The 57671-nt window shown below is 62.5% G+C and carries 45 protein-coding genes and 1 tRNA gene (2 of these 46 running past the window's edge); 25 read left to right on the top strand and 21 right to left on the bottom strand.

The window, feature by feature from the left end; genetic code table 11:
- On the bottom strand, positions 1-364 hold the 5' portion of the coding sequence (locus EB815_RS27640; protein WP_056563775.1) for a phosphomannomutase. The gene continues 1067 nt to the left of window position 1, outside the view; the window shows 364 of its 1431 coding nt (coding positions 1-364); it begins with the start codon at positions 362-364; its stop codon lies beyond the left edge, outside the window.
- 407 nt (positions 365-771) lie between these two features.
- On the opposite strand from EB815_RS27640, the gene EB815_RS27635 reads away from it, so the two are divergent.
- Together EB815_RS27635 and EB815_RS27630 are read left to right on the top strand one after the other, a co-directional pair.
- Positions 772-2760, top strand: coding sequence for a nucleoside-diphosphate sugar epimerase/dehydratase (locus tag EB815_RS27635; protein WP_056563772.1), 1989 nt, complete (start codon positions 772-774; stop codon positions 2758-2760).
- 227 nt (positions 2761-2987) lie between these two features.
- On the top strand, positions 2988-3536 hold the full coding sequence (locus EB815_RS27630) for a sugar transferase (protein ID WP_056563769.1): 549 nt from the start codon (positions 2988-2990) through the stop codon (positions 3534-3536).
- Here the strand turns inward: EB815_RS27630 and EB815_RS27625 are convergent.
- Positions 3515-4468, bottom strand: coding sequence for an NAD-dependent epimerase/dehydratase family protein (locus EB815_RS27625; RefSeq protein ID WP_056563766.1), 954 nt, complete (start codon positions 4466-4468; stop codon positions 3515-3517). The genes EB815_RS27630 and EB815_RS27625 overlap by 22 nt on opposite strands.
- An 18-nt stretch (positions 4469-4486) precedes the next feature.
- Positions 4487-5818: an O-antigen ligase family protein gene (locus EB815_RS27620; RefSeq protein WP_056563764.1), complete on the bottom strand. Its 1332-nt coding sequence runs from the start codon at positions 5816-5818 to the stop codon at positions 4487-4489.
- 492 nt (positions 5819-6310) lie between these two features.
- Here EB815_RS27620 and cysD point away from each other — a divergent pair, with 492 nt between their 5' ends.
- The 4 genes from cysD to EB815_RS27600 are packed head-to-tail and all read left to right on the top strand — an operon-like array spanning position 6311 to position 11291.
- Positions 6311-7216 carry a sulfate adenylyltransferase subunit CysD gene (gene cysD / locus EB815_RS27615; RefSeq protein ID WP_056563762.1) on the top strand — a complete coding sequence of 302 codons (906 nt, stop codon included), beginning with the start codon at positions 6311-6313 and terminating at the stop codon, positions 7214-7216.
- Positions 7217-7218: 2 nt separating this feature from the next.
- The gene (cysN, locus tag EB815_RS27610; RefSeq protein WP_056563759.1) at positions 7219-9156 is read left to right on the top strand and encodes a sulfate adenylyltransferase subunit CysN; all 1938 of its coding nucleotides are present in this window, start codon (positions 7219-7221) and stop codon (positions 9154-9156) included.
- 10 nt (positions 9157-9166) lie between these two features.
- Positions 9167-9991, top strand: coding sequence for a 3'(2'),5'-bisphosphate nucleotidase CysQ (gene cysQ / locus EB815_RS27605; RefSeq protein WP_056565615.1), 825 nt, complete (start codon positions 9167-9169; stop codon positions 9989-9991).
- 37 nt (positions 9992-10028) lie between these two features.
- Positions 10029-11291 (top strand): O-antigen ligase family protein, encoded by a 1263-nt coding sequence (locus EB815_RS27600; RefSeq protein WP_056563756.1) that lies wholly within the window; start codon positions 10029-10031, stop codon positions 11289-11291.
- A gap of 79 nt (positions 11292-11370) precedes the next feature.
- Here EB815_RS27600 and EB815_RS27595 read toward each other — a convergent pair whose 3' ends face one another.
- From EB815_RS27595 to EB815_RS27580, 4 genes are all read right to left on the bottom strand, one after another.
- The gene (locus EB815_RS27595) at positions 11371-12513 is read right to left on the bottom strand and encodes a DegT/DnrJ/EryC1/StrS family aminotransferase (protein ID WP_056563753.1); all 1143 of its coding nucleotides are present in this window, start codon (positions 12511-12513) and stop codon (positions 11371-11373) included.
- 262 nt (positions 12514-12775) lie between these two features.
- Positions 12776-13699, bottom strand: coding sequence for a carbohydrate kinase family protein (locus EB815_RS27590; RefSeq protein ID WP_056563750.1), 924 nt, complete (start codon positions 13697-13699; stop codon positions 12776-12778).
- Positions 13696-14142: an RbsD/FucU family protein gene (locus EB815_RS27585; RefSeq protein ID WP_056563747.1), complete on the bottom strand. Its 447-nt coding sequence runs from the start codon at positions 14140-14142 to the stop codon at positions 13696-13698. Before EB815_RS27585 ends, EB815_RS27590 begins: the two co-directional genes overlap by 4 nt.
- On the bottom strand, positions 14143-15369 hold the full coding sequence (locus EB815_RS27580) for an ROK family transcriptional regulator (protein WP_056563746.1): 1227 nt from the start codon (positions 15367-15369) through the stop codon (positions 14143-14145).
- 268 nt (positions 15370-15637) lie between these two features.
- Between EB815_RS27580 and EB815_RS27575 the strand changes: the two genes are divergently transcribed.
- The 10 genes from EB815_RS27575 (at position 15638) to EB815_RS27530 (ending at position 31866) form a co-directional block, all read left to right on the top strand.
- Positions 15638-16615 carry a sugar ABC transporter substrate-binding protein gene (locus EB815_RS27575; protein ID WP_413814113.1) on the top strand — a complete coding sequence of 326 codons (978 nt, stop codon included), beginning with the start codon at positions 15638-15640 and terminating at the stop codon, positions 16613-16615.
- Positions 16616-16775: 160 nt separating this feature from the next.
- Entirely contained in the window at positions 16776-17837 is a 1062-nt protein-coding gene (locus tag EB815_RS27570; protein WP_056563743.1) for an ABC transporter permease, read from the top strand.
- The gene (locus EB815_RS27565) at positions 17813-18622 is read left to right on the top strand and encodes an ATP-binding cassette domain-containing protein (protein ID WP_244493895.1); all 810 of its coding nucleotides are present in this window, start codon (positions 17813-17815) and stop codon (positions 18620-18622) included. The genes EB815_RS27570 and EB815_RS27565 overlap by 25 nt, the downstream gene beginning before the upstream one ends.
- Positions 18623-18753: 131 nt before the next feature.
- Positions 18754-21222: a glycogen/starch/alpha-glucan phosphorylase gene (locus EB815_RS27560; protein WP_056563737.1), complete on the top strand. Its 2469-nt coding sequence runs from the start codon at positions 18754-18756 to the stop codon at positions 21220-21222.
- A 107-nt stretch (positions 21223-21329) separates the two neighbouring features.
- Positions 21330-23543, top strand: a complete 2214-nt coding sequence (gene glgB, locus EB815_RS27555; RefSeq protein ID WP_056563734.1) for a 1,4-alpha-glucan branching protein GlgB — start codon at positions 21330-21332, stop codon at positions 23541-23543.
- A gap of 52 nt (positions 23544-23595) precedes the next feature.
- Entirely contained in the window at positions 23596-24861 is a 1266-nt protein-coding gene (glgC, locus tag EB815_RS27550; protein WP_056563731.1) for a glucose-1-phosphate adenylyltransferase, read from the top strand.
- Positions 24862-24930: 69 nt separating this feature from the next.
- The gene (glgA, locus tag EB815_RS27545; protein WP_056563728.1) at positions 24931-26376 is read left to right on the top strand and encodes a glycogen synthase GlgA; all 1446 of its coding nucleotides are present in this window, start codon (positions 24931-24933) and stop codon (positions 26374-26376) included.
- Positions 26377-26379: 3 nt separating this feature from the next.
- Positions 26380-28008, top strand: coding sequence for an alpha-D-glucose phosphate-specific phosphoglucomutase (locus EB815_RS27540; RefSeq protein ID WP_056563725.1), 1629 nt, complete (start codon positions 26380-26382; stop codon positions 28006-28008).
- Positions 28009-28207: 199 nt separating this feature from the next.
- Positions 28208-30208 (top strand): glycogen debranching protein GlgX, encoded by a 2001-nt coding sequence (gene glgX / locus EB815_RS27535; protein ID WP_056563720.1) that lies wholly within the window; start codon positions 28208-28210, stop codon positions 30206-30208.
- Positions 30208-31866, top strand: a complete 1659-nt coding sequence (locus EB815_RS27530; RefSeq protein WP_056563717.1) for an alpha-glucosidase family protein — start codon at positions 30208-30210, stop codon at positions 31864-31866. The genes glgX and EB815_RS27530 overlap by 1 nt, the downstream gene beginning before the upstream one ends.
- 51 nt (positions 31867-31917) lie before the next feature.
- On the opposite strand, the gene EB815_RS27525 is transcribed toward EB815_RS27530, so the two are convergent.
- Both EB815_RS27525 and EB815_RS27520 read right to left on the bottom strand, forming a co-directional pair.
- The gene (locus EB815_RS27525; protein WP_056563714.1) at positions 31918-33675 is read right to left on the bottom strand and encodes a TadG family pilus assembly protein; all 1758 of its coding nucleotides are present in this window, start codon (positions 33673-33675) and stop codon (positions 31918-31920) included.
- A complete protein-coding gene (locus tag EB815_RS27520; RefSeq protein ID WP_155772417.1) occupies positions 33676-34122 on the bottom strand; it encodes a TadE/TadG family type IV pilus assembly protein in 447 nt (148 codons plus the stop codon).
- Positions 34123-34405: 283 nt separating this feature from the next.
- On the opposite strand from EB815_RS27520, the gene EB815_RS27515 reads away from it, so the two are divergent.
- The 4 genes from EB815_RS27515 (at position 34406) to EB815_RS27500 (ending at position 39834) form a co-directional block, all read left to right on the top strand.
- Positions 34406-35998 (top strand): peptide ABC transporter substrate-binding protein, encoded by a 1593-nt coding sequence (locus tag EB815_RS27515; protein ID WP_056563708.1) that lies wholly within the window; start codon positions 34406-34408, stop codon positions 35996-35998.
- Positions 35999-36160: 162 nt separating this feature from the next.
- Positions 36161-37084 carry an ABC transporter permease subunit gene (locus EB815_RS27510; RefSeq protein ID WP_056563705.1) on the top strand — a complete coding sequence of 308 codons (924 nt, stop codon included), beginning with the start codon at positions 36161-36163 and terminating at the stop codon, positions 37082-37084.
- Entirely contained in the window at positions 37077-38198 is a 1122-nt protein-coding gene (locus EB815_RS27505) for an ABC transporter permease (RefSeq protein ID WP_056563702.1), read from the top strand. Before EB815_RS27510 ends, EB815_RS27505 begins: the two co-directional genes overlap by 8 nt.
- Positions 38199-38214: 16 nt before the next feature.
- The gene (locus EB815_RS27500) at positions 38215-39834 is read left to right on the top strand and encodes an ABC transporter ATP-binding protein (protein ID WP_056565611.1); all 1620 of its coding nucleotides are present in this window, start codon (positions 38215-38217) and stop codon (positions 39832-39834) included.
- A gap of 46 nt (positions 39835-39880) precedes the next feature.
- Here the strand turns inward: EB815_RS27500 and EB815_RS27495 are convergent, their stop codons facing one another.
- The 6 genes from EB815_RS27495 to EB815_RS27470 all read right to left on the bottom strand — a co-directional run bounded on the left by EB815_RS27495 (position 39881) and on the right by EB815_RS27470 (position 44176).
- Positions 39881-40225, bottom strand: a complete 345-nt coding sequence (locus tag EB815_RS27495) for a hypothetical protein (RefSeq protein ID WP_056563699.1) — start codon at positions 40223-40225, stop codon at positions 39881-39883.
- 180 nt (positions 40226-40405) lie between these two features.
- A complete protein-coding gene (locus EB815_RS27490; protein ID WP_065004958.1) occupies positions 40406-40843 on the bottom strand; it encodes a hypothetical protein in 438 nt (145 codons plus the stop codon).
- Between the two features lie 4 nt (positions 40844-40847).
- Positions 40848-41063 carry a hypothetical protein gene (locus tag EB815_RS27485; protein WP_056565609.1) on the bottom strand — a complete coding sequence of 72 codons (216 nt, stop codon included), beginning with the start codon at positions 41061-41063 and terminating at the stop codon, positions 40848-40850.
- 1087 nt (positions 41064-42150) lie between these two features.
- Positions 42151-42438, bottom strand: coding sequence for a hypothetical protein (locus tag EB815_RS27480; protein WP_081294684.1), 288 nt, complete (start codon positions 42436-42438; stop codon positions 42151-42153).
- A gap of 701 nt (positions 42439-43139) precedes the next feature.
- Positions 43140-43216, bottom strand: a tRNA-Pro gene (locus EB815_RS27475).
- A 75-nt stretch (positions 43217-43291) separates the two neighbouring features.
- A complete protein-coding gene (locus EB815_RS27470) occupies positions 43292-44176 on the bottom strand; it encodes an NmrA/HSCARG family protein (protein ID WP_065004959.1) in 885 nt (294 codons plus the stop codon).
- 99 nt (positions 44177-44275) lie between these two features.
- On the opposite strand from EB815_RS27470, the gene EB815_RS27465 reads away from it, so the two are divergent.
- Positions 44276-45175 carry a LysR family transcriptional regulator gene (locus EB815_RS27465; protein WP_065004960.1) on the top strand — a complete coding sequence of 300 codons (900 nt, stop codon included), beginning with the start codon at positions 44276-44278 and terminating at the stop codon, positions 45173-45175.
- Between the two features lie 43 nt (positions 45176-45218).
- Positions 45219-47456, top strand: coding sequence for an AGE family epimerase/isomerase (locus tag EB815_RS27460; protein WP_056563682.1), 2238 nt, complete (start codon positions 45219-45221; stop codon positions 47454-47456).
- A 7-nt stretch (positions 47457-47463) separates the two neighbouring features.
- Here the strand turns inward: EB815_RS27460 and betB are convergent, their stop codons facing one another.
- The 5 genes from betB to betI form a co-directional block, all read right to left on the bottom strand.
- Complete coding sequence (betB, locus tag EB815_RS27455) at positions 47464-48927, bottom strand: betaine-aldehyde dehydrogenase (protein WP_056563680.1); 1464 nt, start codon at positions 48925-48927, stop codon at positions 47464-47466.
- 62 nt (positions 48928-48989) lie between these two features.
- Positions 48990-50642, bottom strand: a complete 1653-nt coding sequence (gene betA / locus EB815_RS27450) for a choline dehydrogenase (RefSeq protein ID WP_056563677.1) — start codon at positions 50640-50642, stop codon at positions 48990-48992.
- The gene (locus EB815_RS27445; RefSeq protein ID WP_056563674.1) at positions 50635-51636 is read right to left on the bottom strand and encodes a threonine/serine dehydratase; all 1002 of its coding nucleotides are present in this window, start codon (positions 51634-51636) and stop codon (positions 50635-50637) included. Before EB815_RS27445 ends, betA begins: the two co-directional genes overlap by 8 nt.
- Entirely contained in the window at positions 51637-53166 is a 1530-nt protein-coding gene (gene betC / locus EB815_RS27440) for a choline-sulfatase (RefSeq protein WP_065004961.1), read from the bottom strand.
- The gene (gene betI / locus EB815_RS27435; RefSeq protein ID WP_056563670.1) at positions 53163-53753 is read right to left on the bottom strand and encodes a choline-binding transcriptional repressor BetI; all 591 of its coding nucleotides are present in this window, start codon (positions 53751-53753) and stop codon (positions 53163-53165) included. Before betI ends, betC begins: the two co-directional genes overlap by 4 nt.
- Before the next feature lie 200 nt (positions 53754-53953).
- Here betI and EB815_RS27430 point away from each other — a divergent pair, with 200 nt between their 5' ends.
- The gene (locus EB815_RS27430; RefSeq protein WP_056565606.1) at positions 53954-55120 is read left to right on the top strand and encodes an acetyl-CoA acetyltransferase; all 1167 of its coding nucleotides are present in this window, start codon (positions 53954-53956) and stop codon (positions 55118-55120) included.
- Positions 55121-55147: 27 nt separating this feature from the next.
- On the top strand, positions 55148-56152 hold the full coding sequence (locus EB815_RS27425) for an asparaginase (RefSeq protein ID WP_056563667.1): 1005 nt from the start codon (positions 55148-55150) through the stop codon (positions 56150-56152).
- Between the two features lie 9 nt (positions 56153-56161).
- On the opposite strand, the gene EB815_RS27420 is transcribed toward EB815_RS27425, so the two are convergent.
- Positions 56162-57538, bottom strand: a complete 1377-nt coding sequence (locus EB815_RS27420) for a TIGR03808 family TAT-translocated repetitive protein (RefSeq protein ID WP_056563665.1) — start codon at positions 57536-57538, stop codon at positions 56162-56164.
- 120 nt (positions 57539-57658) lie between these two features.
- Between EB815_RS27420 and greA the strand changes: the two genes are divergently transcribed.
- Positions 57659-57671, top strand: partial view of a transcription elongation factor GreA gene (gene greA / locus EB815_RS27415; protein WP_056563662.1) — the beginning only. Its footprint extends 461 nt past the window's final position; 13 of the gene's 474 nt are visible here — the first part of the coding sequence; it begins with the start codon at positions 57659-57661; the stop codon falls past the right edge of the window.

Below are 57671 nucleotides of genomic sequence, written 5' to 3'. Positions count from 1 at the left end.
CTTCATCGGCTTTGCTGATCTCGCCATGCGGGCTGTAGAATTTGATGCCGTTGCGGTCGGCGGGAATATGCGAACCCGTCACCATGAGCGCCGCCATGCCATGCTGCAGGCCATAGAGCGCCAAGGCCGGTGTCGGAATGGCGCCGCAATCGATCGGTTGAAGTCCGCTTGCCGCCAGTGCCGCCATGCAGTTGGCGGCAATGGTGGGACTGCTGTCGCGTAGGTCGCGGCCTACCAGGACCCTGGCTTTCGGCTGGCACCCGCCGGCGGCCAGGCGCCAGGCGAAAGCCTCGGTATAAAGTCCACTCGGCTTCCCGACCAGTTCCGAAGCCAGGCCTCGAAGGCCACTCGATCCAAATTTCATCACTTCGCTTTGGCTGGTGAAGGAAAGGCCGTCATATTGCAGTAGGCTCCTCTGTCAACCGAAAATCGCTTGGCCAGCAGTCCAGCGTTTCCCTTGTGATCTTCAAAATAGTGCGTTGGCAATGATTTAGACGACACTTGGTACGTATCGGTCCGGGAGCCACGTGATTTGTATAAGCGGGAGCTACTTTTGCACTTGCTGTTGCACGCGGTCCTGATCGATATGCGCGGTCCTAATCAAACCGCCTGTGAAAAAATCTCTGGCGATGGCCTCAAGTCCACGCTATGCGATAGAGAAGGCGGGGGCCGAGGATTTGGCGCTAATAACAGGTGGCCGGTGACGAATGGTATTCGATCTGGCTCCGTACTAGTGTTGAAGTTCTCACGCCCGGAGTTCAGTACTGCCTGATGACATCCCATATAGAAGCCGTATCCGGACTTCGACCGAAGGTGCGTCGCGCTATCATCATGGTTCTGGATATCGTGATGGTCCTGATCGCGGTGGCGCTCAGCCTGACGTTATCGCAATCGAGACTGTCGTTCGAAGCCTTTTCCTCAGCGGGTTTTGCTTGCTGGGCGAGCATCATTGTTCTCAGCCACCTGCTGTTTAGATATTGCGGCCTTTACAACACCGTGTGGCGTTTCGCCTCGACGCCGGATTTCTTCAATATCTTGAAGAGTTGCGCAATTTTGACTGTCACGCTTTATTGCGTTTCGCTCGTTGTCCGTTCCTTTCAGCCTGTGGCGGGCCTTAACGAGCGCCAGTTTATTGTCTTTTTCCTGGTTTCTTTCACCATCATCTCCGCGCCCCGGATTTTCTATCGGTTCCTTCGCGACGGTGCGAGTTGGCGCATCTTGAGCCGCGGCACCGGCAAGACCTCGATCAAGCGGGCGATGTTCGTCGGCAAGTTGAGCGAGGCCGACGTAATCATCCGTTTCACCCGCACAGCCCAGCCGGCGGAGTATTCCATCGTCGGAATCTTGGCGATCGAAAACGGGGCTCCCGAGGGTACTCGTATCCAGGGCGTGCCCGTCGTGGCCATTCGCCCCCGCTTGGTCGAGGCGCTGGAGGAATACGCAAAGGGGACGGCAAGTCTCGACCTGCTTATTTTCGGCAGCGGTGCCGAGCATGAGATCGAAGAGTATTCCGAACTCGTTCGGGTCGCCCGGCATGGCGACATAGCGGTCGTGCAGTTCTCGGGGCTTTCGCAACTGGGGCAGGAGGGAAAGCTCGTTCTCGACGCTGTCGAGATGGAAACGATCCTGCGTCGCTCGACGGTGCCGTCCGATGTCAAACGCATCAGCGCCTTCGTCGGTGGTAAGCGTGTTCTGGTGACGGGTGGTGCCGGTTCCATCGGTCGAACCCTCGTCAAACGGTCGCTGGAGCTTGGGGCCGACGCGGTCCTGGTTGCCGACAATTCCGAGTTCGGCATCTTCCAGTTGAGCCAATATATTGACGAGCAGCACCATGACCGCCTCAAGGTCCGCATCGCCGATGTCGCCGATCGGCGCCAGATAACGCGCGTCGTCTCGGAATTCAAACCGGATATCATCTTCCATGCGGCGGCGCTGAAGCACGTTCCGCTGCTCGAGGAGAATTGGGACTCGGCCATCCAGACCAATGTTTTCGGTACACTCGTCTGCGCAGAGGTTGCCGCCAGATGCGGAGTGGCGCAGTTTGTCCTGGTGTCGAGCGACAAGGCCGTGGATCCGTCGTCCGTGCTTGGCATAACGAAGCGGGCTGCCGAACAGATCGTCAGCGCCTTGCATGGGACCCCCCCGAGCGATCCTGGTGGGCGCCGCCCCGCCACCAAGTTCATCGCCGTCCGTTTCGGCAACGTCTTTGGCAGCAACGGTTCCGTGGCGACCATATTCCAGTCGCAGATCGAGGCCGGCGGACCCGTCACGATCACCGACCGGCGTATGACGCGCTACTTCATGACAGTGGCCGAAGCCGTCGATCTCGTCATCATGTCGGCGGCCGATGCCGCATCGCGGCCAAGCGGCGAAGATTATGCCGTCTACATGCTCGACATGGGCAAGCCGGTGCCGATCCTCGAAGTGGCCGAAACGATGATCCGCATGTCGGGAAAGAGCCCGTACACGGACATCCCAATCCGCTTTACCGGCATCAGGCCTGGCGAGAAGCTCCATGAAACGCTGCATGGTGAAGACGAGGAACTCGTCGAACTCGGCATTTCGAAGATTTTTGGCTTGAGCACGGACGTTGTGGAGTGGTCGGACGTCCAGGTCGCACTTGCCGCGCTTCAGCAATCGGTGAAGAACCAGGGCAAGGCCGCTTCGCTCGCCGTGCTGGCGGGTCTCGACCGCGCCAAGAAGGCGCGGGGGAGCACGGACCAGCGGGCAATCCCGAAAACGGCTGGGCAGGCGACTTAATCTGTTGCCGGGCGATCCTTGAATCTTGAGATCTGGTCGGCGCTAACGCAAAAGCTATGTCCATCAGCTTTTTGCCGGGACCAAACGGCACCCCCAAATGTCCTGAACCTGAATGGCCGCGCGGTGCGCTTGGTCGAGAGGCGACCACGTGCTAGGTCGACCGGATGACGGCTTCATCAGCGGTGTTGTCCCGCGAGGCTTTTGGCAGGGAGCACGATCGACCATTCATGAAGGCAGCCAAGAAAATCTTCGATCTTGCCGGCGCGACCCTGCTGCTGGTGGCCACATCTCCTGTTCTATTGCTCGCCGTGCTTGCCGTGCGGGCATCGTCACCCGGTCCAGCAATTTTTTCCCAGACACGGGTCGGTCGTGACGGCGCGTTGTTTCGCTGCCACAAGTTGAGGACTATGGTGCAGGGGACGCCGTCCTTGCCCTCGCATGAAGCGCCGGCGAATGCCGTGACTGCTGTCGGAAGGACCTTGCGGAAGTTCAAGCTCGATGAACTGCCGCAATTCTGGAATGTCCTGAAAGGCGAGATGAGCCTGGTCGGGCCGCGTCCCTGCCTGCCGACACAGACGGAATTGATCGAGTACCGCAGGCGGCTGGGGGTTTTGACAGCACTTCCAGGCATAACGGGCATGGCCCAGATCAGGGGCATCGACATGTCGAACCCGCGCCTCTTGGCCGAAACGGATGCCGCCTATCTCAGGGCGGCGTCATTCTGGCTTGACCTTCGTATCCTGTTTGGAACGCTCTATCGCAACGGAGGCGATTGAGCGTTTGCGAACCGCGTCATCTCGACCAGTCGTTCCAGCGTGCCGGTTTCCGGCAGCCAGCCCTCGGATACGAGCAGGGCAGGGTCGCATATCTGCGTCGCGGTCATGCTGTCCCAGAATATCCGCTTGCCCAAGAGGATCGCGGCTGCCCGCAACGGCGCGGCCGGCACGGTCATCAGGCGCCTCGGCCGTCCAAAACCGCTGCGAAAGGCGCCCACAATGTCAGCGATCGAAACCGGCGGCACATCGCTGGCAATGTAGATCGGGCGTAGCGATCCCGAACGGCCGAGCAGATGACATATCGCTCCCGGCGCTGATTGCGATGACAGCAGGGAGCGGGTTGCCGTCAGGGCACCGGTCGGCAGCGGCAGGGCCGTGTCGGCCAGGCGCATCAGCGTTGCCAGGTTTCCCTTCATGCCGCTTCCATAGACTGGAGGCAGCCGCAATACGGTGCCGTCGGAACGGCCATGCGACGCATAGGCGTCCAGCACCCTGATTTCGGCTTCGCGCTTCGAGCGCCCATAGGCGCATTGCGGATCGGGGATCGTGTCTTCGTTGATCGTTGCGCTGACGCGCGCGCCGATCACGGCCCGGATCGAGGAGAGCTGGATGAAGCGTCCGCTTGCTTGCTCGGCGGCGGCCTGTGCCAGCCGCGCGCTCAATTCCGCATTGGCCGCCCGGAAATCGGCTTCGGTGGCGTTGCGTTCATCGTTGTTCAGGCCCGCGCAGTGGACGACATGCGTGACATCCCTGGTAAGCGCCAGGAAGGCGGCGGTCGGCGCATCGAAACCGGGCATGCGCATGGCGTCATGTCCCGAACCAAGCCTCTCGGGATGGCGGGACGCGAGGCGAAGCTCGACACCTGCCTCGCGGAGCCGGTGAACCACCTGACGGCCGATGTAGCCCGTCGCGCCCGTCACCAGAACTTTCATGACCTTTGCCCGGAACAGCTATTGGATGGCGGATGGAAGCGCCTGCTCTTCCATCGTCGGCGGAAGAATTTGTTTTTCCGTCGCAGGCGAAAGTGCCCGGTCCTTTGCCAACGGTGCCTGACGCCCAGAGGCAAGATAGGTTCCCGACACCAGGAACACCATCAGCACCGAATCCAGAATGTCATGGCCGATCAGGATGCCCGTCATCCCTGCGGTCAGATAGGTGATCAGAAGGATGACGATCATGGTAGCGCCGAACCGCTCGATGGGATCCGTGCTGTTGCGCAGCACCAGGGCGGCATTCCTGGCGGCAACCACGAAGATCGCCGCCAGCGCCACGGCGCCCAGTATTCCCGCCTGCACCAGGGCGGTCAGAAAGCCGTTGTGGAAATGACTGAAGCCGGCGTCCATGCCGAACTGATCCTGGAAGCCCTGCTTTATCAAGGTCTGGGTGGCACCGACTCCATGGCCGAACAATGGCATCTCATGAAACGCCTTGAGGCCGATATCCCATAGAGCGGCCCGCAATCCCAGGGGTGTCGTGTGGTCGCCATGGGTGGCGAGCGCATCCCAGTCGGAGCGCAGAAACTCGACCCGCCCGGATATGGTCTGGAAGCCGACAGCAGCGACCACGGCGCCGACTGCCAGCAACAGCAACAGCAGGCGCACGGCATTTCTCCCCCTCAGTTTCTGCTGGTTGATCAGCAGAACGGCGATGCCGGCGATCAGCAGTGCCAGCCAGATGATGCGCGTTTGGGAGTAGATGATGGCGATCGTCCCGCCGAGTGCCGCGAAGACGAGGGCCATCCGGCCTCGCTCGATGCCCGACAGGGCACCGGCCACACAGACCATCACTCCAAGGCACAGGACCTCCGCGAACACGATTGCGTTCCCGGCTCCGCCCTCGGCGCGCTTGCCAAGCCAATACTGCTGGAAGACCGCCAGAAACAGCGCCACAAAGCAGGCCGCCATGCTGCTCAGCACGATGATGCGCACAAGCGTTGTTTTCCGTGTAATGCTCCAGGTCGAATAGGAGATGGGGAAAAACAGGAAGGTGACGAGCGGAATCAGGTGCGACGCGTCCCTGGCGATCGCGTTGTTGACGATGGAGGCCACGAGATTGGCCGCGCAATAGGCATAGATCGCGATCGTCAGCATCATCATCGCCGGGTCGGTATTGAAGCGTCTTTTCCTGAATGCGATCAACAGGATGGACCACAGGCCACCACCATTGAACACAAAGCTGACCGCCGACCCCAGAACCGGGGGAAAAAAGAAGCAAACGATGGAAAAGTAGATATTGATCCGCGAAGGCGTGAATTGCTGTCTTACAGACGAAAGCCGGTCCAAGTTTCGGGCTCGCTATTCTCGAGTAGCTTTATGCGGCACATCCCGTTTAGCGGAACCGAATGTGCTCGCCTCGAAATCGCCCATGCCTCATGATGCATCTTGCCCGCTTCCAGAGGCTTGTATAGCGGCTGAACTGTCTTTTCGATAGTGCGGCGGGGCTGCTTGTCACCGAAAATCGGCGACCGGCGGCCGTCGATTGGGAAAGGATTCCGGAAGCGTTTGCCGTCACATTCTCACGAGCAATATTTTCCCTGCCTTTTCTCGATTGGAGGCCCTGCGAACAGAAATTTCCGGGTTCTGGCGCAAGCATGGAAAATTCATTCTCGAACTGACCGCTGCCTGGCTCGTCTTGCATTGTTCTGCCGTGCGCCGATCTGCTAGAACGCCCGCACGAAAACACTTTGTCCAGAAGCGAAGCTTGAACCGGGCGCAAAACGCTCGATGATTTGACGCAAGGTCTTCTGTCAAGGCACGAGAGAACGCTCACAGTCCATGACCATAGCGCTTACGCATCTGCAGCGGCTTGAAGCCGAGTCCATCCACATATTCCGCGAGGTTGCGGCCGCCTTCACCAAGCCGGTCATGCTCTATTCGGTCGGCAAGGATTCATCCGTGCTGATGCATCTGGCGATGAAGGCGTTCTATCCCGCCAAGCCGCCATTTCCATTTCTTCACGTCGACACCACCTGGAAATTCCGCGAAATGATCGCTTTTCGCGATCAGATGGCACAAAAACTCGGATTCGACCTGCTGGTCCATGTCAACGAAGACGGCGTGCGCGACAACATCAATCCGTTCGACCACGGCTCGAACACCCATACCCATGTGATGAAAACCGTGGCGCTGCGCCAGGCGCTCGACAAATACGGTTTCGATGCCGCCTTTGGCGGCGCCCGCCGCGACGAGGAGAAGTCGCGCGCCAAGGAGCGCATATTTTCGTTCCGCAATGCCCAGCATGTGTGGGATCCGAAGAACCAGCGCCCCGAAATGTGGAAGATATTCAACACTCGCATCGCATCGGGCGAATCGATCCGCGTCTTCCCGCTGTCGAACTGGACCGAACTCGATATCTGGCAGTACATCCTGCAGGAGAACATCCCGATCGTGCCGCTCTATTTCGCCAAGGAACGGCCGGTGGTGGAACGCGACGGCATGCTGATCCTCAAGGACGACGACCGCATGAAACTGCGTCCCGGCGAGACGGTCGAGAACCGGCTGGTCCGGTTCCGCACCTTGGGCTGCTATCCGCTCACTGGCGCGATCGAATCCGATGCCGACACCCTTGAAGCCATCGTTGGCGAGATGCTGACCGCGCGCACCTCTGAACGACAAGGTCGCTTGATCGACCGTGATGAGGCAGGCTCGATGGAAAAGAAGAAGCGCGAGGGGTATTTCTGACCATGCGTCATATCATGGCAAAAAGCCTTGCTCCCACAGATAGCGTCCGCGATTACCTCGCCGCGCAGGAGAAGAAGTCGCTGCTGCGCTTCCTGACCTGCGGTTCGGTCGATGACGGTAAGTCGACGCTGATCGGACGCTTGTTGTCCGACACCAAGCAGATCTTCGAGGACCAGCTCGCCGCGCTCGAGCGCGATTCGCGCAAGCACGGCACCACTGGCGACGACATCGATTTCGCGCTGCTGGTGGACGGCCTCGAGGCCGAGCGCGAGCAAGGCATCACCATCGACGTCGCCTACCGCTTCTTTGCCACGCCGAAGCGCAAGTTCATCGTCGCCGACACGCCCGGCCACGAACAGTATACCCGAAACATGGCGACGGGCGCCTCGACCGCCGACCTGGCGATCGTGCTGATCGATGCAAGGCAAGGGGTGCTGCGCCAGACAAGGCGCCATTCGATAATCGCTTCGCTGCTCGGCATCCGCCACATCGTGCTGGCTGTCAACAAGATCGATCTCGTCGATTTCGACCAGGCGGTTTTCGACCGGATCGTCGAAGACTACGGACAATTCTCGCGTGCTCTCGGTTTCCAGACCATCGTGCCGATCCCGATGTCGGCCCGCTACGGCGATAATGTCAGCGTCCGCTCTGACAACATGCAATGGTATGCCGGCCCGACGCTGATCGAGCACCTCGAGACCGTTTCGGTCGAAGAGGCGGCTGTCGAGCAGCCGTTCCGTTTTCCGGTGCAGTACGTCAACCGCCCCAATCTCGACTTCCGCGGCTTTGCCGGCACGATCGCGTCCGGCGCCATTGCGCCAGGCGACGAGGTGGTGGTCGCCAAATCCGGCAAGTCCTCGCATGTCAAACGCATCGTCGCCCATGGCGGCGATCTCAAACAGGCGGTGGCAGGCCAGGCCATCACGCTCGTTCTTGACGATGAGGTCGAGGTCTCCAGAGGCAACATGCTGGTTTCGCCGGCCGCCAGGCCGCAGGTTGCCGATCAGTTCGCCGCCAACATCGTCTGGTTTGACGAGCATGCGCTGCTGCCGGGCCGGTCCTACATCCTGCGTACCGAAACCGACCAGACCAGCGCTACCGTCACCGACCTGAAATACCGTATCAATGTCAACGACTTCGCGCATGAAGCGGCCAAGTCGCTTGAAATGAACGAAGTCGGCATCTGCAACATCTCGACGCGGGCGCCGATCGCCTTCGATCCCTTCGCCGAGAACCGCACCACCGGCGCCTTCATCCTGATCGATCGCATCTCGAACGCCACCGTCGGCGCCGGCATGATCGTGCACTCGCTGCGTCGTGCCGAAAACATCCACTGGCAGTCGCTCGATGTCGGCAAGCGCGTGCGCGCCGACATGAAGAACCAGCGGCCCGCCGTGTTCTGGTTCACCGGGCTTTCGGGGTCCGGCAAGTCGACCATCGCCAATCTGTTCGAGAAGAAGCTGTTCGCCACCGGCCGGCACACCTATATCCTGGACGGCGACAATGTCCGTCACGGTCTCAACCGCGATCTCGGCTTCACCGATGCCGACCGGGTCGAGAACATCCGCCGCGTGGCCGAGGTGGCCAAGCTGATGGCCGATGCCGGGCTGATCGTCATTGTCTCGTTCATTTCGCCGTTCAGCGCCGAACGGCGCATGGCGCGCGAACTGATGGCCGATGGCGAGTTCATCGAGGTGTTTGTCGACACGCCTTTCGAGGAGTGCGCCAGGCGCGATCCGAAGGGCCTCTATGCCCGGGCGCTGAACGGCGAGATCAAGAACTTCACCGGTGTCGATTCCCCTTACGAGGCGCCGGAAAAACCGGAAATCCATCTAAAGACGCTCGGCAGATCGGCTGAAGAGATGGTAGATGCCCTGGAACACTGGCTGAACGAGCGTGACATTGCCGAAGACCAATATGACAACGGCGGCGGTATCTGACGACAAGTCGATGCTCGATATCTTCGAGCAATTGGCCCTGGCGGCCGGACGCGAGGTCATGCGTGTGTTCCACGCCGGCTGCGCGGTTGACCGCAAATCAGACTCCTCGCCGGTGACCGAGGCGGATCGCGAAAGCGAGAAGATCATTCTCGCCGGCCTGCGCGGCGCATTTCCCGAGATTCCCTGCGTGGCCGAGGAGGAGGCGGCGGCCGGTGTCATGCCGCCCGATCTTGGCGACGCCTTCTTCCTCGTCGATCCGCTCGACGGTACCAAGGAATTCGTCAATCGCCGCACCGACTTCACCGTCAACATCGCGCTTGTGCGCCATGGCGTGCCGGAAGTCGGCGTCGTTTTCGCCCCTTGCACCGGCCGTTTCTTTTCCGGTCTGCCGGGCAGGGCGGAGAGCCTCGAAGTCGATGGTGATTACCAGATCGTCGCGCGCCGGCCAATTTCAGTGAGAACGGCAGCAGTGCCGTTGGCCGTGGTTGCCAGCCGCTCCCACAACACGCCGGAAACCGAAGCCTACATTCGCGACCTCGGCGCCGCCGAGATCGTCTCGGTCGGGTCCTCGTTGAAATTCTGCCTTCTGGCGAGTGCCGAGGCGGATGTCTATCCGCGCTTCGGCCGCACCATGGAATGGGACACGGCGGCGGGCGACGCAGTGCTGCGCGCGGCGGGCGGCATGACACGCACGCTGGACGGCAAGCCCTTGGCCTACGGCAAACGCGACCAGGCCGACGACGAGGATTTCGCCAACCCGCATTTCATCGCCAGCGGCAGGCTGGAGCCGGCAACAGCGCTTGCGGGCGCCGTGGTGAAAAATTCCGGTCGGTAGTTTATCCTGTGCCGACAGTTGCTGAGTCGGTAATTCGATGTCCTTTTTCAAAAAATGCCGTGCCGTTATCTTCGGCGGATTTCCAGTATATACCAAAAATAAAGATGAAATAGTTTTCCGGATATTGGTCGGCGTTTATACCGTCTCTCCTGTCTTATTCGTCATCATAGAAATGTCTCCGACTGCCTTGGCATTCATCGCCGCTCTCGCCGGAGTTCTTTCCCTGTGGACCACGCGCTCAAGCTTTGACGAGGGAATAAAAACCCTTGCGCTAGCTCTCGGTGCCTTGTCTTTCTTTGTCTGCTTGAGCGTTCTGTGGTCAGTCGACAGGGCTCGCTCTCTCGCGGCGGCGAGAGACGTTTTCAGCTATTCGATCGCCGCTATCCTGCTGCTTCAGTGCATCCTCACGCTTCCAAACGCGCAACGTGGCCGGCTGGTGAAAGCGTCATTGGCAGGCTTGCTGGTCGGCGTATTGGCCGTGACGGGTCGAGAATTGTATTTTGCGTTTTGCACCGAGAATCCACGATTTGTGGGAAATGTTTTCACGCTCCATAAGATTACGGTCTACGGAGCGTTTTTTGCAGCCATACTCCTTTCCCAACCGGTGCTGCTTTGGAAGGGGCTTGCTGCTGTCTTTGCCGTGCTGACCTTGCTGTACGGTCAATCGACAGGTGTCGATGTGGCAATAATCCTCGTGGCGGTGATTTTCGCCATTCCGGCGAGATTCCGCCAACGCGCTTTCGTCGTCTTCTTTGCTGCGTATATAGTTTTCGCCTTAATTGCGCCGTTCGTTGTCTCCTCGCTGTTCACCTTGCTCGAAACGAAGGGATTGTTGGCTTTCCACCCTGGAACCTTTGCCGCGCGGCTTGATCTCTGGCAGATGATTTCACCCCATATTGCGGAAAAGCCGATTCTTGGCCATGGCGCGAACACTATGAGAAACGCGGTCGGCGTTGTCGTGAACCCCACATACTACGCGCTAACGGATCTCCCAAGCGCGCATAATGTCGTATTCGATTTGTGGTACGAACTGGGAGTAGTCGGTATCACCGCTTATGCTTTGGTGCTGGCCGCGATCATGAGGATGATTGGTCGTCTGAGAGGCCCATCCCATTTCATGTCCGGCAGCTGCCTGATCATAGCCGTTGTCGAGTTGTCGGTCGACCATCGGATCTGGCTGTCATGGGTTTTGGGAGCTTTGGTCTTCACGGCGAGCCTTTGCATACTGCACAGCCATTCGATCATCCGGCCGAGAGCGGATGATCGGATCAAGGTCGGCATCGCGCCATTGCGCGAATAGTTATGCCGAGCGGGGGCCTGCGAGTAATCGACCGTCGGTACCGCGAGCGATGCGCGTCGGAACCTGATGCTTGCGACGATTACTCGGCCGCGGCCTGCGCCGAGTTCGAGCCGATATAGTTACGGATCGTCTCGATGATCCGGTCCTGGTCGGCTTCACTGAGATAGGGGTGCATCGGCAGGCACAGGATGCGCTTCGGCAGGTCCTCCGAAACGGCAAGGCCGGTCGGTGTGCGCGGGTAGTCGCGATAGGCGACCTGGGCATGCAGCGGCTTGACGTAGTAGATGACGGACGGAATGCCCTTCTCGCCGAGATGCGCCTTCAGACCGTCGCGCTTGGGCGTCTCGATCGCGTATTGGGCCCAGGCGGAACGGCTGCCATCGAGATTGCGGGCGGCCGTGACGATGTCGCCGAGCCCTTCGGCATAGCGATTTGCCACCACCTGGCGCGCGACCATCTCCTCTTCGAGGATGGCGAGCTTTTCGATGAGGATCGCCGCCTGCAGCGTGTCGAGCCGCGAATTGATGCCGACGCGAACATTGTCGTACTGGGTCTCGCCCTTGCCGTGGAAGGCGAAGGAACGCAACTTGTCCGCCAGCGCGTCATCGTTGGTGAACATCGCGCCGCCGTCGCCATAGCAGCCAAGCGGCTTGGCCGGGTAGAAGCTGGTCGAGCCGACATGGCCGAAGGCGCCGCACATCTTGCCGTCATGCGATCCGCCCATCGACTGGGCGGCGTCCTCGATCACCAACAGTCCTTCGCGGTCGGCAATGGCCATGATGGCCTCGTAGTCGGCGGCAAGCCCGAACAGGTCGACCGGGATGATCGCCTTCGGCTTCAGCCGGCCTTCCTTCTTGATCATGGCAATCGTCGCCTCGAGACTGGCGATGTCGATGTTGTAGGTTGCTGGATCGACATCGACGAAGACGGGTTCCGCCTTGGCCAGCGCCACCACTTCGGCGGTGGCGGCGAAGGTGAAGCTCGGCACGAAGACCGCATCGCCCGGGCCAATGCCGGCCGCGAACAGCGGCAGCAGCAGCGCATCGGTGCCGTTGGCGCAGGCCACGACATGCTTGGTGCCGACATAGGCGGCGAGCTTCTTCTCGAATTCCGCGACCTGGGGGCCGAGGATGTAGCGGCCGTCCTCGACAACATGGTCGATCGCGGCTTTCAGCCGGTCGCGGATGCGTTCGCGCTGCGCGCCAAGATCAATGAACTGCATGTCGGCCTCAAAAACGTTTTTTAACAAGGCGGTTTAGCCAGATAACGGCCCGCTGGTACCAGAGTTGCGCCTGCCGAGAAAGCGCACAGTCGGGGCCGCCGATTGCCCGGCTGTCGCGGTCTGTTACCACTGCTTTCCGGCGGATACTGGCCAGATGCCGGAAATCCGGGCCTCGTCGGGCGCGATCCGGCTCTTATAGCCCTCAGGATCGGTCCTGCGAAACATAAAGTGATCGACTGGCTCAACTTATGTTGAACGTTGCTCAGGCGATTTCGTGCCGCCACGGTGGATTGGCACCGGCGCGTGATACGGTCACCGCTGCTGCCTTGGCACCAAGCGCCAGAGCCTTGCGGATCGCGTCTTTCGTGAGGCCGCCGATGGACGCCTTCGTCAGCAGGCCCTGTTCATGCAGCGAGGCGAGGATGCCGGCGTTGAACGTGTCGCCCGCACCGACCGTGTCGACCACCTCGACCTTTTCCGGCATCACGGTGACGGCGTGGTCCTTGGTGTAACCGACGGCGCCTTCGCTGCCATGGGTCACGACGATCAGCTTGGGACCGCGCTCAAGCCAGTTTCGCACGACATCTTCGTGCGAACCCGCTTCGCCGAACCAGTTGAGGTCTTCGTCCGACAGTTTCACGATATCGGCCATCGCCATCATCTCCCGGATGCGCCTGAGGTGCTTGGCCTTGTCCGGGATGAAGTTCGGCCGGATGTTGGGATCGAGCATCATGACACGGCTCGCATGCTCGCGCCGCATGAACTCTTCATAGGCACTGCCGGCGGGCTCCGAGATCAGGCTGATGGCGCCGAACAGCATGGCCTCGATCTCGTTGCCAAGCGCCGGCAGGTCATCGATGGTAAGCAGGCGTCCGGCGGTGTTCTCGTCGTAGAAGGTATAGGTCGCCTGGCCGTTGGTGAGCTTCACGAAGGCCAGCGTCGTCGGCCTGGGCGAGGTATGGGCGTAGGTGGAGCTTACCTTGCTCGCCCCCAGCGCGTCCCTGAACTGGCCGCCGAAAAGATCCGACGACAGGCCCGAAAAGAAGCCGGCCGACGCGCCGAGCCGCCCAAGCGCGATCGCCGTGTTGAACACCGCGCCGCCGACATAGGGAGCAAAGGCAGGTTCGCCCTGCGTCGTGGTGCGCGGCAGCATGTCGATCAGGGCTTCGCCGCAGCAAAGGATCATGGTTTCCTCGTCTCCGGCGGATAGATCACGCCCTTGCGGATGATGATGTTGGCGTAAAGCCGTGGCTCGCTTGTCGCGACGATGGCATGCGCCGATTTGACCCGTGCATAGAAGTCGGCGCCGGCCAGCGCAACCACCTTGCGGCCGGGAGCGCGTTTGGCGCAGATCGCCTCTATCTCGTGATGGACTGGATCGGCGCGCGACGGGTCGCCTTTCACGGATGCGCGGAACAACGCTTCCGGCACCGCGTCGTCCACCGGCAGGACGCTCAGGATCGCGTCAAGCACCGGAATGAGCGGATGACCGTCGGCCCGGACGAGGCGCTTTGCCTGCTCCTCTGCCGGATAGTTCCCGTCGACCAGGGCGATCTCGTCGCCATGGCCCATGGCGCGCAATGTCGCCAGAAGTTCCGGACCGAGCAGCGCCGGGATCCCGATCAGCATTCAGGCGCTCCTGGAAATCGTCGTCGAACCGATCAGGAAGCGTTCGGACAGCGGCAGGCTGGCGCCGCCGAGCGCCCGGGCATGGATGCCGACGGTTCCCTCGCGAACCGCGGGCAGTTTCAGGCCTTCGCCGTCGATTGTCGCGATGGCCGCGATAATGGCGTTGACCAGCCGACGGCGCACCGCCCGCGGCATCCAGCCGTCGATCACCGCCGCCTCGAAATCGATGACCGAGGATGCCGCGACGATGGCATAGGCAAGCGCCCGTGAGGCACTGGCGATCCAGTCGTCGAGTTCGGAGCCGATCTCGCCCCAGTCCTCTGGTGACGTCCACAGATGCGAAGCCTCGACGCCGCGGGCATTGAGCGCCTTTTCCAGCATGGCGATCGACGCCACGTCGATCAGCTGGGTCGGCTTGCCGTCCGGCCCCGGCACCGGCATGGAGCCTAGCGCGCCGGCATTGCCGGTCGGGCCGCCGAACAGCCGGCCGTTGAGCACGATGCCGCCGCCGGCGAAGGCGCCGATGTAGAAATAAACGAAGTCACGCGCGCCGCCCGCCTGGCCGAAGACGAGTTCCGCGCCGCAGGCCGACGTGGCGTCGTTTTGCAGATACACCGGAAAATCGCATTGCGCCTGGATATCGCCCCTGATGTCGCGGCGGCGCCATTCGTTCATGACGTCGCGCGGCGCGCCGGCGGTATCGGCCCAGTTCCACAATTCGAACGGCATGGCGATGCCGAGCCCGGCAATGCGCTTGTCCTGCGCCGGCGTCAGTTCGCCGCGCATCTTTTTCATGCCATCGGTGACGAATTCCACCGTCTCGCGCGGTGCCGGATAGCGATAGGAGTGCTGCAGCATCGAGCGCACATTCCCGAGGAAATCGATCAGCACCAGTTCAGCGCTACGGCGGCCGATCTTGAGGCCGATGAAAAAGGCGCCCTCCGGATTGAGCGCCATCGGTATCGAGGGCTGGCCGATCTTGCCGCGCAGCGGCGCCTGGCGCACGAGCAGGCCTTCTTCCTCCAGCTCGCGCATGATGACCGAAACCGTCTGTGCCGACAGTCCGGTCATGCGCGCGATATCGGATTTCGCCAGGCTGCCATGCTGACGCACCAGCGAGAGCACCAGCCGCTCGTTGTGGTCGCGCATGCCGCTCTGGTTGGTGCCGCGGTGAATCAGGCTCTCATTCGCTTCGGGCGAACCGTGCCTCGCAGTGGCGGTTTCCACCCTGTTCCTCCCGTCGTTTCCCCTCAATGCTTTTGGGCCAGAATGAGTGAAGGACGCAAGGCTGTCAATAATAAATAAGAGTGATTTAATTATTGACAGAGCCCTCGGTCTGGTGTCTGTTGAAGGGGCGTCCACGCTGGGAGAAATTCGTTGGATGCGCCGTAGATGCCGGTTGGCCGGCATCCGGAATGGTTCCACTGGGAGGAAGATCGTGACCAATACAAAACTGTTGAAATCGACCGTGTTTGCCGCGGCTGCCCTGGGTCTGATGGCGCTTGCCTCGTCCGCATCCGCGGCCGGTGTCGGCGCCTGCCTGATCACCAAGACCGACACCAACCCCTTCTTCGTCAAGATGAAGGAAGGTGCCACGGCGAAGGCCAAGGAGCTCGGCGTCGACCTCAAGACCTATGCCGGCAAGATCGACGGCGACAGTGAGAGCCAGGTGGCGGCGATCGAAAGCTGCATCGCCGACGGCGCCAAGGGTATCCTGATCACCGCCTCCGACACCAAGGGCATCGTGCCGACCGTCAAGAAGGCCCGCGACGCCGGCCTGCTGGTGATCGCGCTCGACACGCCGCTCGACCCGATCGACGCGGCCGACGCGACCTTCGCCACCGACAATCTGGAAGCCGGCAAGCTGATCGGTGCCTGGGCCGCCGCGACGCTCGGCGACAAGGCCAAGGACGCCAAGATCGGCTTCCTCGACCTGACGCCGTCGCAGCCGACGGTGGACGTGCTGCGCGACCAGGGCTTCATGATGGGCTACGGCATCGATGTGAAGGATCCCAACAAGATCGGCGATGAGACCGATCCGCGCATCGTCGGCCACGATGTCACCAACGGCAACGAGGAGGGCGGCCGCAAGGCGATGGAGAACCTTCTGCAGAAGGACAACACCATCAACGTCATCCACACCATCAACGAGCCGGCCGCTGTCGGCGCCTACCAGGCGCTCAAGGCCGTCGGGCTTGAAAAGCAGGTGCTGATCGTCTCGGTCGACGGCGGCTGCCCCGGCGTGAAGTCGGTGACAGAGGGTGTCATCGGCGCTACGTCGCAACAGTACCCGCTGCAGATGGCAGCACTCGGCATCGAGGCGATCGCCGCCTTCGCCAAGGATGGAACCAAGCCGAAGCCGACCGAAGGAAAGAATTTCTTCGACACCGGCGTCAACCTTGTGACCGACAAGCCGGCCAAGGGCGTCAAATCCATCGACACCAAGGAAGGCCTCGCCAAGTGCTGGGGCTGATGCCGGTCTGACCGGTAATTACCGAACTCGAGCGGTCGGGGCTTGATCCCCGGCCGCTTCGGGTGGACGATGGCTCGCGTGACCGCGAACAATCCCGGCGATAGACCGGAAAGGCGTGGACGGGCGTTGGCGCGTGGCTGACACCCTACGGGGAGGAAACATGTCTCAGGCTCAGGAATTCGAGAAAGTTCTCTCGAGCAGCGACACCAGCGTTGCTGCGTTCGACGAGCACAAATCGGCCGTCAGGCGTATCCAGCATTTCCTGCATTCGACACCGGCGGCGGTGCCGCTGATCGTGCTGGTCCTGTCGATCGTCATCTTCGGCATCACCATTGGCGGGCGCTTCTTCTCGTCCTACACGTTGACGCTGATCCTGCAGCAGATTGCCATCGTCGGTATTCTGGGTGCCGCGCAGACGCTGGTCATCCTGACCGCCGGCATCGACCTGTCGATCGGCGTCATCATGGTGATTTCAGCCGTGATCATGGGCAATTGCGCCGTCAGCTACGGCCTGCCGAGCGTGCTCGCGGTGGCGATCGGCCTTGCCGCCGGTGCTGCCTGCGGGCTGCTCAACGGGCTGCTGGTCGCCTACATGAAGCTGCCGCCTTTCATCGTGACGCTGGGCACCTGGAACATCGTCATGGCCACGAACTTCATCTATTCGGCCAACGAGACGATCCGAGACACCGACGTCGACACCCAGGCGCCGCTGCTGCATCTGTTCGCTCTGAGCTTCAAGGTCGGAACCGCGGTGCTGACGCTCGGTGTCATCGCCATGGTCGCACTGGTGCTGCTCCTCTGGTACGTGCTCAACCACACCGCTTGGGGCCGCCATGTCTACGCCGTCGGCGACGACCAGGAGGCGGCCAAGCTGTCAGGCATACAGACCAAGAAGGTGCTGGTCACTGTCTACACCCTTGCCGGACTGATCGCCGCTTTCGCCGCCTGGGTTTCCATCGGCCGCAACGGTTCGATCTCGCCGTCGGCGGCAGTCACCGACTACAATCTGCAGGCGATCACCGCGACGGTGATCGGCGGTATCTCCCTCTTCGGCGGGCGCGGCTCGATCCTGGGCACGCTGTTCGGCGCCATGATCGTCGGCGTCGTCTCGATGGGACTCAACATGCTGGGCGCCGATCCGCAATGGAAAGTGCTGCTCACCGGCGTGTTGATCATCGGCGCCGTGGCGGTCGACCAATGGATCAGAAAGGTTTCGGCATAGTCATGACCCAGGAGCCCATTCTCACCGCGCGTGGCTTGGTCAAGCGCTATGGCCGCGTCACCGCCCTCGACAATGCCGACTTCGACCTCTACCCCGGCGAAATTCTCGCCGTCATCGGCGACAACGGTGCCGGCAAGTCATCGCTCATCAAGGCGATTTCAGGCGCCGTCGTGCCAGACGAAGGAGAAATACGGCTTGAAGGCAAAACCGTTGCCTTCAAGTCGCCAATGGAAGCCCGCGAAGCCGGCATCGAAACCGTCTACCAGAACCTGGCCCTCTCGCCGGCACTGTCGATCGCCGACAACATGTTCCTCGGCCGCGAGATCCGCAAACCCGGCTTTCTCGGCCAATGGCTGCGCATGCTCGACCGTCCGGCGATGGAAAAGCGCGCCCGCGACAAGCTCACGGAACTCGGCCTTATGACCATCCAGAACATCGGCCAGGCGGTGGAGACGCTCTCGGGCGGCCAGCGCCAAGGCGTCGCGGTGGCGCGCGCCGCTGCCTTCGGCAGCCGCGTTGTGATCATGGACGAACCGACGGCCGCCCTTGGCGTCAAGGAGAGCCGCCGGGTGCTCGAACTGATCCTCGACGTCAAGAAGCGCGGCCTGCCCATCGTTCTGATCTCGCACAACATGCCGCATGTCTTCGAGGTGGCCGACCGTGTCCACATCCACCGCCTCGGTCGTCGTCTCGCCGTCATCGATCCCAAGCAGTATACGATGTCCGATGCGGTCGCCTTCATGACCGGCGCGAAGGCGCCTCCGGAGGCCGCGCTGGCCGCCTGACCGTCAAATTGCCGCAAGGTAAGCTGGCGGAGCTTCATCTAAATCGATTGAATGTATGCTGCGATGCGGTAACATGGGCTGGGATGAATGGTGAAAGCCGGTATGATCGTTGCAACCGCACGAGAGGCAGCATGACGCGCGCGATGACATCCGAAACCCTTCCGCCACTGCTCGAAAATCCAGATCCGAAGACGCTCGCAAGGGAAGTCTTGATGGCCCTCAAATACAGGGTCGGCAAGGACACCACCGTCGCGACGCAATATGATTGGCTGACCGCCTCGATCAAGGTCGTGCGCGACCGGATCGTCGATCACTGGATGCAGGCAACCAAAGAGGCCTATGACCAGCAGGAAAAGCGAGTCTATTACCTGTCGCTGGAATTCCTCATCGGCCGCCTGATGCGCGACGCCTTCTCCAATCTCGGCCTGATGGACAATATGCGCGAGGCGCTGTCGTCTCTCGGCGTCGACCTCGACCTCATCGCGGCGCTCGAGCCCGATGCCGCGCTCGGCAATGGCGGCCTTGGCCGGCTCGCCGCCTGCTTCATGGAAAGCATGGCGACCGTCGACATTCCCGCGCATGGCTACGGCATCCGCTACGCCAACGGCATGTTCCGCCAGGAGATCCATGACGGCTGGCAGGTCGAACTGCCCGAGACCTGGCTCGATCACGGCAACCCCTGGGAATTCGAACGGCGCGAACGCTCCTTCGAGGTCGGCTTCGGTGGCTCGGTGGAGTCCATCACGTCAAAGGATGGCCGGCTCGAGCGCCATGTCTGGAAGCCGACCGAGCATGTCCTGGCTGTTGCCTACGACACGCCTGTCGTCGGCTGGCGGGCAAACCGCGTCAACACGCTGCGGCTGTGGTCGGGCATGCCGGTCGATCCGATCCTGCTCGACAAGTTCAATGCCGGCGACCACATCGGCGCGTTGGCCGAGAGCAACAAGGCCGACGCTTTGTCCCGCGTGCTCTATCCCGCCGATTCCCACGTCGCCGGTCAGGAACTCAGGCTGCGGCAGGAATATTTCTTCTCCACCGCCTCGCTGCAGGACATCGCGCAGCGGCATCTGAGCCAATATGGCGACCTGAAGTCGCTGCCCGACAAGGCGGCGATCCACTTGAACGACACCCATCCGGCGATCGCGGTGCCGGAGCTGATGCGGCTCCTGATGGATGTCCACGGCATGGACTTCGACCTGGCCTGGGACATCACCAAGCGCACCTTCGGCTACACCAACCACACGCTCCTTCCCGAGGCGCTGGAAAGCTGGCCGGTGCCGTTGTTCGAACGGCTTTTGCCGCGCCATATGCAGATCGTCTACGCCATCAACGCGCAGGTGCTTCTGGAGGCCCGCGCCACCAACCAGTTCTCGGGCGAGCAGATCAGCCGCATCTCGCTGATCCAGGAAAACGGCGACCGCCGCGTGCGCATGGGCAATCTGGCTTTTGTCGGCTCGCACTCCATCAATGGCGTCTCGGCGCTGCACACCGAGCTGATGAAGGAAACGGTGTTCGCCGACCTGCACAAGCTCTATCCCGACCGCATCAACAACAAGACCAACGGCATCACGCCGCGGCGCTGGCTGATCCAGTGCAACCCCGGGCTGACCTCGCTCGCCCGCGAGGCGATCGGCGACCGGTTCCTGGACGACATCGAGGCCATCAAGGGGCTCGACAGCTTTGCCGATGACAGCGCGTTCCGGGAGAAGTTCGCGGGCGTCAAGCGGCAGAACAAGGCGCGGCTGGCCAATCTGGTCGCCGACCGGCTCGGCATCAAGGTCGATCCGTCGGCGCTGTTCGACATCCAGGTCAAGCGCATCCATGAATACAAGCGCCAGCTTCTCAACATCCTCGAGGCGGTTGCGCTTTACGACCAGATCCGCTCGCATCCCGAGCGTGACTGGATGCCCCGCGTGAAGTTTTTCGGAGGCAAGGCGGCGCCCAGCTACCACAACGCCAAGCTGATCATCAAGCTCGCCAATGACGTCGCCAAGGTCATCAATCGCGACCCGGCCGTTCGCGGTTTGCTGAAGCTGGTGTTCGTGCCGAATTACAATGTCAGCCTGGCCGAAATCATGATGCCGGCCGCCGACCTGTCCGAGCAGATATCGACCGCCGGCATGGAGGCGTCGGGCACCGGCAACATGAAGTTCGCGCTCAATGGCGCGTTGACCATCGGCACGCTCGACGGCGCCAATGTCGAGATCAAGGAATGCGTCGGCGACGACAACATCTTCATCTTCGGCCTGACAACGGCCGAGGTCGCCGAGCGGCGCAACAATGGCTACAACCCGCGCGCCGTGATCGAGGGTTCCCCCGAGCTGGCGCAGGCGGTCGCTGCCGTATCCTCCGGCGTCTTCTCGCCGGACGACCCGGACCGCTACCGCGATCTCATCAACGGCCTCTACGACAGCGACTGGTTCATGGTCGCCGCCGATTTCGATGCCTACACCGCTGCCCAGCGCGAGGTCGATGCCGTCTGGCGCAACAGCCCGGACTGGTACGCCCGGGCGATCCGCAATGTCGCGCGCGTTGGCTGGTTCTCTTCCGATCGAACGATCCGCCAATACGCGAAAGAAATCTGGAACGTGCCTGTCTGATGTGATTGCATGAGGCCCACGAACAAAGTGGTCCAGGTGATGCGGGTTGAATGCCAGCTCACATCACCAGAAACAAACACCTGGTGCCCTGGGAGGGACACTGCCTGATGAGGAAGCCGCGCGCGACCGCTGCGACAAGCGGGCCGGACGGACTGGCGCCAGCCAGCGATGTTGCGGCGATTGTCGCCGGCACGCACGGGAATCCGTTCGCAGTCCTTGGCGTCCACGAGATCGGCAAGAGCCTGTTTGCCCGCTGCTTCGTTCCGCATGCCGAAACCGTCGCCGCCTATACGCTGACGGGCATCGAGGCCGGAGAGTTGTCCAGGCGCGATGACGCCGGCTTCTTCGAAGGCAAGCTGTCGATCAGGAAGCGGCAACCGCTGCGCTACCACGCGCGCAATGCCGGCGGCGACTGGTGGCTGACCGATCCCTATTCGTTCGGCCCGGTGCTCGGGCCGATGGACGACTACTATATCGCCGAGGGTTCGCACCTCAGGCTGTTCGACAAGCTTGGCGCGCATGTCATCGAGCACGAGGGTGCCACCGGCGTGCATTTCGCCGTCTGGGCTCCCAATGCGCGGCGCGTCTCGGTGGTCGGCGATTTCAACGACTGGGATGGCCGCCGTCACACGATGCGCGATCGCCGCGATACCGGCATCTGGGAATTGTTCGTGCCCGACATCGGTGCCGGCCGACCCTACAAATACGAGATCATCGGCCCCGATGGCGTCAGACTGCCGCTGAAGGCAGACCCGTTCGCGTTCAAATCCGAACTGCGTCCGGCCACGGCTTCGGTCGTTGCCGTGCCGCCGGGGCATGAGTGGGGCGACGAGGCCCACCGCAATTTCTGGCGCAATGCCGACCACCGGCGCGAAGCCATTTCGATCTACGAAGTCCACGCCGGGTCCTGGCAGCTTGGTGACGACGGCACGTTCCTGTCATGGGACGAACTGGCCGACCGGCTGATCCCCTATGTGGTCGAAACCGGTTTCACCCACATCGAGTTCATGCCGATCTCCGAACATCCCTATGACCCGTCCTGGGGCTATCAGACGACCGGCCTCTACGCGCCGTCGGCCCGCTTCGGCGACCCGGACGGCTTTGCCCGTTTCGTCGACGGGGCGCACCGCGCCGGCGTTGGCGTCATCCTCGACTGGGTACCGGCGCATTTCCCGGTCGACGCGCATGGCCTGGCCCATTTCGACGGCACCGCCCTCTACGAACATGCCGACCCGCGCAAGGGTTTTCATCCCGACTGGAACACCGCGATCTATAATTTCGGTCGCCGCGAGGTGGTATCTTTCCTGGTCAACAACGCGCTGTTCTGGGCCGAGAAATACCATGTCGACGGTTTGCGCGTCGATGCGGTCGCCTCGATGCTCTACCTCGACTATTCGCGCAAGGCTGGCGAATGGATCCCTAACGAGAAGGGCGGCCGTGAGAACCTCGAAGCGGTCTCTTTCCTGCAAAGGATGAACAAGGAGGTCTACGGCCACCACCCGGGCGTCATGACCATCGCCGAGGAATCCACCTCATGGCCGAAGGTCTCGGCGCCGGTGCATGAGGGCGGGCTGGGCTTCGGATTCAAGTGGAACATGGGCTTCATGCACGACACGCTGGAGTATTTCTCCAAGGAGCCGATCTTCCGCAAGCACCACCACAACGACCTGACCTTCGGCCTGACCTACGCCTTCTCGGAGAATTTCGTGCTGCCGCTCTCGCATGACGAGGTTGTGCACGGCAAAGGCACGCTGCTGGGCAAGATGGCCGGCGACGACTGGCAGAAATTCGCGACCTTGCGTGCCTATTACGGCTTCATGTGGGGCTATCCCGGCAAGAAGCTGTTGTTCATGGGACAGGAATTCGCGCAGCGCCGCGAATGGAGCGAGGCACGCGCGCTCGACTGGAACCTGCTCGATTTCCGCCCGCATCGCGGCGTCTGGCAGACGGTGCGCGATCTCAACTATCTCTACCGGTCGCGCCCGGCGCTGCACGGCCGCGACTGCGAGCCGGAAGGGTTTTCCTGGCTGATCGTCGACGACAGCCAGAATTCGGTTTTCGCCTGGCTGCGCAACGCGCCGGGCGGCAGTCCGGTGGCTGTCATATCCAACTTCACGCCGGTGCCGCGCGACAATTATCGCGTTCCGTTGCCGAACGCCGGCAAGTGGCGCGAGATCATCAACACCGACGCATCCGAATATGGCGGCTCCGGCATGGGCAATGGCGGCATGGTCGAGGCAAGGGCGGAAGGCAAGAGCATCTTGGCAACGATGCTTCTGCCGCCGCTGTCGACGATCATGCTCGAACTCGTTGCCGACTGAACCGTCAAGGCCGGAACAACATGGCGAGACTGAGTAATTTGGGAGGGTGGAAATGGCAGACTTGAAACGGATCCAGCCGCTGGCGCGTGATGCCATGGCCTACGTACTGGCCGGCGGCCGCGGCAGCCGCCTCAAGGAACTGACCGATCGTCGCGCCAAGCCGGCGGTCTATTTCGGCGGCAAGACTCGCATCATCGATTTCGCGCTCTCCAACGCGCTCAACTCGGGCATTCGCCGCCTCGGGGTCGCCACCCAGTACAAGGCGCATTCGCTGATCCGCCATCTGCAACGCGGCTGGAACTTCCTGAGGCCCGAACGAAACGAAAGCTTCGACATCCTTCCCGCCAGCCAGCGCGTGTCGGAAACGCAGTGGTATGAGGGCACGGCGGACGCCGTCTACCAGAACATCGACATCATCGAGGCCTATGGCCCGGAATACATGGTCATCCTCGCCGGCGACCACATCTACAAGATGGACTACGAGATGATGCTGCGCCAGCATGTCGACGCCAATGCCGACGTCACGGTCGGCTGCCTCGAAGTGCCGCGTATGGAAGCGACAGGCTTCGGCGTCATGCATGTCGATGCCAAGGACAACATCATCGCCTTCGTCGAAAAGCCGGCCGATCCGCCCGGCATTCCGGGTAACCCGGAATTCGCCCTGGCCTCGATGGGCATCTACGTCTTCAAGACCAAGTTCCTGATGGAGCAGCTGCGCCGCGACGCCGCCGAGCCCGGCTCCAGCCGCGATTTCGGCAAGGACATCATTCCCTATATCGTCGAGCATGGTAAGGCGATCGCGCACCGCTTCACCAAGTCCTGCGTACGCTCGACCGCGGAGAACGAAGCCTACTGGCGCGATGTGGGAACGGTCGACGCCTATTGGGAAGCCAATATCGACTTGACCGACGTGACGCCCGAGCTCGACCTCTACGACCGCGACTGGCCGATCTGGACCTATGCCGAGTTGAAGCCGCCGGCAAAATTCGTCCATGACGAGGATGGCCGGCGCGGCTCGGCCGTTTCCTCCCTGGTCTCGGGCGATTGCATCGTCTCCGGCGCGACGCTGAAGAAGAGCCTGATTTTCACCGGCGCGCGCATCAATTCCTATTCGACGCTGGAAGAGGTCGTCATGCTGCCCGACGTTCATGTCGGGCGGAACGCAAGGTTGAAACGCGTCGTCATTGACCACGGTGTAAGGATACCGGAAGGGTTGGTGATCGGCGAGGATCCCGTGCTCGACGCCAAGCGCTTCCGCGTTTCGGAAAAAGGCATCTGCCTGGTCACACAGGACATGATCAACAAACTCGGGCTCTAGAGCAATTCCAGGAAAAGTGTGAGAACGGTTTCCCGTCCGGAATTGCTCACAACAGGATCGGATAGACGCATGCAGGTTCTGTCGGTCACGCCCGAGATCTTCCCGCTGATCAAGACCGGCGGACTGGCCGATGTGACCGGTGCGCTGCCCGTGGCGCTGGCAGCCAAGGGCGTGGCCATGCGCACGCTCATTCCAGGCTTTCCCGCGGTGATGGAAGGCTTCAAGAAAAGGAAGGCCGTCTACCAGTATCCGTTGCTGCAGGGCGGCAAGGCCTCGGTCCACTCTGTCGAGCTTGCCGGGCTCGATCTTTTCGTGCTCGACGCGCCGCATCTGTTCGACCGTCCCGGTGGTCCCTATGGCAATGCTTCGGGCGCGGACTGGCCGGACAATTGGCGGCGCTTCGCGGCGCTGAGCCAAGCCGGCGCCGATATCGCCGGCGGCGCCATCTCGGGCTACCTGCCAGACATCGTCCATGCCCATGACTGGCAGTCGGCGATGACGCTGGCCTATATGCGCTACGGCAAGGCGGTGGGCACGCCGTCGATGATGACCGTCCACAACCTCGCCTTCCAGGGCCAGTTCGGCGCCGGCATCTTCGGCGAGCTCGGTCTGCCCGCGGTCGCGATGGCGCTTGACGGCGTCGAGTATTATGGCGGCGTCGGCTTCCTCAAGGCCGGCCTGCAGGCCGCCTGGGCGATCACCACCGTCAGCCCGACCTACGCGCAGGAGATCCGCTCGCCGGAGTTCGGCATGGGTCTCGACGGACTGATCAACATGCGCTCCAGCGATCTCTACGGCATCGTCAATGGCATCGACACGGCCATCTGGGATCCGGAGACAGACAAGCATCTGGTGTCCAGCTATACGGCCGCCACGCTCAAGGCGCGGGCCCCGAACAAGGCCGCCGTGGAGGATCGCTTCGGCCTCGACCGCGACGACAGCCCCATCGTCTGCGTCATCAGCCGGCTGACCTGGCAGAAGGGCATGGACATATTGGCGACCGTGATCGACGGTGTCGTCGCGACCGGTGTACGCTTGGCCATACTGGGCTCGGGCGATGCCGGCCTGGAAGGCGCATTGCTTGCCGCCGCCGCCCGCCATCGTGGCCGCATTGGCGTGGTCGTCGGCTATGATGAGGGGCTGTCGCACACCATGCAGGGCGGCTGCGACGCCATCGTCATCCCATCACGCTTCGAACCCTGCGGACTGACGCAGCTCTACGGCCTGCGCTACGGCTGCGTACCGGTGGTTGCCCGCACCGGCGGCCTCGCCGACACCATCATCGACGCCAATGAAGCCGCGATCGCGGCCGGCGTGGCGACGGGGTTCCAGTTCGCACCCAACAACGGCGGCGCGATGCTGCACGCCATAAACCGCCTGGCCGAAGCCTACGCCAACCCCACGGTCTTCGAAACCATCCAGCGCCAGGGCATGAAGACCGATGTGTCGTGGGATCGAAGCGCCGAAAAATACGTTGAACTCTATCGCCTGCTGCTTTCGAAAAGGGTTGCCTGAAGCATGATACGCACCGTCCCCACCAAACCCTACTCCGACCAGAAGCCCGGCACGTCGGGCCTGCGCAAGAAGGTGCCCGTGTTCCAGCAGGAGCACTATGCCGAGAATTTCATCCAGTCGATCTTCGACGCGCTCGACGGGTTTAAGGGCAAGACCCTGGTGATCGGCGGCGACGGTCGCTTCTACAACCGCGAGGTCATCCAGAAGGCGATCGCCATGGCCGCCGCCAACGGCTTCGGCAAGGTGATGGTCGGGCAGGGCGGCATCCTGTCGACGCCCGCCGCCTCGCATGTCATCCGCAAATACAAGACCTTCGGCGGCATCATCCTGTCGGCCAGCCATAATCCGGGCGGCCCGCACGAGGATTTCGGCATCAAGTACAATGCCGGCAATGGCGGCCCGGCGCCGGAAAAGTTGACCGACGCGATCTTCGAGAAAACCAAGGCTATTTCGAGCTTCAAGACATCGGACATCGATCCGATCGACATCGACACGATCGGCACGGTCAAGGCCGCCGGCATGACGGTCGAGATCATCGATCCGGTCGCCGACTATGCCGAGTTGATGGAAAGCCTGTTCGATTTCGACGCGCTGCGCAAACTGTTCAAGTCAGGCTTCCGCATGCGCTTCGACGCCATGCACGCGGTGACCGGTCCCTATGCCAAGGAAATCCTTGAAAACCGGCTTGGCGCGCCCAACGGCACCTGCCGCAACTTCAAGCCGCTGCCCGATTTCGGCGGTCATCATCCGGATCCGAACCTGGTCCACGCCAAACACCTCTATGATGAGATGATGGGTGCGGATGCGCCGGATTTTGGTGCCGCTTCCGACGGCGACGGCGACCGCAATCTGATCATCGGCAAGGGCATTTTCGTCACTCCGTCGGATTCGGTGGCGATGCTCGCCGCCAATGCCCGCCTGGCGCCCGGCTACAAGGACGGGCTGAAGGGCATCGCCCGCTCGATGCCGACCAGTGGCGCGGCCGACCGGGTCGCTGAAAAACTCGGCATCGGCATCTATGAGACCCCGACCGGCTGGAAATTCTTCGGCAATCTGCTCGATGCCGGCATGGCGACGATCTGTGGCGAGGAAAGTGCGGGCACCGGCTCCAACCATGTCCGCGAGAAGGACGGCCTTTGGGCGGTGCTGTTGTGGCTCAACATCCTCGCCGCGCGCGGCGAAAGCTGCAAGCAGGTGGTCACCGAGCACTGGGCGGCCTACGGACGCAACTACTATTCGCGGCACGACTATGAGGAGGTCGAGAGCGACCGCGCCAACGCGCTGGTCGACGAACTGCGCGCCAAGCTCGGCTCGCTGCCCGGCACCAGCGTGCGCGGCCTGAAGATCAACAAGGCCGACGACTTCGCCTATCATGACCCGGTCGACGGCTCGACCAGCGAGCACCAGGGCATCAGGGTGCTGTTCGAAGGCGGTTCTCGCGTCGTCTTCCGTCTCTCCGGCACCGGTACTTCGGGTGCTACCTTGCGCGTCTATATCGAGCGCTACGAGCCGGACAAGGCGCGGCACGATCTCGACACCCAAGCCGCACTCGCCGACCTCATCGCCGCCGCCGACGACATTGCCGGGATCAAGAGCCACACCGGCCGCAACAAGCCGAGCGTGATTACTTGAGGGTGGCGGTGAGGGCTTTCCCTTCTCCCCTTGTGGGAGAAGGTGGCCTCGCGAAGCGAGGTCGGATGAGGGGTGCTCCAGCTTGGCGCGTTCTTCGATCGAGATTGCCAACGCCTCGTTCCGTCACACACCCCTCATCCGTCTCGGCGCTGAGCGCCGAACCACCTTCTCCCACAAGGGGAGAAGGGGAGGCGCTGGCATGACCCGTCTCGGCGCCACAATCACCCCCGAAGGCATCCGCTTTGCCGCCTGGTCTTCGTCGGCCCGTCGCATCTGGGTCTCGATCTTCGACGAGCAAGACAATCGGGAAATCGACCGGGCGGAACTCCAGCCGGAAGGCGAGGGGATGCATGCGCTCTTCGTTTCAGGCCTTGCCGCGGGCTCGCTATATGGTTTCCGTGCCGACGGCGACTATGCGCCCGAGCTTGGGCTGTGGTTCGATCCCGACAAGCTGCTGACCGATCCCTACGCCGTGGAAATCGACCGGCCCTATGCTTATCACTGGCGGCTCGCCGCGCGGCGCAACGAGGGCGCGGACACCGCGCCGTTGATGCCCAAGACCGTGGCAAGGGCCTTGCCCAGGGCAGTGCCTGTGCCGCCGCCGCTGTTTCGTCCGGGCGGCCTGATCTACGAACTGAACGTCCGCTCCTTCACGAAGCTCCACCCGGATGTGCCGGACGAACAGCGTGGTACCCTCGCGGCGCTCGCCCACCCCGCCATCATCGCGCATCTGAAGCGCCTCGGTGTATCCGCCGTCGAACTGATGCCGGTGACGGCGTCGATCGACGAGCGGCATCTGCCACCGCTGGGCCTGAGCAACGCCTGGGGCTATAACCCCGTCACCTTCATGGCGCTCGACCCACGGCTGGCGCCCGGCGGTCTGGCAGAATTGCGCGAAACCGTCGCGACGCTGCGCCAGGCCGGCATCGGCACCATTCTCGATCTCGTCTTCAACCACACAGGCGAAAGCGACAGGCTGGGGCCGACGCTGTCGTTGCGCGGCCTCGACAATCAAGCCTACTACCGGCACCAGCCGGATGGCAGGCTGGTCAATGACACCGGCACGGGCAACACAGTCGCGTGCGACCATCCGGTGGTGCGCGACATGGTGCTCGACACGCTTCGCCATTTTGTCCGCCATGCCGGCGTCGACGGTTTTCGCTTCGATCTGGCACCGGTGCTGGGCCGCGTCGATGGCGTGTTCGATCCCGCCGCGCCCTTGCTCGAGGCTATCGCCGGCGATCCAGTCCTTGCCGATCGGGTGCTGGTCGCCGAACCCTGGGATATTGGTCCGGACGGCTATCAGCTCGGCAATTTCCCTGCGCGCTTCCTCGAATGGAACGATCGCTATCGCGACGATGCCAGACGCTTCTGGCGTGGCGATGTCGGCGCGGTCGGAGCGTTGGCGACCCGGCTTGCCGGCTCATCCGATGTTTTTGGCAAGGCCGGCCGGCCGGCTAGCCGCACGGTCAATTTCATCGCCGCGCATGATGGCATGACGCTGGCCGACATCGTCGCCTACGAGCGTAAGCATAACGCGGCCAATGGCGAGCAGAACCGTGATGGCCACAACGACAATTTGTCTTGGAACAATGGGGCCGAAGGCGAGACGGACAACGCGGCGATCGGCAAGGCGCGCTTCGAAGACCAGTGCGCGCTGCTTGCCACGCTATTTGGCTCGCGGGGCACCATAATGCTGACCGCCGGCGACGAATTTGGTCGTACCCAGAAGGGCAATAACAACGCCTACGCGCAGGACAACGCCATCACCTGGCTGGATTGGACGGGCCGCGACCAGGCGCTGGAGCGTTACGTATCGGCGCTGGCCACACTCCGCCGCGCCGTCCCGGCATTGTCGGACACGCATTTCCTGACCGGACAATCGGCCGAGGCTTCAGGCATCCCCGACGTCGCCTGGTTGACCGAGACCGGCATGCCGCTTGCGGAGGCGGACTGGAACGATCCCGGCCGACATCGCCTCGTCATGCTGTTGGGCGATGCGGGCGGCGGCCGCATTGCCGTCATCATCAATGGTGATCGCCGCCAATGCGTCTTCACCTTGCCCGCGCGGGAAGGGTTTCAATGGCAGCCGGCGGTCGAAACGCAGGCGGTCGACCTTGCGCGGCCAATGCCGGGCCGCGGCGTCAATTTCATGATCGAGCGCCGAACCGGAAAGGGCGGCGCCAGGAAGGGTTCGTGATGGCCGATGAAGATGCCAACTCTTGGGCCGACCCGGGAGCGGGGCGGGAGGCCGAGTGGTGGCGCGGCTGCGTCATCTACCAGGTCTATCCGCGTTCCTTCCAGGACACGACCGGCGATGGCAGCGGCGATCTCAGGGGTATCACGGCAAGGCTGGCCCACATCGCCTCGCTTGGCGTCGATGCCGTCTGGCTGTCGCCCTTCTTCAAGTCGCCGATGGCCGACATGGGTTACGACGTGTCGGACTATCGCGACGTCGATCCGATGTTCGGTTCGCTGGAGGATTTCGACACACTGATCGCCGAAGCGCACCGGCTGGGCCTGAAGGTCGTCATCGACCAGGTGCTGTCACACTCATCCGACAAGCATGAATGGTTCATCGAAAGCCGCGCCAGCCGCGACAACCCCAAGGCCGACTGGTACGTCTGGGCCGATGCGAAGCCCGACGGCAACGCGCCCAACAACTGGCTGTCCGTCTTCGGTGGCCCTGCCTGGGAGTGGGATTCGACCCGCCGGCAGTATTACATGCACAATTTCCTTGCTTCGCAGCCCGACCTGAATTTCCACAATCGCGAGGTCCAGGATGCGCTGCTGGACACGGTTCGCTTCTGGCTGGAGCGTGGCGTCGACGGTTTCCGGCTCGACACCGTCAATTACTATTTCCACGACCGCTGGCTACGCAGCAATCCGCCCTTGGCGTCGAGTGTCGCTGGCACCAATGGCGAGACAAACACCTACCTCTACCAGGAGCATCTGTTCGACAAGACGCAGCCGGAAAACCTGGCTTTCCTCAGACGTTTCCGGGCATTGCTGGACCAGTATGAGGGCCGTGCCGCGGTTGGTGAGATCGGCGACGAGGGCCGCTCGCTGCAGACGCTGGCCGCCTATACTTCCGGCGGTGACAAGCTGCAGATGTGCTACACTTTCGACCTGCTCGGTTCGCAGTTTTCGGCGGCACATGTGCGCGGCTGCGTCGAGGCTTTCGAACATGCGGTCGTCGACGGTTGGGTCTGCTGGGCGTTCTCCAACCATGACGTGGTGCGCCATGTCAGCCGCTGGACAGCACCTGACGGCGATCCCGACACGGTGGCCAGATTCTCGATCATGCTGCTCGCCTGCCTGCGCGGCTCGATCTGCCTTTATCAGGGCGAGGAGCTTGGCCTGGAAGAGGCGGAGCTAGCCTATGAGGATCTGCGCGATCCGGTCGGCATCCGCTTCTGGCCCGGCGTGAAGGGCAGGGATGGTTGCCGCACGCCGATGGTCTGGGAGGCCGGCGCCGACAATGCGGGCTTCTCGACGGGCAGGCCCTGGCTGCCGGTACCGGCCAGCCATCGCGCTCGTGCCGCCGATGTGCAGAACGGCAACGACCAGTCTGTGCTGTCCGCCTACCGCTCGACGCTTGCCTTGCGCGGGCGTCATCCAGCGCTGGTCAGCGGTTCGATCCGCTTTCTCGACGCCGAGGGTGATGTGCTCGCCTTCATCCGCGAAGGTGGCGGCGAGAGGCTGCTCTGTGTCTTCAATTTCGCCGGGGAGCCGGCGAATTGGCAATTGCCGGGGGGCATCGGAACAATTGCGGCTGTCTTGGATGGCGAAGCTGCTGTCGGGGACGAAGCGCTCTCGCTGTCGGCTCTCGGTCACTTCCTTGGCCGGCTGGACTGACTGGCGATCAGACCGGGTTTCGGCCAAGCGGGCTGTTTGAGCACAAATGCGCTACTGGACGAGCACTGCCCGTCCGCAGGTTGCTCCGGTGACACGCACGTCGGCCTGGCCGACGCCGACACCCAGGGCCGCCAGCACATTGTAGAGCAAGTCGTCGACGGGCGCCGTTACGGTGTTGAGCAGGGCCACAACTGCTGGTTTGACCGTTCCGAGCAGGGCCGTCAGATCGATGCCGAGACCGAGCGCCTTGACCGAAAGCGACAAATTGTTGACCAGCGACGTGGTGAGCGACTGCGAGATGTTGCGCGTCGAAACGGTCTTGATCGTCTTGTTGGCGATGTCGGTCGCGTTGAAGGTCAGGGTCTGCGGGCTGTTGTTGGTGATCGCGGTCGCGGCCGAACCCATCACCTGGATCAGCTGTATCAACAGCAGCTTCACATCGGCGATGTCCGCATCGGTGAAGGTCTGTGGCTGGCTGAAATCGGCGAAGCCGGAGGGATTGTTGCTGTTGGCCAGGTTCAGCTGGGCAACACCCGGGTGTGCGGCGATGGAAACGCTGATGCTGGACGGTCCTGTTGGACAGGTAATGTCGGTCAGCTTGGCTTCGGCATAGGCGACTTCAACATTGAGCGGCAGATTGACGGCCACCAGATTGACGCCGCCGCCGATGCCCGGCGTGCCGACACCGACTGAGGCCGTCAGTTTGATGCGCGTCTGGGCGGTCCGCACGACGGTGCCGATGCCATCGACCGCCAGCCAGGGCGAGGATTGCGCCGGCTCGCCAATGGCGATGTTGAGCTTGGTGGAGAGCAGCCCGGGGATGGTGGCGCCGAGATCGACCGCCGCCTGGTTGGTGCCGTTTGCGAGCACGGCGGCGGCGGTCAGCATCCCCATGGCGCTTGCGTCGACCCCAAGGCCAGACGGCTGTTGTCCGAGGCCCAGGCTGCCGACGGAACCAAGGTCGATAAGGCTGCTGAGCGGGATCTTGACCGTGCTCGTCGACCTGGTGGCGATGGTCTGCAGGGCGACCTTGGCCGTATTGCCGAGACCAGGAACGTTGGCCATGGCGGTGGCGATCTGGCCGACAGTCGCCTTCGAGGCCAGCACGTTCGAATAGGTGCCGGCGGTGATGTTCAGTTGTGTGGCCAAGGCACTGACAAAGGAGAGCACGCTGACGTCGGCCGAGATCAGCCCATTATAGTCCATGACGCTGAGTGAAATGTTGCCGCCGAGAAGCCCGCTTAGAAGCGCGTTGAGGATGCCGCCGTTGACGCTGAGCAGTCTCGACCCGACCGAGAACGCGGCCTGCGGCGTCATGCTGGCCGTGGCTTGGGTGCCGATGACCGGAGTGGGGATGAGCGAGCTCGCGAAATAGCGGGCGGGGATTTTCGCCAGCGTGACACGCACTGCATTGTAAGGTGTCACGCCCGCCTGGAAGCGCTGGGTGACATTGGCGGTTGATGAGGCATATCGGCCCTTTGTGACCGTCACCACCGTCTTTCCGACGGCCGGGGAAATGGTCTGGTCCGAGGCTTGAACGACGACACCCGGCATGCCGTTGTCGGTGAGCGTGGTCACGACCGCCGTGTTGACATTGTTGATGTTCGAGGCGGCGGTTATCGCCGCCAGATCGACCATCGCCTGGGCCTCGCGGCGTTCGGTATAGATCGAGGCTTCATCGATAGCCACCGCGGCCAGCGCCAGCGCGACTGGTGCGCTCAGTGCCGTCATGACGGCAAAGTTCGCATTCCTGTCTCCCAGCATCGATCGTACAAGCCGGCCGATGCCCTTGCCCCGACGCTGCGGCATTCAGATACCCCCGACCCTGATCGTTGACTGGCGCTTGATGGTGGTCCCCGGCATGGCTATGCCCGGGAAGAGATTCCAGATCGGCAGGTTGCGCGCATCGTAGGAGATGGACACCACGAACTGGCTTCCATCGGCTGTGCTGTCATTGGCCTGGTAGGTTAGTTTGCTGGCGTCCACGAAGGGGTAGCCGCCGGCATTGTTGGCGAGGAAGGAGGCCACCAGCGTTTGCCGCTCGGTCTGGTTCAATCCGGCAATGGCCGTCCTGGCGGCGTCGGCCGCGATCTGCTGGATCGAGTTGGCGGCGCCAAAATAGATGCCGTATGCAACCATTCCGAGTAGCAAGAGGATAAAGAGCGGCGACAGTAAAGCGAATTCGACCGCCGAAGTTCCCGAATTGTCTGTTCGGAATGCGCGCTTTCGGGCCCTGGAAATGAGGTTCTGAACCATGATAGCAGCATGCCAAAATGCGCATGCAGAAAGCGAAAACTCTGGGTGCAACCAGAGGGTGCGTACAATTGAAAAAGCCGCTCTAATTTAGCCGTTGCTTCTTCGGTTGGAAGGATTGACTTAGGGTCAATCAGTACTCGGTTGAAAACAGCTTACCGCCTGTCTAGTCTCCTGCCACCAGCTGCCGGAGGGAACCGGCGGCGCGCTTGAAGGAACCAGATATCGGTCCCGGGGCGTCAACACGAAAAGGCGCGCCGACGGCAGCGCCGACAGGGAGAACTTCATGCTGAAAAAAATGCTGAAGGCGACGGTGTTCGCCACCACCATGGCCGTAGCCGCCGGTGCATTCTACACACCGGCTTTCGCGGAGACCGTTTATAACAGGGGCACCGCCGCCGAGTCGGAATCGGTCGATCCGCACAAGACCTCGACGGTCTATGAGGCCAATGTGTTGCGTGACCTGTTCCAGGGGCTGGTCATGCAGGACGAGAAGGCGAACCTCATTCCGGGCGCCGCCGAAAGCTGGACGGTATCGGATGACGGCACCGTCTACACGTTCAAGCTGCGCAAGGACGGCATGTGGTCGGACGGCAGCCCGGTGACGGCCGACGACTTCGTCTACGCCTTCCATCGGCTGGAAGACCCCGCGACCGGTGCCGAATATGCCTCGATGCTCTATCCGGTGAAGGGTGCGGAGGACGTCAACACCAAGAAGGGCAAGCCCGAGGACATGGGCGTCAAGGCGATCGATGCCAACACCCTGGAAGTGACGCTGAAGGCGCCGACGCCTTACTTCCTGGAGATGCTGACCCATCAGGCGACCTATCCGGTCAGCAAGGCCTCGATCGAAAAGCTCGGTGCTGACTGGATCAAGCCCGGCAACCTTGTTTCGAACGGCGCCTATACGCTGGCCGAATGGGTCCCCAACGACCATATGAAACTGGTCAAGAATCCGAAATTCTGGGACGCGGCGACCGTCAAGTTCGACGTCGTCAACTACATCCCGACCGAAGATCGCTCTTCGGCCATGAAGCGCTTCGAAGCCGGCGAGCTCGACAGCTATGACGATCTGCCGACCGAACAGCTCGCCGACCTCAAGACCAAGTTCGGCGACCAGATCCATGTCGGCCCATATCTCGGCACCTATTACTACGCGATCAAGACCGACAAGGCGCCGTGGAACAACCCTGAACTGCGCAACGCCATTTCGATGGCGATCGACCGCGACTTCATCGCCGAAAAGGTCTGGCAGAACTCGATGCTGCCCGGCTATTCCATGGTGCCTCCCGGCATCGAGGGCTACACGCCCGCAATGGCCAAATACGCCGACATGCCGCAGATCGACCGCGAGGACGCCGCCAAGAAAATCCTCGAGAAGCTTGGCTACACGCCCGAACATCCGCTGAAGATGGAAATCCGCTACAACACCTCGGAGAACCACAAGAACACCGCGGTTGCCATCCAGGAGCAGTTGAAGCCGCTTGGCGTCGACGTCACGCTGCTCAACACCGACACCAAGACCCACTACTCCTTCCTTGAGCAGAAGGGCGACTATGACGTGGCGCGTGCCGCCTGGATCGCCGATTACAAGGATCCGGAAACCTTCCTCGGCATCTCGCGCAAGGCGAGCGGCAACAACTACTCGAATTACAACAGCCCGGCCTATGAAGCGGCCATGGACAAGGCGGCCGCCGCCGGCGGCAAGCCCGAGGAGCGCATGAAGGAGCTCTCCGAGGCCGAGCGCATTCTTGTCGACGATGTCGGCCAGATTCCGCTTCTCTACTACAGCTACCACGACATCGTGTCCTCGAAGCTGCATGGCTTCGTCGACAATGTGATGGACGTCCATCCGTCGCGTTTCGTCAGCAAGGACTGATCCCTGGCCAAGCCGCCGCGCATTCCATGCGCGGCGGTGCTGGTTTGCCATCGCATCGGCCGGGAAGCGCAATCGATTTTCGGAAGATCCGGTGCGAAGATTTGAAGGCTGGAGCACAATCATCCAACGGGATGGGCGTGTTCCGGATCAAGCGGGGCACCGATGCTGCGATACGTATTCCGGCGGCTTTTGACCGCCATACCGACGCTGTTCGTCATCGTGACGATGGCGTTTTTCCTGATGCGCGTCGCGCCAGGCGGCCCATTCAACCAGGAGCGGGGGCTGAGCCCCGAGATCAAGGCCAACCTTGAAGCCCAGTTCGGCCTCAACGACCCGCTCTGGCTGCAATATCTCCACTATCTCGGCAATCTCTTGCGCGGCAATTTTGGCCCGAGCTACAACATGCCGGACTTCACCGTCACCGAATTGTTCGCCAAGGGCCTGCCCATTTCGGTGCAACTCGGTGCGTCGGCGCTGATCCTGGCGTTGCTGCTGGGTTCCTTGCTCGGCACCATCGCCGCACTCAACCAGAACAAGCTTGGCGACTACACGGTGATTGCGCTGGCGACCGCCGGCAGCACCATCCCGACCTTCGTCATCGCGCCGGTGATCCAGCTCCTTTTCGGGCTGACCTGGAAGCTTTTGCCGATCGGCGGCTGGGGCGATGGCGCCTTCATCAACAAGGTCGGCCCGGTGCTCACCCTTGCCTTGCCGCAGATCGCCATCGTTGCCCGCCTGATGCGCGGCTCGATGATCGAATCTCTGCGCTCCCATCACATCCGCACGGCGCGCGCGCTCGGCCTTTCCGACTGGTCGGTGGTGGTCAAGCATGCCCTGCGCGGCGCTATCCTGCCGATCGTCTCGTTTACCGGCCCCGCGGCGGCGGCCCTTTTGACCGGTTCGGTCATTGTCGAGACGATCTTCTCCATTCCCGGCGTCGGCCGCTATTTCGTCGATGCGGCGCTCAACCGCGACTACACGCTGGTGATGGGGACGGTGGTGGTGATCGCCATCTTCACCATCGTTTTCAACCTGATCGTCGACGTCATGTACGCGGTCGTCGATCCGAGGGTGCGCTATGACTGACATCGCAGCCGCGGCTCCCACCATCGTTGGACGCTCGCTCTGGGGCGATGCCTGGGCGCGCCTCAAGGCCAACCGCGCCGCTATGTTCAGCCTCTACTATCTCGCTTTGATCGGGATCGTCAGCGTGTTCGGCCCCTGGTTCGTGCCGCATCAATACACGACCATCTATGCCGACTATGTGCGCATGCCGCCAAGCCTGTCGGCCTACCCGAAGCCAGACATGATTCAGGGCACACTCACGGACGCCATCAAGCGCATGCGTGTCGACCTCAAGGAATGGCATCAGGAAGGCAGCCGCGTCACGGTCAGGGTCACCTCGACCAAACCGATCGATGATCGCAACATCCGCTACCTCGACCGCTCCGATGCCTTTGACGACACCAAGATCGAGAACAAATCGCCTGACGGGCTCGAGGTGACGATGAGCACATCGGTCAAGCAGCAATATTTCCTGTTTGGCACCGACAACACCGGCCGCGATCTGCTGTCGCGCACGCTGATGGCTGGGCGCATCTCGCTTGCCATCGGCCTGCTCGCCGGTGTCGTCGCGGTGGTGATTGGGGTGATCTATGGCGCCGCCGCCGGCTTTTCCGGTGGCAAGATCGACGAGGTGATGATGCGCATCGTCGATGTACTCTATTCCTTGCCGTTCATCTTCTTCGTCATCATGCTGGTGGTGTTCTTCGGCCGCAACTTCGTGCTGATGTTCCTGGCCGTGGGCGCGGTGCTGTGGCTCGACATGGCCCGCATCGTGCGTGGCCAGGCGCTGTCGATCCGCCGCCAGGAATATGTCCAGGCGGCCGAAGCCATGGGCGTCGGCCAGCGTGGCATCCTGTTGCGCCATGTCATCCCCAATCTGCTCGGTCCGGTGGTGATCTACATGACGCTGCTGGTGCCGCAGGTCATCATCCTGGAGAGTTTCCTGTCGTTCCTCGGGCTCGGCGTGCAGGAGCCGATGACCAGTTGGGGCGTGCTGATTTCGGTGGGCGCCAAGAACATCGGCACCGCCAACTGGCTGCTCCTGTTCCCCGCCTTCTTCCTCGTCTCGACGCTGTTCGCCCTGAATTTCGTCGGCGACGGCCTGCGCGACGCGCTCGACCCAAGGGATCGCTGAGATGGGGACCGGTGATATGGCTACTCCCGAAACGATCCTCAGCGTCAAGGACCTGCGGGTCCGCTTCCGCACGCTCGACGGCGCCGTCGAGGCGGTCAAGGGCATCAGCATCCATGTCAACGCAGGCGAGACCGTCGCCGTGGTCGGCGAATCCGGTTCCGGCAAGAGCCAGACCATGATGGCGGCGATGAGCCTGCTGGCCTCGAATGGCGAAGCCACGGGCCATGTCGACTATCGCGGCCGCAACCTGCTGACATTGAGCAAATCCGACCTGAACAAGGTGCGCGGCGCCAAGATCAGCATGATCTTCCAGGAGCCGATGACCTCGCTCGATCCGCTCTATTCGATCGGCAACCAGCTGATCGAGCCGATCCGCCGGCATCGCGGCCTGAATGCCGCCGAGGCACGCGAGGAGGCGCTCAGGCTCTTGCGGCTTGTGCATATTCCCGATCCCGAGCGGCGGATGAAATCCTATCCGCACGAAATGTCCGGCGGCCAGCGCCAGCGCGTGATGATCGCCATGGCCCTGGCCAACGATCCCGACATCCTGATCGCCGACGAGCCGACGACGGCGCTCGACGTGACGATCCAGGCGCAGATCCTGATGTTGCTCGCCGAACTGCAGCGCAAGCTCGGCATGGCGATCGTCTTCATCACCCACGATCTTGGCATCGTCCGTCGTTTCGCCGACCGTGTCTATGTCATGCGTCAGGGCGAGGTCGTCGAGGAAGGCGAGGCGGAAGCGATCTTCGCAAACCCGCGGCATGCCTACACCAAGATGCTGCTGGCGGCCGAGCCGACGGGAACCAAGGCACCACCGCCGGCCAGCGCGCCCGTGGTGCTCGAAGGCAGGAATGTCGAAGTCACATTCAGGATCGGCGGCGGGTTTCTGGCCGGCGAGCCACTGATGCTGCGTGCCGTCGATGACATTTCGATCCGGCTTCAGCGCAACCAGACCATCGGCATCGTCGGCGAATCCGGTTCCGGCAAATCGACGCTCGGCCGCGCTCTGCTGCGGCTGCTACCGAGCGATGGTTTGATCCGTTTTGGCGATCGCGACATTTCCACGGCCGACCGGCAGGCGATGCGGCCACTGCGGCGCCAGATGCAACTCGTCTTCCAGGATCCGTTCGGCTCGCTGTCGCCGCGCATGACCGTCGGCCAGGTCATCACCGAAGGCCTTCTGGTGCATGAGCCGAACCTTTCTGGCAAGCAGCGTGACCAGCGCGCGGTCGAGGCTTTGCGCGAAGTCGGGCTCGATCCCAACGCCCGCAACCGCTACCCGCATGAATTCTCCGGCGGCCAGCGGCAGCGCATCGCCATTGCCCGGGCGATGATCCTGAAGCCAAAGATGGTCGTGCTGGACGAGCCGACCTCCGCGCTTGATCGCTCGGTGCAAAAGCAGATCGTCGAACTGCTGCGCAAGCTGCAGGCCGACCATGAACTGTCCTACCTCTTTATCAGCCACGACCTTGCCGTGGTGCGCGCCATGGCCGACTACATCATCGTCATGAAGCAGGGAAAGATTGTCGAGCAGGGGCCGACCGAGGCGATCTTCAGCAATCCGCAAGCGCCTTACACGCAGACGCTCATGAACGCGGCGATCGACGTGACGCGCTTTCGGCTGAGCGCCTGAGGCGGCGCTTCAACTGAAGGCAATAATCGTGGCGGCCTCCGTTCGCTCAGCCCGCGGACCTTGGGCACTTGCGTGCACGCGCAGCGGTTATGGCATCCTGCTGCTGTTTGAGCCGGTCTATCCTGGCTGTTTCCCGATTGGCGACGGCGTTTTTCACGCGTGAGCCACCAAGCAGCCAGCGCGGAACATTGGTGCTGGCGACCTTGCCGCGCGTAATCGCGGTTTGCGAGATTTCTCTGGCGGTTTCGCCCAGCGCGCTGTTGAGCTCGACACAGGTCATCTTGTCGTACTTCGCCGGATCTATCGTTCTGCTGATCGAGGAGCAGCCGGCCACGAGAAGCACGGCAATCACAAGAACCGGTGTCGAGGCTGTCGTCGAGATAAAATTCATGTCCGCATCCGGTCGCCAGCTTACCGGCTTTCATCGAATTGCCTAGAGCCGATGTCCATTTCGACAAAGTTTGCGCCTGCTGTCGAGCCTGATCGCAATCCGCGCCGGTCGTGACGAGATGCCGTCTGCCGGCGCTCGCTCGTTCGCGCGGCTTGTCGGCCTGTCATCTTCAGGGGATTCTCATGCAGTCTCGGCGACAAGCCCGGCCATGTCGGCGTCACCGCGGAGCACGGTCTGGGCGATATCACTCTTGTTTTCATCGACATGCGCCGTCACCAGGACGATCCCCTCGGCGACGCTCCGATCGTCGGGTTGGGCAGCAGTCGTGATGAATGAGCCGATCAATCCGCCAGCACCGCCACAGACCGCGCAAATCACGGCTGTTGCCGGTAATCCGACCTGAAGGGAAGTGATACCGTAGACGGCCATGGCGCCAAGGCACGCCAATGCCGCACCGACCAAACCGAAAATGACGCTCGGAGACTTCAGAACTCCGACTTCATCCTGGTAGGGGCCGATAATGGCAATCTGAACGTGAGGAACACCAGCCGCCACCAGTTCTCCAGCAACCCGGCCCGCTTCGGCATGGGAATCAAAAAGCCTGCTGATAGTCCGCATGGTCTCAGGGCGTTTCCTTGTCGAGCAACGTGTCGGTCACGAAGGACGCGGCGATCAAATCGTCGCCATCGATGCCGCCCTGTCCGTCTTCCATCATGGCCGCTACCTTTTGGAAGGTCTTCATTTCGCTCATGGTAATCCGGGCTTGCTGCATCCTGGCCTTGAGGTCGGCTACGCGCGTCCCCAATGCATCGGATCTTGCGGCCTCACTGTTCGACATGGTGACTTTCATCCAATTCCGCTTGATCGCCCTCGCGCCCAGTCAACCGAACAGGGTCGAAGCGCAATCGTTCCCTGGTTGGGCTTCGGTCCGATAGGGCGCCGGACTTAAGTCTGGCTGTAAAATGCAATGGTCCTACCGGTGATTCTGCCCGGAACAGCCCCCGTCCGCAGTCGTTGTCCGCTGCATGTTCGGGAGGAAGTGATGGAGAAGAGTGTTGACCAAGCACGCTGGTTGCTCGCGTTGATCTTCGCTGTGGCCATCACCTTCATGGCGATTGGATTAACTCTTGGCTGACCCGAGCACGAATGTCTTGCAGATTGGCGCAGCTACGTCCCTTCCTGCGCCGATAGGGTTCGCCCGCCGCTACCATGGCGGCGAGCGAACCCTCAGTCTCAAATCGGAGAACGGAAGAAGGGCTGAATGGCGGCCACGCACCTGCGCGGACTTCCGTCACCAGCCCGATGCCAGGCCGGAATCGCGGATAGTGAACCAACAAATCACGCTCGATTAACGCTGGCCGCTCCACACATTACATTCGAGATATCCATGCGGCACGCAAGTTGCTTCACAGCATCATTGGGAGGCGAATATGGCACTTTCACCGGACCGGTATGACGATGACATGATGATCCAATGTCCTCGATGCAACCGAATGATGATCCGTAAAGGCCGCCTGATAAAGAGCGTCAAGTCTCTGACCTGTGAAGGTTGTGACAATCAAATTCAGATGACATACAGCCGCAAGATCGACATCTTCGAAAGACGCCGCCGATCGCACCCCTGACCCTGGCGGCCCAGCCTGCCGATAGGTAAGTCAAGCTCAGCGGCGACTAACGAGGCGAAGGGGAATGGGCCAGTACCGTCGCGCAGCGTGGAAGAAGGGCTGAATAGCGGCCATCACTAAAATGGCATGTCACGCGTTGGGCTGAACGATCAGAACTTCCACAACAAGTGGTGGGATTGCACGGACTTCCGCGACCAACCCACTACGAAACCGCAAACTGGAATCCCGTTCCCAGTCAGGGCCCTGGACAAAGCCGAGTTGGCCCGACTCCTTGTGATGAGCCGGGCCAGCGGCTGCTTATCAGTAGCCGCTGTTCTCGATCACCACGGGATGGCGGTGATGGTGTGTGGAGACGGAACCGCTGACCACGAGGGCATCCCGACGATGGTGATGATACCGGCGGCCATGGTCATAGAACGCGACCGTGCCGTGGTGACGGTGATGCAGGCGCTGTCCATCCTCGTTGATGATCCTGACCTGGTGGTGGTGTCGATGGTGGGTCCTGATAACCACATCGGCCTCGGCGGCCGAGGCCACGACCGGCAATCCCACGGAAAGCGCCAAAGCGCACATGATCATTGTTTTCATTGTAGTTTCTCCACTGACTTGAATAGCCCTTCGGTGGATACAACTGCGGCTGGCCGCTTTGGTTCCAGGGTTTTCCCAAGGCTGTAGGAATGCCTTTGGACAGTCGAAGTTTGGGCGATCGCAGTGCCCGGGGGGAGAGAAGAGGGCGCTTTTCGAAGTGGCCCGATCCATCGGTTGCGCTTGTTCAGTCGGCACGACGATCCGAACTCGAAAATTCGCAACATCCGGCTTGCCATGCTGTGGAACATTAGGCCCATCTAATAGTTCTACTCCCTGCGGCGGACGCCTCGGTGTCTGCCGAAGATCGGCCGGCAAAGGCTGATCGGCCCGCGTCCTCCGCCAGAGGCGCGGGCTTCCCAGGCGACAGGAGAGAGATCATGAACAACATCATCTGGCTCGTTGGAGCTATAGTCATCGTGTTGGCGATATTGAGCTTCTTTGGCCTCCGGTAAGTGTGACGGGAGTGAGGTTCGTCGACACTTTTTGTCGGCATGTGATCAGCCAAAGCGGATGCTGGGAAAGCGCCGTAGGCTGACGGCCGAAAGCCAATGGCGGCAGGGAGCCTATGGCTCCTCTTCTTGCGTAGCGCGTTGGTTATGGCTCTCAGCCAACTCAACTGAGGATGCGTATCATCTCGCCAGGTTTTGAGGTGTATGTCAGTTCAAGCGCCAAAGTCGGGATGCGCTAACACGTTGTTTTTCTGGTCGGAGTGGCAGGATTTGAACCTGCGACCCCCTCGTCCCGAACGAGGTGCGCTACCAGGCTGCGCTACACTCCGTGACCAGACGGCGGGCTTATAGCTGCCACACTTCATTCCTGCAAGCGGCAATGGCAGCACTTCTGTCGCATTTCATCAGCTTTCGCCGCGCAGGCCGCTGATGCTCCAGTTAAATGCGCGCGCCCAATCGGCAAAACCGTGCCAGCGCACTTCGGGGAACTCCCTTTGCAAGGCGGCGATGTCAACGTCGTAGCCGACGCGGTCGAACCATTCGAACATCAATGCCGCGTCCTCGCTCTGCTGGCGGGCAGCCGCGATCGGGATCTCCTGATAGCGGATCGGGCGGCCGATGGCCTCGGACAGGATTCTTGCCTGCTCTTCACCGGACAATTCGTCCCCGGCGAAATCGAAGCGTTTGCCGAAGACGCTTTCGCGCCGCTCGGCCAGAGTGGCGACGAACGCCCCGATATCCGCCAGCGAAACCAGCTGCAGGACGCGCTTCGGCGGCATGGCGAAGGCATGGCTGCCCTGGCTGAGCGCTGCGATCGACCACGGGGCGACGACATTCTCCATGAAGGCGACCGGCGCGCTGATCGTATAGGGAATGCCGAGCTGCCTGACATGCTGCTCGACCAGGTATTTGCTTTCGAAATGCGGAATCCCGGTCTTCTTGTCGGCGTCGGCAACCGATGAGTAGATCAGGTGTCCGATGCCGGCGGCCTTTGCCGCATCGGCGGCAAGAATCCCCTGGCGGATTTCCTCCTCGAGACCGGCCTCGTAGCTGTTGCCCATCAGGAACATGGTGTCGGCGTCTTTTGCGGCCTTCACGACAGAGGCCGCGTCGCCGAGATCGCCGGCGGCGATGTCGGCGCCCGCGGCCGCCAGTTGCCGTGCGGCCTCGCTGTCCGGCTTGCGTGTCAATGCCTTGACGCGATGGCCCCTGGACAAGAGGGCATGCGCCACCGCCCCGCCTTGCTGGCCCGTGGCACCGGTCACAAGAATGTTTCGTTTGCTGGTCATCTGATCTGCTCCATCTGTTTGTCTGGAGCAAAGCTAGCGCCTATCGCATTGATGCATAATTGTATATAGTTGGAAAACTTTGTCCCAGTTTTGAATGTAATGATCGACCTCAACGATATCGTCGTGTTTGCCCGCGTCGTCGAAGCCGGAAGTTTCACCGCCGCGGCGCGCCTGCTCGCCATGCCCAAGACGACGGTCAGCCGCCGTGTCGCCGCGCTCGAACGCGAGGTCGGCGTGCGCCTGCTGCAGCGCACCACGCGCAGCCTCAACCTGACGGATGCCGGGCGTCTCTACTATGAACGGAGCAGCCAGGGGCTGCGGACGATAGAAGAGGCGAATCTGCACCTCGCCGAGGCGAGGGCGGAGCCTTCGGGCACGATCCGCATCTCGGCCCCGGTTGGTTTTGGGGGGCACTTCCTCATCCGTGCCGTGGTCGACTTTCTGACGCTGTATCCGAAGACCAATGTCGAACTTCGCCTCACCGACGACAAGCTCAACCTGGTCGAAGACGGCATCGATCTCGCCTTCCGTACCGGGAGACTCGAGGATTCGACGCTGATTGCCCGCAAGCTCGGCTCCACGCACAGGCTGCTCTGCGCCAGCCCCGCCTATCTCGCGCGATACGGGATGCCGGAAAGCCCGGCCGATCTCGCCCGCCATCGATGCGTCATCGAGGGCCAGTCGGCCTCAGGCGCTCATTGGGTGCTGGATGGCCCGCAAGGCCAGGAAACTGTCGTGGTCGCCGGGCGCTTCGCCGCCAATGAGATGCAGGCGGTGGTGGCGGCCGCGCTCGCGGACTTCGGCATCGCTCAATTGCCACAGCCGATAGCGGAGGGATTGATCAACGAGGGGCGGTTGCGGCGCGTGCTCGACGGCTATGCGACACCGGCCGGTGGCCTGCACGTTCTCTATCCCAGCAGCCGGCACCTTTCCCCACTGGTCAAGGCCTTCATCGACTTGGCGGCCGAGCGCATTTCCAATCGGGTAAACACGGCTTAAAGGCATGGTTTCTACCCCAGACCAACTTCCGAGCGAGACCCGAATGAGCCAGCGCATCGTCAGTTTTGTCATGAGCGGCGGCGTCGGCTCGCGGCTCTGGCCGCTGTCGCGCGAGGACAATCCCAAGCAGTTTCACGACCTGTCCGGCGACGGTTCCATGCTGGCCAAGACCTTGCGCCGGCTGACGGCAAGGCCCGCGGGCCAAACGCCGATCTTCCTGATCGCCTCCGAGCGCCATGCCGAGCGTGTCCATGCCGACCTGGCCGGCCTGGATCTTGCGGGCGGGGGTCCGCTGTTCGAGCCCACGGGGCGCAACACCGCCGCCGCGATCGCACTGGCAACGCTGCGCACCCTGTCCGAATTCGGCGACAGCCTCGTCCTGGTTGTGCCATCAGACCACGAAATATCGACCGCAGGGCAATTCTGGCAGAGCATCGAGGCCGGCGCCGAGGCGGCGGCGGCGGGGCGGCTCGTGGTGTTCGGCATCAAGCCGACGCAGCCCGAGACCGGCTATGGCTATATCGAGGTGGCAGGTGCGCAGGGCGGCATCTTCGACGTCACGCGCTTCGTCGAAAAGCCGGACCTTGCGACGGCGCAGAGCTATCTCAGGGCGGAAAACTTTTACTGGAACACCGGCATCTTCCTGTTTCGAGCCGGCGCCATGCGCGATGCCTTCGCGGCGTTCCGGCCGGACATCTGGCGGGCCACCGCGGCCGCCTACAAGGCGGCGACATCGGACCTGTCCGGCCTCTATATGCCGCTGGAGCTCTATGAGGCCATCCCCTCGATCTCGATCGACTATGCCATCATGGAGCGGGCGCAAGGCATTGCCATGGTGCCGGCCGACTTCCGCTGGAACGATCTCGGCTCCTGGCAGTCGCTGCTCGATGTCGGTCCGGCCGACGAACAAGGCAATGTCGTCATCGGCGATGTCGTCGCCATCGATTGCGAGAACTCCTACATCCGCAGCGACGGCCGCCTGTTGTCGGCGATCGCCATGAAGGATGTGGCGATCGTTTCCACCGCCGATGCGACTTTCGTCGCGCCGGTCAGTCACAGCCAGCACGTCAAGAAGATCGTCGAACAGCTCGAGAAATCAGGCCGCCTGGAAACCAGGTTCACGCCGGCGCATGACCGCGTCATCGAAAGCGGCGCCTGGCGGCGGCGTGTGCACCACTGGCTGTTTCAGGAGACGTTGCCGCTGTGGTCGACATCGGGCGTAGACGAGCGCCATGGCGGTTTCCATGAAGCGCTGGGCTTCGATACCAACCCGCTCATGAAGCCCAAGCGCATGCGGACCCAGGCCAGGCAGGTCTATGCCTTCGCGGTCGCCAGCGCGCGCGGCTGGCATGGTCCGGCCGACCGGCTGATCAGCCATGGTATCGAGTTCATGGCCAGGAATGGCCGCACCGACAAAGGCGGTTGGGTGCGTACGCTCCATGTCGACGGGTCGGTCGCCGATGCCACCGAGGATGCATACGATCATTCCTGCGTGCTCTTGGCGCTCGCCCATGCCCATATGTCCGGCAATCCCGATGCCTTGCGGCTCGGCGAGGAGACCTTCGCGTTCCTCGATGCGCATCTCGAGGATCATCGCATGACCGGTTTCCTCGAAACATCGGACGGGAAGGGCGAGCGGCGCTCCAACCCGCACATGCATTTGCTCGAGGCGTTCCTGGCCTGGCACCAGGCAACCGGCGAGCGTGCCCACCTGCGCCGGGCGGCACGCATCATCGATCTCTTCCGCAGCCATTTCTTCGACCGGGAAAGCTGGACACTGGGCGAATATTTCGATGACGAATGGAGGCCGGCTGGTGAGAAGGGCGCGTGGACCGAGCCCGGCCATCACTTCGAATGGGCTTCTCTGCTGGTCGATTTCGCCGGACGCAGCGGTCAGGCCGAACTGAGCGGCTTCGCCCGAAAACTCTATGCCTCGGCCATCGCCAATGGCCTCAACCGCGCCACCGGCCTTGCCTACGGCGCGGTTTCGCGGCAGGGCCTGCCGCTGGACCTGATTTCGCGCAGCTGGCCGCAGGCCGAAGCGGTCAAGGCGGCTATCGCGCTGGATGGTTCGGGCGGCCCCGATCTCAAGCCGGAGATAGAGGAACGGGTCGGCCGGCTGTTCCGCTGGCACATCGACCCGGCGCCGCTCGGCCTGTGGATAGACCGTATAGACGAACGCGGCCGCTCGCTGGCGTCGGATGTCCCGGCCAGCATATTTTATCATCTGGTCTGTGCGCTGACGCAGTATCTGGACGGCACGGCGGAGAAGACGGCTTAGGCTGGGCTCAATACGGGCTCGCCACGTCCCCCGTCTCGACATAGATCGACTTCAGCTGCGAATAGAGCGCCAGTGCCGCCAGCGAGTTCTCGCGGCCGATGCCGGACTGCTTGAAACCGCCGAAGGGGATTTCCACCGGCGTCAGATTGTAGGCATTGATCCAGCAGGTGCCCGCCTGCAATTCGGCGATGACACGGTGGGCGCGCGGCAGGTCGCGTGTGAACACGCCGGCGGCGAGGCCGAATTCGGTGTCGTTGGCGCGGTCGATCACCTCGTCCTCGCCGTCGAATTTCAGCACACTCATGACCGGCCCGAAAATTTCCTCGCGGGCGATGCGCATCATGTCGGTGACACCGGTGAACACCGTCGGCTCGACGAAGAAGCCACCGTCGAAGCCTTGCAGCGAAGGCACGTTGCCGCCGCAGGCCAGAACAGCGCCATCCTGCTTGCCGATCCCGATATAGCCGACGACCTTCTCATGCTGTGCTTTCGAGACCAGCGGCCCCATCTGGGTCTCGGGGTCGAGCGGATCGCCGATGCGGATCTTTTTCGTCCGCTCAATTAGCCGGTCGACGAAGCGGTCATGGATGCCGCTTTGCACGAAGACGCGCGTACCGTTGGAGCAGATCTGGCCGGTCGAGTAGAAATTGCCGAGCATGGCGCCGCCAATGGCGTTTTCGATGTCGGCGTCGTCGAAGATGATCAGCGGCGACTTGCCGCCGAGCTCCATCGTCGCGTGCTTCATCTTCGAACCGGCGAGCGACAGCACCTTGCGTCCGGTCGGCACCGAGCCGGTCACCGAGACCTTGGCGACGACATCGTGTCCCACCAGACCGGCCCCGACATCGCCATAGCCCTGCACCACATTGAACAACCCGTCGGGCAAGCCGGCCTCGCTGTATATCTCGGCCAGCGCCAGTGCTGAAAGCGGCGTGTTTTCCGACGGCTTGAACACCATGGCATTGCCCATGGCCAGCGCCGGTGCCGATTTCCAGCCGGCGATCTGGATAGGATAATTCCAGGCGCCAATGCCGACGCAGACACCGAGCGCTTCGCGCCGCGTGTAGGCGAAAGGACCGCCGAGATCGACGGCCTCGCCATTGTAGGCGGCGACCGCGCCGCCGAAATATTCAAGGCAGTCGGCGGCGGAAGGCGCGTCCGCCACCAGCGTCTCCTGGATCGCCTTGCCGGTGTCGAGCGTCTCGATGCGGGCCAGATCGGCGTTGCGGGCGCGCAGAATGTCGGCGGCGCGGCGCAGGATGCGGCCGCGCTCGACCGGTTTCAGCCGTGCCCAGGCGGGCTGCGCGGCCCGTGCGGCCTCGATGGCGAGTTCCAGCACGTTCGGCGTCGCCGAGCGCAGCATGGCGATGGTCTCGCCGGTTGCCGGGTAGATGACGGGCAGCGGCGCGCCTTGTTCGTCGTCGATATAGCGTCCGTTGACATAGTGCGATGCCGTGGGTTGGGCGCGCATGGGAGTCTCCGATGGTCCGGCGCCGCGAAATTGGGCGGCTCAATCTATGCGTGGATCATGCTCTATCTGTCCGACGCCTGCCAGCGTGGATTGATCCATGGTTCCTGGTTGGACGGCGCCAGCGGCGTGCGGCCAAGAATGTGGTCGGACGCCTTTTCACCGGTCATGATCGACGGTGCATTGAGATTGCCGTTGGTGACGCGCGGGAAGATCGAGGAGTCCGCGACCCGCAGTCCCCCGACACCGATCACCCGGCATTCCGCATCGACGACACTCATGGGGTCGTCGGCGCGGCCCATCTTGCAGGTGCCGCAGGGGTGGTAGGCGCTTTCGGCGTGGTCGCGGATGAAGACGTCGAGATCGTCGTCCGACTGCACATGGCTGCCTGGCGAGATCTCCTGGCCGCGATAGGCGTCGAAGGCCTTCTGGCCGAAGATTTCGCGCGTCAGCCGGATACAGTGGCGGAACTCCGCCCAATCGTCGGGATGCGACATGTAGTTGAAATGGATGACCGGCTTGGCTTTGGGGTCCGGCGAGCGCAGCGTCACCGAGCCGCGCGACTTCGACCGCATCGGTCCGACATGGGCCTGGAAGCCATGCGACTTCGCCGCCGCCTTGCCGTCATAGCGCACTGCCGCGGGGATGAAATGGTACTGGATGTCGGGATAGTCGACGCCGGCCTGGGAGCGCACGAAGGCCGCCGCCTCGAAATGGTTGGTGGCGCCGAGGCCGGATTTGAAGAACAGCCATTGCGCGCCGATCATCGCCTTGGAAAACGGGTTGAGCACCGAATTCAGGGTGATCGGCTTGGTCGATTCCTGCTGGATGTAGAGCTCCAGGTGATCCTGCAGATTGCGGCCGACGCCGGGCCGGTCGGCCACGACGGCGATGCCGTTTTCGCGCAAATGCTCAGCCGGCCCGATACCGGACAGCATCAGGATCTTTGGCGAGTTGATCGACGACGCGGCGACGATTACCTCGCGTCGCGCCTTAACGACCTGAATCTGTTTGTGAGCTTCGATTTCGACGCCGATGGCGCGTTGATTCTCGATGATCACCCGGCGCGCAAAGCCCTTGACCAGACTCACGTTTTTCCGCCTGAGCGCCGGCTTCAGATAGGCTGATGCGGCCGACCAGCGACGACCGCCGCGAATGGTCTGCTCCATTGGGCCGAAGCCTTCCTGCTTGGCGCCATTGTAGTCGTCGGTCAGTTCGAACCCGGCCTGGCGGCCGGCCTCGACGAAGGCGCCATAGAGCGGGTTTTTACGCGAGCCGCGCTGGACATGCAGGGGGCCGCCGTGCCCGCGCCAGCCGTCCTCGCCGCCATCGGAGTCTTCCATGCGCTTGAAATAGGGGAGCACGTCGGCAAAGCTCCATCCGGCAGCCCCTTGCTCGGCCCAGTGATCAAAATCGCGCGCATGCCCGCGCACATAGACCATGCCATTGATCGAGGACGAGCCGCCGATGACCTTGCCGCGCGGCGTCGCCAGCACGCGGCCACCGAGATGCGGCTCCGGCTCGCTGGCAAACCCCCAGTCGTAGAGGCTCATGTTGAGCGGGATCGACAAGGCCGACGGCATCTGGATCAGCGGTCCGATATCGCTGCCGCCGAATTCGATGACGATGACCGAATGCTTGCCGTCCTCCGACAGGCGATAGGCCATGGCCGAACCGGCCGAGCCGGAGCCGATGATGACGAAATCCGCTTCAAGCATGGTTCATATGCGCCATAAAATCGGCGAGCGAGACATTGCCGCCGGTAGCCACAACAAGGACGTTTCTGTCCTTCACATCCACCTTGCCGCCGAGCAGTGCCGCCAGTGATGCAGCCCCGGACGGTTCGAGCACCAGTTTCATGCGCTCGAAAGCAATCCTCATGGCGCGGCGCACCGATTGATCGTCGACGGTGATGCCGCGAACGCCAGCGGTCTTGACCGCGGCGAACGGCGCATCGCCCGGCCGCCGCGACATCAGCCCGTCGCAGATCGACCGCGGACCGATCGGCATCGTCTCGATGCTGCCATGCGCCAGCGACGAACCCATGCCGTTGAAACCTTCCGGCTCGACGCCGATGATCTCGGTTGCGGGCGACAGATAGTGGAAGGCGAGCGAAACGCCGCCGATCAGTCCACCGCCGCCGACCGAGCAGAACAACAGGTCGGCGCTGGCGTCCTTGGCGGCAAGCTGGTCGAGCGCTTCGAGGCCGGCCCCCGCCTGGCCGGCGATGATCTCGGGATCGTCGAACGGATGTAGCAGTGCCAGCCCTTCCATCTCGGCGATCTCGCGGGCCTTGGCGGCGGCTACTTCCTCACGCGCGCGCTCGCCATGGTCGGTCAGCACGACGCGTGCGCCGTAGCCGGCGGTCGCGTCACGCTTGGCGGCGGGCGCATCGATCGGCATGACGATGGTGACGGGAATGCCGAGCGCCTGGCCGGCGGCGGCCAGCCCTTGCGCGAAATTGCCGGAGGAGTAGGCAACGACACCCTTCCTCGCCTCGTCTGCCGAAAGTCGCTTCAGCCGCCAATAGGCGCCGCGTATCTTGAACGATCCCGCCCATTGCAGCGATTCCGGCTTGATGAAGACGCGGGCCGCACCGGTTTCCCTGGCGAGTGCGGCCGATTCCAGCAGCGGCGTGATCTGTGTCGCCTTGGAGGTGACGGCATAGGCCTGCTTGAGATGGTCAAGGGAGGGGACGAGAAGGTCTGCCATTCATTCGCCTCGCGGAAACCGCTTCTGCTCTTCGAGCACGTTGAGATCCATGTGGTTGCGCATGTAACGTTCCGAAGCCTTCTGCAGCGGCTGGAACTCCCAGGGGTAGTGCGTGCCGTTGCGCAATGCCGGATAGACCACCCAGCGCCGCGCCTGGCTGGCCCGCACGGCAGCATCGAAAGCCGCCATGTCCCAGCGCGCGCGGACCTTTTCCGTGAAGGCCGCCACCAGATCCGCATGCGCCGGATCGGTTGCGAGATTGCTCAATTCACGTGGGTCGGCTTCGATATCATGGAGTTGCGGCGGATCGATTTCGCAGTGGACGAACTTGTAGCGGCCGTCGCGGATCGCCACCAACGGCGCGTTGGAGCCTTCGGCCGCATATTCCATCAGCACCGGCGCCGTACGCGGCTTGCCTTGGAGCAACGGCAGCAGCGACTGGCCGTCGGTCCATGGCGCGATCGCGCTCATGTCGATGCCGGCGAGGTCGCACAGTGTCGGCGTCACGTCGAGATTGGACACCGGCGCCTCGATCAGTCCGGACGGCACACCCTTGCCGGCGATCATCAGCGGCACCCGCGCCGAGCCTTCGAAGAAGCACATCTTGAACCACAGGCCGCGCTCGCCGAGCATGTCGCCATGGTCCGAGCAGAACAGGATGATCGTGTCGTCGAGCATGCGCGTGCGCTCGAGCACCGACAGCAATTCGCCCACCTTGTCGTCGAGATAGGAGATGTTGGCGAAGTAACCCCGCCGCGAGCGGCGGATCTGCTCTGCCGTGATGTCGAAACTGTCGTAGTCGGAAGCCTTGTAGAGCCGTCGCGAATGCGGGTCTTGGCGGTCGTAGGGGATGAAGCCCACTTCTGGTTCGAGCGCCGGGCAATCCTCGTAGAGATCCCAGTACTGCCGCCGTGCCACATAGGGGTCGTGGGGATGGGTGAATGAAACCGTCAGGCACCAGGGCCGGTGCGCGGCATCGTCGGAGACGCGGGCGAAGTCATAGAGCTTCTGCACCGCGTGGAAGGCGACCTCGTCGTCATACTCCATCTGGTTCGAGATCTCGGCGACGCCGGCGCCGGTCACCGAGCCCAGATTGTGATACCACCAGTCGATCCGTTCGCCGGGCTTGCGGTAGTCCGGCGTCCAGCCGAAATCGGCGGGATAGATGTCGGTCGTCAGCCGCTCCTCGAAGCCGTGCAACTGGTCGGGGCCGACGAAATGCATCTTGCCCGACAGCACGGTGTGATAGCCGTCGGCGCGCAAGTGATGGGCAAAGGTCGGGATCGACGAGGCGAACTCGGCGGCATTGTCATAGACCTCGGTGCGCGACGGCAACTGGCCGCTCATGAACGAAGCGCGGCCCGGCGCACAGAGTGGCGACGCCGTGTAGTTGTTGGCAAAGCGCGCCGAACGCGCCGCCAAGGCTTTCAGATGCGGCGCGTGCAGAAACGCGGCTGGCCCATCGGGGAAAAAAGTCCCGTTGAGCTGATCGACCATGACGATCAGGAAATTGGGTCGCTTCGCTGTCACTGTTTTTGCCGCTCGCCGAGTTTGGTTTCGAGATAGTCCTCGACCAGCGCGATCGCGGTCGCGGCGTCGGGCACGCCGTCCTTCAACGCCCGCCTGATGTAGAGCCCGTCGATCATCGCGGCTGTCGCCTCCGCGGCGCGGTCAGCCTCTGCCCGGGGCAGGATGCCGGTCAGCCCGCTCATCAGATTCGAATGCAGCCGCCGCGCATAGATCCTGAGCAGCCGTCGCAAGGCCGATGATTTCTGTGCCTCGACATAGAAGGCGAGCCATGCGGCGATGGTTTCGGGCTGGAACTGGATGTCGGAGAAGTTGACGGCAACCACGGCGGAGACGCGTTCGCGCGGGGAGGCGGTGGATTGCAGGGCACGGCGCATATCGACGGTCAGTTCAGCCAATATGTGCCGCATCGTCGCGAACAACAGCTCGTCCTTGGCGCCGAAATAGTGATGGGCAAGCGCGGACGACACGCCCGCACGCCCGGCGATCTCGGACATGGTCACGTCAAGCGACCCGCGCTCGCCGATCGCCGAGATCGTCGCGTCGATGAGCGCCTTGCGGCGCAATGGCTCCATTCCGACTTTCGGCATGTTGTTCCCGATTTTTGCGCGGAGGTTATTTTTTATTGACGGGTCAATCAACAAAAAATCGACGTGGGCGCGACCTGCACCAAGCGATTGTCTGCTTGCGGCCCTTCACGGCTTGGGCGAGAATGTTTATATTTGAACAATAAAAGGCGAGATGTGCCGTAAGCCCATATGCTAGCCTCGCGCCAAGGATGGAGATTGCCATGACCGCATGCATCGTCGGCTGGGCGCATTCGCGCTTCGGCAAGCTTGAGGGCGAGACGCTCGAGAACCTGATCGTCAAGGTCGCGACGGACGCGCTCGACCATGCCGGCATCGGCCCGGACGAGGTCGACGAGATCGTACTCGGCCATTTCAACGCCGGCTTTTCGGCGCAGGATTTCACCGCCAGCCTAGTGCTTCAGGCGGACGACCGGCTGCGTTTCAAGCCGGCAACGCGTGTCGAGAACGCCTGCGCCACGGGATCGGCGGCGGTCAGGCAAGGCATCCGTGCCATCGATGCCAACGCGGCCCGCATCGTGCTGGTGGTCGGCGCCGAGCAGATGACGACGACGCCAGGCCCCGAGATCGGCAAGAACCTGCTGAAGGCGTCCTATCTGCCGGAGGACGGCGAGACGCCCGCGGGCTTCGCCGGCGTCTTCGGCAAGATCGCGCAGGCCTATTTCCAGCGTTATGGCGACCAATCGGATGCGCTGGCGATGATCGCCGCCAAGAACCACAAGAACGGGGTCGACAATCCCTATGCGCAGATGCGCAAGGATTTCGGCTATGAGTTCTGCCGGCAGGAGAGCGAGAAGAACCCCTTCGTCGCCGGTCCTCTGAAGCGCACCGACTGCTCGCTGGTCTCCGACGGTGCCGCCGCCCTTGTCCTTGCCGACACGGCAACGGCGCTGAAGATGCGCCGCGCCGTCGCCTTCCGCGCCAACGAACATGTGCAGGACTTCCTGCCGATGTCGAAGCGCGACATCCTGTCCTTCGAGGGCTGCGAACAGGCGTGGACCCGCGCGTTGAAGAACGCCGGTTTGACGCTGGACGACCTGTCCTTTGTCGAGACGCACGACTGCTTCACCATCGCGGAACTGATCGAGTACGAGGCTATGGGGCTGGCGAAGCCCGGCGAGGGCGCCAGGCTGGCGCTGGACGGCACGACGGCGAAGGACGGCCGCCTGCCGGTCAATCCGTCCGGCGGGCTGAAGGCCAAGGGCCACCCCATCGGTGCGACCGGTGTCTCGATGCATGTGCTGACCGCCATGCAGCTTGTCGGTGAAGCCGGCGGCATCCAGGTGCCGGGCGCCAAGCTTGGGGGTATCTTCAACATGGGCGGAGCGGCGGTCGCCAACTACGTTTCCATTCTCGACAGGATCAGATAAACCGCCCCGACACTCGTTGGAGGTGGCATGGCAAATCCGGTTCTGATCGAAGTCTTGCGCGGCGCGATCGTCGAGAGCGCGCATCGCGGTGCTGTCGCGGTCTTCGATGCCGACGGCAAAGCGGTCCTGGAGATCGGCGACACCTCGAGGCCGGTGTTTCCGCGCTCGGCGGTCAAGGCCATCCAGGCCCTGCCGCTGGTCGAAAGCGGCGCTGCCGATGCCTATGGCTTCGGTAACCGCGAACTGGCGCTGGCCTGTGCCTCGCATTCGGGCGAGCCGGCCCATGTCGAATTGGCGCGCTCCATGTTGGCCAGGGCCGGGCTGGACGGGTCGGCACTCGAATGCGGCACGCATTGGCCCTCGAACCATGACGCCGAGATTGCGCTCGCCCGCACCGGCGATTTGCCCAGCGCGTTGCACAACAACTGCTCGGGCAAGCATTCCGGGTTTCTCTGCACCTGCGTGCACTCCGGCATTGCGCATCGTGGTTACGTCAAGGCGGGGCACGCCCTGCAGGAAATGGTGCGCGATGCCATGCAGGCTGTAACCGGCGCTGTCCATGGCCCGGATGAGCGAGCGACCGACGGCTGCTCGATCCCGACCTATGCGGTGCCGCTCAGGAGTTTCGCGCTCGGCTTTGCCCGCATGGCGACGACACATGGTTTCGGTCCGGAGCGAGCCAAGGCGGCGAAGCGCCTGCTTTCCGCCTGCATGGCGGAGCCCTTTTTTGTCGCCGGCACGGGCCGCGAAGACGTCGCGCTGATGGAAGCAGCACCTGGCCGCATCTTTGCGAAAGGCGGCGCCGAAGGCGTCCACTGCAGCGCGATACCTGAACTTGGCCTCGGCATAGCGATCAAATGCGACGATGGCGCCGGCCGCGCCGGCGAGGCCATGGTCGCCGCCGTCCTCGCCAGGCTGCTGCGTGCGGACGAGGCCCTGTCGGCGAAGCTGCGCGAACTGGCCAACGCGCCGATCGAAAGCCGGATCGGTGCCAAGGTCGGGGCGCTGAGGCCGACACCAGCCTTGAATTGAAGATTGCTCTCAACTGACGCGGTTGCGCTCGACCGTCAGATGCGCAAAGCCGCTGTTGCTTGACTGGGTCAGGTCCGCCGTCACCGGCTGCGCCCAGCGCTGGCCGACGACTGCGCCGTTCAACGCGCCGTCGATGACGTTGTCGGAGATGACGGCCGTGCCGGCACCCTCGACCACGCTGACGACGATGCCCGTGCCTGCCTTGCGGATGATGTTGCCGGTGGCCACCACATTGCGCAGATACGGGCCCCAGCCGATCGACATGCCGTAGAGCGGCGCGTTCTCGATGACATTGTTGGAAACGGTGGTGTCGGCCTCGACGCCGATGCCGACGCCGAACCCGGGTGGATCGGCGCTATAGGGGCCGCTGGTCGACAAATTGCGCACGATGTTGCCCGAGCAGACACCCATGCGGCCGCCTTCGTTGAAGTTGACGATCGATATGCCATTGGCCGCGCCATCGACGATGTTGTTGCTGATGACGGCGCCCTCGAAGGAGAATTCGGAGTAGACCGCGGTTTCACCCGAGCGTGAACAGGTATTGCCTGATATCTGCAAATTGCTGGAACTGTTGGCGCGGATCGCCGAGAAAGCGCAATCCGAGACGACGTTGCCCGAGATGATGACGTTGCCGGCACGGAAGGCGTTGATGCCATTGCCGTTCTGGCCGGTCCCGCCGCTGCGCGCGCCGATGCGTTCGACGCGGTTGCCGGTGACCATCGTGCCGTCTTCGGCCGCCTGCCAGCGATGCACGAGGATGCCGCCATTGGCGCAATCGGAGACGGCATTGCCGGTGATTGCCAGTCCACCCGCTTCGACCGAGTAGATGCCGGCGTCCGCCGCGCCCGATATGTCGGAGCGTTCGATGCGGCCCGCCGCGTGTTCCAGCGCCAGTCCGTTCTTGCCGCTTCCGGTTATCTGGCAATTGTCGACGACGAGATGGCCGACCCTGCGCAGATCGAGCAGCCCTTGCGCATAGTCACCCATCGAACGGTTCGAACCGTCGAAGACCAGCCCGGCGAGCTCGATATGGTCGGCTTGTTCAGCCATGAAAAGATGGCCGTCGCCGCCATAGACGATCCGCGTTGCCCCGGGCACGCCGGAAAGACGCACACGGCTGGGCAACGAGAGATTGGACACCACATAGGTGCCCGCCGGCAGGAACACCGGTATGTCCCGGCTGTTCGCGTCGCGCAGCAGCTTGGCAAAGGCCTTGCTCTGGTCGTCGAATGTCCCGGGCTGCACACCAAGTTCGGTGGCATTGATAGAGCCGCGCATCGAGGCTTTTTCGATGCCGGTCAGGTTGGCGGCCGCCGCCTTGCCAAGCGCAAGGCCTATCACGGCAAAGCCGGCCGTTTGCGTCAGCAGGGTCCGTCTGTTCAACATCGGCACACAATCCCAGTGTTCGACCCTGACACCGCAGGAATCGTGCCAGACGTTCTGTTCCACTCGACGAGGTATCGACAATGGCTTGTCGAGCAGCCATTCGGCGCCTAAGTTCAGGCAATGAGCAGAGCTT

The sequence above is a fragment of the Mesorhizobium loti genome (genome assembly GCF_013170705.1).
Classification (GTDB): domain Bacteria; phylum Pseudomonadota; class Alphaproteobacteria; order Rhizobiales; family Rhizobiaceae; genus Mesorhizobium; species Mesorhizobium loti_D.
The sequence above is the reverse complement of the archived record's forward strand: the minus strand, read 5'-3'. Positions and strand labels throughout refer to the sequence as shown.

Bases quoted from the DNA above. Each gene is read 5' to 3' on its own strand.
- EB815_RS27625 (WP_056563766.1), bottom strand. From the start codon at position 4,468: ATGAAAGTTCTGGTGACGGGCGCGACGGGCTACATCGGCCGTCAGGTG.
- EB815_RS27470 (WP_065004959.1), bottom strand. From the start codon at position 44,176: ATGACCAGCAAACGAAACATTCTTGTGACCGGTGCCACGGGCCAGCAA.
- EB815_RS27565 (WP_244493895.1), top strand. From the start codon at position 17,813: ATGGATCAGAAAGGTTTCGGCATAGTCATGACCCAGGAGCCCATTCTC.
- EB815_RS27570 (WP_056563743.1), top strand. From the start codon at position 16,776: ATGTCTCAGGCTCAGGAATTCGAGAAAGTTCTCTCGAGCAGCGACACC.
- EB815_RS27460 (WP_056563682.1), top strand. From the start codon at position 45,219: ATGAGCCAGCGCATCGTCAGTTTTGTCATGAGCGGCGGCGTCGGCTCG.
- EB815_RS27465 (WP_065004960.1), top strand. From the start codon at position 44,276: ATGATCGACCTCAACGATATCGTCGTGTTTGCCCGCGTCGTCGAAGCC.
- betA (WP_056563677.1), bottom strand. From the start codon at position 50,642: ATGCTTGAAGCGGATTTCGTCATCATCGGCTCCGGCTCGGCCGGTTCG.
- EB815_RS27520 (WP_155772417.1), bottom strand. From the start codon at position 34,122: ATGGTTCAGAACCTCATTTCCAGGGCCCGAAAGCGCGCATTCCGAACA.
- EB815_RS27495 (WP_056563699.1), bottom strand. From the start codon at position 40,225: ATGAATTTTATCTCGACGACAGCCTCGACACCGGTTCTTGTGATTGCC.
- EB815_RS27445 (WP_056563674.1), bottom strand. From the start codon at position 51,636: ATGGCAGACCTTCTCGTCCCCTCCCTTGACCATCTCAAGCAGGCCTAT.
- cysN (WP_056563759.1), top strand. From the start codon at position 7,219: ATGCGTCATATCATGGCAAAAAGCCTTGCTCCCACAGATAGCGTCCGC.
- EB815_RS27485 (WP_056565609.1), bottom strand. From the start codon at position 41,063: ATGTCGAACAGTGAGGCCGCAAGATCCGATGCATTGGGGACGCGCGTA.
- EB815_RS27590 (WP_056563750.1), bottom strand. From the start codon at position 13,699: ATGATCCTTTGCTGCGGCGAAGCCCTGATCGACATGCTGCCGCGCACC.
- EB815_RS27420 (WP_056563665.1), bottom strand. From the start codon at position 57,538: ATGTTGAACAGACGGACCCTGCTGACGCAAACGGCCGGCTTTGCCGTG.
- EB815_RS27500 (WP_056565611.1), top strand. From the start codon at position 38,215: ATGGCTACTCCCGAAACGATCCTCAGCGTCAAGGACCTGCGGGTCCGC.
- EB815_RS27525 (WP_056563714.1), bottom strand. From the start codon at position 33,675: ATGCCGCAGCGTCGGGGCAAGGGCATCGGCCGGCTTGTACGATCGATG.
- EB815_RS27505 (WP_056563702.1), top strand. From the start codon at position 37,077: ATGACTGACATCGCAGCCGCGGCTCCCACCATCGTTGGACGCTCGCTC.
- EB815_RS27630 (WP_056563769.1), top strand. From the start codon at position 2,988: ATGAAGGCAGCCAAGAAAATCTTCGATCTTGCCGGCGCGACCCTGCTG.
- betB (WP_056563680.1), bottom strand. From the start codon at position 48,927: ATGCGCGCCCAACCCACGGCATCGCACTATGTCAACGGACGCTATATC.
- EB815_RS27600 (WP_056563756.1), top strand. From the start codon at position 10,029: ATGTCCTTTTTCAAAAAATGCCGTGCCGTTATCTTCGGCGGATTTCCA.
- EB815_RS27480 (WP_081294684.1), bottom strand. From the start codon at position 42,438: ATGAAAACAATGATCATGTGCGCTTTGGCGCTTTCCGTGGGATTGCCG.
- cysD (WP_056563762.1), top strand. From the start codon at position 6,311: ATGACCATAGCGCTTACGCATCTGCAGCGGCTTGAAGCCGAGTCCATC.
- EB815_RS27490 (WP_065004958.1), bottom strand. From the start codon at position 40,843: ATGCGGACTATCAGCAGGCTTTTTGATTCCCATGCCGAAGCGGGCCGG.
- EB815_RS27430 (WP_056565606.1), top strand. From the start codon at position 53,954: ATGACCGCATGCATCGTCGGCTGGGCGCATTCGCGCTTCGGCAAGCTT.
- glgC (WP_056563731.1), top strand. From the start codon at position 23,596: ATGGCAGACTTGAAACGGATCCAGCCGCTGGCGCGTGATGCCATGGCC.
- EB815_RS27635 (WP_056563772.1), top strand. From the start codon at position 772: ATGACATCCCATATAGAAGCCGTATCCGGACTTCGACCGAAGGTGCGT.
- EB815_RS27425 (WP_056563667.1), top strand. From the start codon at position 55,148: ATGGCAAATCCGGTTCTGATCGAAGTCTTGCGCGGCGCGATCGTCGAG.
- EB815_RS27575 (WP_413814113.1), top strand. From the start codon at position 15,638: ATGGCGCTTGCCTCGTCCGCATCCGCGGCCGGTGTCGGCGCCTGCCTG.
- cysQ (WP_056565615.1), top strand. From the start codon at position 9,167: ATGCTCGATATCTTCGAGCAATTGGCCCTGGCGGCCGGACGCGAGGTC.
- glgB (WP_056563734.1), top strand. From the start codon at position 21,330: ATGAGGAAGCCGCGCGCGACCGCTGCGACAAGCGGGCCGGACGGACTG.
- EB815_RS27595 (WP_056563753.1), bottom strand. From the start codon at position 12,513: ATGCAGTTCATTGATCTTGGCGCGCAGCGCGAACGCATCCGCGACCGG.
- EB815_RS27515 (WP_056563708.1), top strand. From the start codon at position 34,406: ATGCTGAAAAAAATGCTGAAGGCGACGGTGTTCGCCACCACCATGGCC.
- EB815_RS27540 (WP_056563725.1), top strand. From the start codon at position 26,380: ATGATACGCACCGTCCCCACCAAACCCTACTCCGACCAGAAGCCCGGC.
- EB815_RS27560 (WP_056563737.1), top strand. From the start codon at position 18,754: ATGACGCGCGCGATGACATCCGAAACCCTTCCGCCACTGCTCGAAAAT.
- glgA (WP_056563728.1), top strand. From the start codon at position 24,931: ATGCAGGTTCTGTCGGTCACGCCCGAGATCTTCCCGCTGATCAAGACC.
- betI (WP_056563670.1), bottom strand. From the start codon at position 53,753: ATGCCGAAAGTCGGAATGGAGCCATTGCGCCGCAAGGCGCTCATCGAC.
- EB815_RS27585 (WP_056563747.1), bottom strand. From the start codon at position 14,142: ATGCTGATCGGGATCCCGGCGCTGCTCGGTCCGGAACTTCTGGCGACA.
- glgX (WP_056563720.1), top strand. From the start codon at position 28,208: ATGACCCGTCTCGGCGCCACAATCACCCCCGAAGGCATCCGCTTTGCC.
- EB815_RS27530 (WP_056563717.1), top strand. From the start codon at position 30,208: ATGGCCGATGAAGATGCCAACTCTTGGGCCGACCCGGGAGCGGGGCGG.
- EB815_RS27510 (WP_056563705.1), top strand. From the start codon at position 36,161: ATGCTGCGATACGTATTCCGGCGGCTTTTGACCGCCATACCGACGCTG.